The organism is Flectobacillus rivi, from assembly GCF_030056655.1.
Classification (GTDB): Bacteria; Bacteroidota; Bacteroidia; order Cytophagales; family Spirosomataceae; genus Flectobacillus; species Flectobacillus rivi.
The window spans coordinates 519041-576711 of sequence record NZ_JASHIE010000001.1 but is presented as its reverse complement, the minus strand read 5'-3'; the positions used below and the strand labels follow the sequence as shown (position 1 = coordinate 576711).

Genomic DNA, 57671 nt, shown 5'->3' with positions numbered 1-57671 from the left:
TTTCGGAAAGGAGGTTTTGAATATCATTCAAAAGTCCCGAGGTTGCTCCTTTGAGTGCCGTTATTCCGATAACTTGGGTCGGCGCTTTACTCGCTGCAAGTATGCCTGCAATGGTACCACCTGTACCAACTGCCGAAACAATATAATCGGGTTGAGTTTGTCGATAAATTTCTTGTGCTAACTCTGCTAGTCCTTTTAAGGCTAAATGATTACTACCACCTTCTGGTAAATAATAGGCTTTTTCTAAAGTGATATCTTCTTGTTTTAACTGTCTTAAAATCTCCTCTTTGTCTCGATACGCTGTTCGGCTGACAAACTTAAACTGCATTCCATTTTCGGCTGCATATTGCAACGTGGGACTCGACTGTGGGTTTAGTTCATCGCCACGAATAATTCCTAAAGTTTCAAAACCAAAAACTTTTCCTGCGGAGGCAGTGGCATAAATATGATTTGAATAAGCTCCTCCAAAAGTAATGAGTTGCCTAAAGCCTTGCTGATGCGCCTCTATCAAATTATACTTCATTTTGCGCCATTTATTTCCCGAAATACTCGGATGAATTAAGTCATCACGTTTCAAAATCAGTTGAATATCTACTTTTTCTAAAGTAGGATGAAAAATTGTTTGTATGGGAGATATAGGAAGGTCAAATGATGGGAAAATTAGCATAATAAGGCATTTGAAGCGTCTGAAATGAATGAGTCTCTAATTCTTACAAAATTAACTTAAATAGGCTTGTAGTCCTTTTTTACGTAGTCATGAATTTTAAAACAAATCTTGTATCCTCATTTATTTCAGCTTTTCTTAACTAAAATTAATAATTTTGTATCTGAAAACACGAAATTATGCAAGAACTGGAAGAAGACGAAGAAGAATTATACGAACATCATCGAATCGTAGTAGAAAAAGGTCAAGAATTAGTACGTCTTGATAAATACTTGATGATGCGCATGCAAAATGCCACTCGAAATAAAATTCAGAACGGAATAGATTTAGGTCTCGTAAAAGTCAACGATATTGTAACCAAAGCAAGTTATAAAGTTAAACCTTTTGATGTTGTCACGGTATCGCTGCCGCACCCTCCACGCGAAGGTGGTATCGAGCCTGAAAATATTCCTTTGGATATTGTTTATGAAGACGATGATTTGTTGGTGGTAAACAAGCCTGCTGGTATGGTAGTTCACCCTGCTTTTGGGCATTGGGAGGGCACCCTTGTAAACGCCTTGGTATATCATTTTCAAAACTTACCAACTCATCGTAACGGGGAGGCTCGCCCAGGATTGGTGCACCGTATCGACAAAGAAACGTCTGGGCTTTTGGTAATTGCTAAAAACGACTATGCCATGACACACTTGGCTAAGCAGTTTTTTGACCATAGCATCGAGCGTACGTATTATGCCTTGGTTTGGGGCGAACTTAAAAACGAAGAAGGTACTGTTACAGGACATATTGGTCGTAGTATAAAAGACCGTAAAATCCGTGCAGTATTCCCTGATGGTTCGGTTGGAAAACATGCTGTGACACACTACAAAGTGTTGAAAAATTTGCGTTATGTATCCTTGGTAAAGTGTAACTTAGAAACGGGGCGTACTCACCAAATTCGTGTGCATTTTAAGCATATTGGTCATCCACTTTTCAATGATAGTACATACGGCGGTGATAGAATTTTGAGAGGTACTTTGTTCTCCAAATATGAACAATACGTAGGCAATTGTTTTAAAATTTGTCCTCGTCATGCCTTGCATGCCAAGTCATTAGGTTTTATTCATCCTACAACGGGTGAGTTTATGCAGTTTGACACTGATTTGCCTGAAGACATGCAGAATTTGCTTGAAAAATGGGAAAAATACGTGAACAACGAATAGAATTTTTTTATTATTTTGTCATAAAAATGGTTTGAATAACTCATGATTTAAGCAAACATCGTATTGATTCATGAATTATCGCTAAAATACTATTGATTATTTTCTGAAAAGTTTTTCCAATTTTTTAGTTGATGTGTAAATAGATTCTCATTCATATTTACACGATTTTTTGAGTTCTTAACAATTTGTTCTTGTAAAGCCATGAATACCTTTGTTACCGAAACAGAAGATTTAGTCGATTATTTAGCAGGCATCGAACGAGCTAAAAGACCTAAAAAGGCCAAGTCCTTAAAAAACTACATTTCCACTTTTTTTGTGGGATCGCATCCTCCTCAAAGCCCGCACAACCTCTTGCGAGAATTAGAGCAAAAAGGTTGGATTTTTATCGGATTGAATGGAGATATTATTTACAATTTTTAGCAACAAAGCAATTTGTCTGAAAGTGTAAGCTAAGTCAGTTGTTGAGCAAAAGCCTCGCAACTGACTTTTTTATTATATTTGAAAAATCATCACTGAAATAAATAGACTATCAACAAATCTTAAATAGTCTTTTTTTATTTCCTAAAACCATTCCTCAATGTCTGTTATTATAAGAAAATTTACTCCTGAAGATCTCCCAGTGATGTTTGATTTGATTATGGAGTTGGCAGTATATGAAAAAGCTCCTGAACAAGTGACCAATACTGTTGAACAAATGTATATCGATGGGTTTGGTGAAAATCCTGTTTTTGGCGCTATTCTAGCTGAAGTTGATGGCGAAGTGGTCGGAATGTCGCTGTATTACTATCGTTATTCTACTTGGAAAGGCAAACGTTTATATTTAGAGGATTTAGTAGTTCGTGAAAAAATGCGTGGAAAAGGGGTAGGCGAAAAACTCTTGGAAGGTACTTTCGATATCGCTAAAGCAAACAACTGTACAGGCTTGATGTGGCAAGTGTTAGATTGGAATGAACCTGCTATTAATTTTTACAAAAAATTTGGAGCACGTTTCGATGCTGGTTGGATTAATGTACATATTGACTATTAGGGGATAGGGGAGAGGGTTTAGGCAAGAGTTTCATAACAATTGCGGATTTGGGATGTGGGATTTCGGAATTTTACAGACTGGCAATAACTCCAAAATCCAACATCCCAAATCCGAAATCTGAAATTGTCTTTGCCCGAAGCCTAACCCAAATCCCTCAAACACAAACTCATGACTTTTCGGAATAGACTCCAATATTTTTTGGTAAAACGATTACAAATTTCAAATAAAAAAGCCCTTGAATTGATTACGCTTGGTGAATGTTGGGTTGCTGGAAAACAGGTATTTGAAAATGTAGAAATACAAGCGTTTCAAGAAATTGTTTGGAAGGAGGAAATACTGCGAGAAGAAAAAAAGTTGCACTATATCGCCTTTTACAAACCAGTCGGAATAGAAACAACCCTCAATCAAACTATCCCTGATAATTTACAGGCTATTTTGCCTTTTGAAGAAAAACTTTTTCCTGTAGGTCGCCTCGATAAAGCATCGGAAGGACTTTTATTGCTTACCAATGATGGAAGACTTTTTGATAAAACTCTTCGAAAGGAACATCAGACTGAAAAGGAATATATCGTGACGGTCGACAAGCCTATTACAGAATCTTTTATTCTTCAAATGTCAAGTGGTATTACGATTATGGGGCAAACTACATTACCTTGTTCCGTAGAAGCCCTTGATGAACATACTTTTAGCATTATTCTAGTACAAGGACTCAATAGACAAATCCGTCGTATGTGCTATAAACTAGATTATGAAGTTTTGTCCCTCAAAAGGATAAGAATTGACCAAATACATTTGGGCGATTTACAGCCCAATGAATACCGAGAAGTTGGAAAGTTGATAGGTGAATTATAAATGATTTTTCCAATAGACTAATAAATCATCGGATATTAATGAGCTAGTCTCCAAATCCGAAATCAAAAATCCCAAATCCCCAATCGAAAGATGTCTGTGCATTACAATGTGTCAATAGATACTGGAGGAACATTTACTGATTGCATCGCAACTGATTCCGAAGGAAAAATATACCGAAAAAAGATTTTATCTAATGGTACTTTGCGTGGGCAAGCCTTAGCATTAGTGTCCGAGAATAGCCTTAAAATTAAAGAGTCATGGTTTTTGTCAAAAGATATTTTGGCAGGATACCAATTATACAGCCTCGACCAATCATTTGAGTCGAAGGTTGTATCTTATGATTTTAAGGAAAAAATATTGACGCTTGAGTTACCAATCCCGACTGATTTGATTGGAAAAAACTTTGCGCTCACTGCTTTTGAAGAAGCGCCAGTATTGGGTGCAAGACTCATTACTGAAACAGCGTTACACGAGGCTTTTCCTTCCATCGAATTGCGTGTTGGCTCAACCAAAGGAACTAATGCTTTGTTGGAATTAAAGGGTGCCAAAACAGCTTTTTTAGTCAGCCAAGGATTCAAGGATTTATTGGTAATAGGCAACCAAGCCCGTCCCGATATTTTTGCCATGAAAATCGAGCGTCCTGAACCTTTGTATGCATTAGTCGAGGAGGTTTCGGAAGTAATAGATGCCAACGGTGAAGTTTTGCAAGCTATAGATATTACGCAAATAGACAAGCTAATTCAAAAACTTAAAGTTGCTGAAATTGAGTCAATAGCGATTTGTTTAAAAAACTCTTACAGAAATTCCATTCATGAAATCGCTCTCAAAGAGGCCTTGAGTCCGTATTTTGAGTTTGTCCATATCTCCACAGAATTAAGTTCACAAATCAAGTTTCAACAACGTGCCGAAACTACGGTGGTGAATGCCTATTTGGCGCCCGTGATTCATCGTTATTTGAGCAATATTGCCTCCAAAGTTGGCGAAGGCAATATGAAGGTAATGACCAGTGCTGGTAGTTTGGTAAGATATGACGCTTTTCACCCTAAGGATAGCCTATTTTCAGGTCCAGCAGGTGGTGTGGTTGGTGCTTCTAAAGTGGCTCAGAAAGCTGGTATCCACCAATTTATCGCCTTTGATATGGGCGGCACAAGTACCGATGTCGCTCGTTATGACCATGAACTTGAATATCAGTTTGTACAAAAAATTGGGAATGCCCAAATTTTTAGCCCAGCCTTGGCGATTGAGACCGTGGCCGCAGGCGGAGGTTCAATATGCACCTACGATGGCTACAAATTGAGTGTTGGTCCCGAAAGCGCAGGCTCATGGCCAGGTCCTGCCTGTTATGGTGCTGGCGGCCCTTTGGCGATTACCGATGTCAATCTGTTATTGGGACGTTTGGACAGTACGCAGTTTGGTATTCCTGTATTTGTGGATGGGGCGAAAATGCGATTGGAAGAAATTTTATCTAGCATCGAAAAAAATACAGGAGCCCGTCCGCAAGCTGAGGAGATATTAGAGGGTTTTAGAGCCATTGCCAATGAGAAAATGGCAGAAACCGTCCGTAAAATATCCATAGCCAAAGGATATGCCACTACTGATTATGCTCTTGTGGCTTTTGGTGGGGCTGGAGGTTTACATGTTTGTGGCATAGCTGAATTATTGGGTATTTCAAAAATATTATTACCGCTAGATGCTGGTTTATTATCAGCTTACGGTATATCTCAGGCACAAGTAGAGCGTTTTGCAGAGGCATCAGTTTTGGAGGTTTACGATGAAAATCTTGATAGAGAGTTAGGTAAGAAATATCAAGATTTGGCAACAAAAGCTATGATCGAACTGAAGAAAGATGGTATAGAACCTCATCAAAGCTATATTAAACATCGATATATTTATTTACGCCTGAAAGGGCAAGATGCAAGTTTGGAAATAGAGTGGGAGGGTTTCGAGAAAAGTATTCAAACATTTGAAGAAAAGTATCGCCAAATTTATGGTCACTGGACCGAAAATCGTGCTATTGAGGTAGAGAATATCCGTTTGATTGCAGCTCAAAAGCAAGAGATTTTTGAAGAGACAAATCAGGTAATTTTAGAGAAAAAGCAAGCGATTTCTTCACATACGATAAAAGCTTGGGTGGAAGGACAGTGGCAAGAAGTTCCTGTTTTTCTACGTGAACAATTAGAAGAAGGTTCAGTAATTACAGGTTTTGCTTTACTACTCGACCGCTTTAGTACAACCGTTGTTGAGAAAGGTTGGGAATTGCAATTATCCAATAATGGCTCTGCCATTCTGTCTAAAGTAGATATTAATATTCCAGAAAAAATAGCCTTGTCTGAACAAGATATTACCCAATTAGAGCTTTTTACGAATCGCTTTATGTCTATTGCAGACAATATGGGTGTTTTGTTACAGAGAACTTCACTTTCGGTCAATGTAAAAGAGCGTCTTGATTTTTCTTGTGCTTTACTCGACCACAATGCCGAACTAATTGCCAATGCACCGCATATCCCTGTACATTTGGGGAGTTTGGGTGTATGCGTGAGAAAGCTTTTGGCACAAGTTACCCTTGAAAAAGGAGATATTGTCATTACAAATCATCCTAAATTTGGAGGTTCTCATTTGCCCGATGTAACGCTTATAGCACCAGTTTATACCAAAAAAGGTGATCAACTCATTGGCTATGTGGTCAATCGCTGTCATCATTCAGAGATAGGAGGGATTCGCCCAGCTTCGATGCCACCCGATGCCAAAAATTTAGCCGAAGAAGGCGTCGTGATTACCCCTGTATTTTTATCAAAAAATGGAAAAATTGATTGGACAGAAATAACAGATTTACTCCAAAATGCACCATATCCATCCAGAGCAGTTGCTGAAAACTTAGCAGATTTGAATGCTGCTTTAGCATCTATTAAAAATGGTGAGTTGGCACTTCAGCAGTTAGTACAGGAACATAGCTTGGAGCGTGTGCATTATTACATGAACTTGCTCAAATCATATTCTGCCGATAAAATGCAGGAGCGTTTGCGTGAATTTCCTAATGGAGATTATCATGCTGTAGAGTTATTAGATGATGATACTCGATTAGAGGTAAATATGACATTGAAAAATGGTAGATGCGCTATTGATTTTACGGGAACATCTGGGGTTCATAAAGGTAATCTGAATGCTAATGAAGCAATTGTAAACTCGGTGGTAATTTATGTCCTGAGAGTGCTGTTGCAAAGCAATATTCCTTTAAACGATGGATTGTTGAGGGTTGCCGAATTAGTAATTCCAAATAATACCTTACTGAGTCCAATATTTTCAGAAAATCCAGAGGAATGCCCTGCTGTGGTAGGGGGCAATGTCGAACTTAGCCAACGTTTAACGGATACCTTATTCAAAGCCTTTGGAATTATGGCTTGTTCACAGGGCACAATGAATAATACTCTTTTTGGTAACGATTCGTTTGGGTATTACGAAACCATTTGTGGAGGTAGTGGAGCAGGAAATGGCTTTGACGGAACTTCGGGAGTACATACCCACATGACTAATACGCGTATTACTGACCCTGAAATTTTGGAAAAACGCTATCCTGTTCGTCTCGAATCTTTTGGCATTCGTGAAGGCTCAGGTGGAAATGGACAATACTGTGGAGGAAATGGTATTACTCGAACATTCTTATTTTTAGAACCAGTAAAGCTATCCATTTTGACTCAGCATCGCAAATATGCACCTTATGGGATAAATGGTGGAGGGAATGGACAGTGTGGAGAACAGTTTATTTTGAAAGCATCTGGTGAAAAAGTCTTATTAGCTGGAGTCGATGGTGCCGAATTAGAAATAGGAGATAGACTAATCATGAAGACGCCAGGTGGAGGCGGCTACGGGAGTTCAATAGGTTGATTGACCAATACCTAGTTCGAGACTTGGTCTCGGACTAGGTATTTTTTTTAAACTATTTCTTACCAAGCCAAAACAGCGTATTGGTAATCAGCTGTCGATAGTTTTGATTGGCAAATTGATATGACAGAGTAGCATTGGTTCCTCCTTCGTAATCCATATCATTATGTCCCATGTTGATGTATGCCATTTTATATTTTTTATTAGTCCACATCACAGGATAATAGCCGCAATACCATATTTCATGATTCTTTGGACCTGTACCTAATGGGTAACTTTTTTCAGAAATAGCCAATAAAATCTCAATATCAGGATTTTGACGTAGGTCATGTTCCCAGCTATACCATTCATTTGGAGAAGTCGTGAATTCTTTCTCCAATTTCTTCAAACTTGGATGTCCTTTTTTCTCAATTTTCAAAATAGCAGAAGTTGGTCTCCACGTATTTCCTTCATACTGTCCAGACCCCAAAAATTGATTGTGATACCAATCCCAGTTTTGAGGATAGGTAGATTTGTCCAGGGCAAATGCAGCGAAGTGAAACCCTAACCAAGCCCCACCATTTTTCATATAGTTTTCAAAAGCTTCTCTTTGTTCAGGCTTTTCGGGTCTGGTATCTAGAAACAATACAACATCCACTGATTTTAACACTTCTGTATTCAAAGAATCCCAATTATTAGTAGCGTGATAACTGAACTTTTTTTCCTTGGCTAGTTGCTCAAGCCACGTGTTGGCTTCTTTCACAAAACTAATATGAGCTAAGTCATTTTTTCCTGTGTAAAAAGCCAAGACCTTAAACTTTTGAGCAATACTGATGTGAACACTAAGGATAGTGAAGAGTAGGGTTATTAAAAATTTCATAGTTTTAGATTAATCAATTGGGTTTGGCGAAATTATACGGATGTATAATAGTATTTATTGTTCTGTTGGATTAAGTAATTGATATACAGGTTTTTGATATGTTTGATTGTCTCTAACTTACAACGATTTACGTTTAATAAAACTACATTGATTGACAATTCGACCTCTTTGTTTGCTAAGAATCATTTCTGCTGCACGTTTTCCCATGGCTTGAAAGTCGTTGGAAATTACAGAAATCCCTTCTGCTAATATTTCCTTAATAGGAGTATCATCATAAGAGATGAGACCTATGTCTTTTCCTAATTTCCATCCTTTTTTGTTCGACCAATTGATAAAACGTACTAAATCATTTTCTCTAAAAACTAAATATGCATGGTCTTTTTGCAAATGTTCTTCTTCTTCTAAGTCTGGAATAATCTCAAAAGGTATTTGATTTTCGAGGCAATATTTCTTGAATCCATTAATAATCCCGACAGGTGTGTATTGAAAACTTTTACTGCTTAATACCAAGGAAAGAGTTTGATATTTCTGAATCAAATTTTGGGCTTCAGAAAGACCTTGGTAAACATTATGCTCAAAATCTTGATAAAGTAACGCAAAGTCTTCTCCAAAAGAAGGAACATCAATATCTAGTAGTAAAAGTTTTTCTTTTGGAATCTGTTTCAAAATTTCAGAAACATCCTGATTAAAGTGAGGCATCACCACATAAAAATTATAATGACCTAAGTTATTGAGAATCAGGTTTTCAAATACCTTGATGTTATGATGGTGGAAAAAGATATTGACATTTACATCTTCTCCAAGTCCTTCAACAATAGCATCATATAGGATTTCCTTATAGGGCGTGAGGGCGTCAAACAATACAAAAATGTTCATTTGACTCCGAGTATCTGTACTATTTACATAGAAACCCTTTCCGTGATGTGATGTCACCAAGCCCCTCTCACGCAATTCGTCATAGGCCTTTGTCACAGTCATACGAGCCATGCCAAAGTTTTGAGCCACTTCATTGATTGAAGGAAGTTGTTGACCTCTGGCGAGTCTTCCGTTCTCAATCGAATCGATGATATATTCTATAAGTTGCTGGTATTTAGGTTTACTCGATTGTGAATCGATTAGAGCAAAATCTTTCATTAATGAGAATAGAATCGTTGGAGTACCTATTGGGGTTTGAGTCAAGACTTTGAAAAGTGTGATTCAACTGTCCAATAAATGTCATAGTGTTTGACAAATAAATGATCAAAAAGTTTATAAAGCTATATTAAATGACCTAACAGAGGAATCTCAAAATTGTTTTCGTCTTCTTATACAAACAAAAGCCATCTAAACTTTAATAAGTCATTATATTGGCATTTTCGGCAATATAGTAGTTTAAAATAAATAAAAAATAATGCGAACATCAAAAAAATAGAGGAATTCTACCCAATATGTACAAATTATTATTGAAATTATTTTGAATAGCAAAAAATGTCTTTATATTTGTCCTGAATTTTTAGCATAGCATAGTGTAGCATAGTTGGCTTGTCTAAACTACTAATTTTTTAGCCATAGCACAACTAGCTTTCAAAATATACATTCGATATATCAGATGCATTAGCACGAGATATTTGGTTAGTTTTTGTTTATAAAAATGGTTAATGGTGTACAATGTCTGACGGAGTCACACAGCGGTGTCTCCGCAGGCAATTGTCTTAATCATTTCAAAAAAGCTTTCTCCTACTTTTAATATATATTAGAGAATCCATTTGTAAATCAAATGGATTTTTTGTTGATAATTATTTCAGTAATTGTTATAATTCTACTTTTAATTGTATTTTTTAAAGTAAAATACAATAGTGGCAAAAAAAAATATTAAAATTATTGTCAAATGATTAAACCATTTTTTTAATTTGCCATCAGAAGTCACAAAACAGTGATTCCAAAGAATTTCAAAGTAAATACATGAGGTTATATCTTAGAATATTTTTAATCTTCGTCCTTGCAAGTTTCAAGGTGGCTATTTCCATGGCCGCTGATCTGGGACAGACGAATGAGAATATGAAAAGATTTGTTGTATCAGCTTCGAAAGACAAAAGTGCTCTTCAATATAGCGAAGAAAATCTCTCTGAAAGTGAAGAAAACGAAGAAGACGCCGCACATCCTTTTGCTTCTGCAGCCATTTTGTCTTTTTCACCATTCTACGGTTTATTCACCAATTATTTGATTGCAGAACAAAATCGCAAGATCAATAATATATTCTTCCAAAAATACTCCTCAGATCGACAGCTCTTTGTGCTGTTTAAAAACTTTAGAATTTAGGATTTAATGATTTGCAACATTTCTTGTTTAAAGAAATGTCAAAAGCTATTAGGGATATGTCAATATTGATGCCCTATAGATTGACACATTTTTACAAAGAATTGATTTGCACAGATTTGTCATAAATCTTACCAAGTATTTTGTTTCGCCTACCGCAATCTATACTTTAGTAAAGTTGATATAGCCAATAATTATTTAATTTTAATTCATAACTTGTACTTACCCTTGTAAGTAAATCATACGCTTGTAACCAATAGTTTGGTATTGAAGTTTGTGATGAAGAAATTTAAGGAAACTACTCGTGAGAGGCAACGGTTTGGGAAAGGGAGTAGTCAAAAAATATACCTGTTAAGGTAAACAAAATGAATTTTGGCGTGTAGAAAGAGATAGAAGCGTTGTCCCATATTCATTTTTGGACTCGAAAGGGTCGAACACTTTCATTGAAAGTGCCTGGATTTAGAAAACTGATTATAGCAATAATTTAGTTTGTATGTGGTTTATTATATCTATTGGGTTGACGATATTCGTCAACCCAATGTTGTTTTTAGACCATTTCATTCGAATCAGCCACGAACTAAATGATAGAAAGTCTATGTTTTTCTGTAGTTTTGGGTAATTATTATTAACCCTGATTTTGAATAATAGTCGGGTTGGCGCATACAGAGTTAAAACAGTAACCTTATGAAGTTATTATTGATAGAAGATGAAGCAAAAACCGTTCAGTCACTTAGCAAAGGATTGAAGGAGTCGGGTTTTGAGGTGGATTATTGTTATGATGGTTTGATAGGCAAACACTTAGCTAAAAAAAATACCTACGATGTTATTGTAACTGACATTATCATGCCAGGACTCAATGGTATCGAACTATGCAAAGAATTGAGGAAAGAAGGCTTGACTACGCCTATTTTGATGCTGACAGCCTTAGGCGATCTTCAAGATAAAGTGGTGGGATTTGATGCTGGAGCTGATGATTATTTGGTAAAACCATTTGAATTTGTAGAGCTTTTAGCTAGAATCAGAGCGTTGTCGCGTCGAAGCACAGGCGTGAGTATGCACAAAAACACCTTGACGTTTATGGATTTGGAAATGAACCTAGATTCAAAAGTCGTATTACGTTCGGGCGTAAAAATTCCTTTGACTGCCAAAGAATTCGAACTACTAGAAATGCTTCTCCGTAACCAAGGAAAAGTACTCTCAAAAGTAGAAATTGCCGAAAAAGTTTGGGATGTGAGTTTTGATACTGGTACCAACGTTATTGAGGTGTATATCAATTTGTTAAGAAAAAAGGTAGATAAAGATTTTCCTCAAAAACTTATCCATAATGTCTATGGAATGGGTTATGTTTTGAAATCAGAATAAATGCTCAAACGCTATGCGTATTCGCTTTAAACTTACTTTACAATTTACTCTTTTGGTATCCCTAATCGTGCTCTTGTCATTTTTAGGGATTTATTATTTTACCCATACTTATATCGAGAATCGATTTTATTCCCGATTGCGGTCAAAGGCTATTACCACCGCGGAGCTCCTCGTAAAAGTTGATCAAATTGACTCAAAACTATTGAAGGTCATTGAAAAAACGAATAAGGATGTTTTGTACAAAGAGAAAATATCGATTTATAATTACAAAAACGAAGAAATTTACACAAACAACGACACGGTAAAAGTTGTGGTAACACGTAAGTTTCTCAACGATGTTCGTCTGGAAGGTACAGCAACAACAACCTATCAGGATATTCAAATTCTGGGGATTCCTTATTACGATAAATACAACCGTTTGTTGGTACTAGCGGGTGGGGTCGATCAGCAAGGGCTTGAAACCCTGCGAGATTTGCAACGAATTCTTATTTCTTTGTACATCATTATTGTGTTTACGTCAGCCATATTTGGTTGGATTTTCGCTGGACGAGCCTTATTGCCGATTGCGGAGGTAATTAATGAAATGAATGATATTTATCCTAATAACCTCAAAAAACGTTTGAAAGTCCGAAATGTAAAGGATGAAATAGGACAGTTAACTTTCACATTTAATAACCTTTTGACTAGGGTAGAGGAGGCTTTTCAGCATCAGCAGGTATTTATTTCGAATGTGAGCCATGAGCTTAAAAATCCCTTAACCAAAATTATTTCACAGCTAACGGTATCGTTGCTCAACCGACGGACTGAGGAGGAATACCAAGAAACGATGGAATCGGTTTTGCAGGATGTGAAAGACCTAAACCTTTTGACAAATACCCTACTCGAACTTACTAAACTAAGTGACGATAGTCTACCTAACAGATTTACGAGCATCAGAATTGACGATATAATTTGGGAAGCAAGGAGTTCATTGTTGAAAGTGCACAAAAACTACGGCATTTCTATTGAGTTTTCTGATAATATCGACTCTGATGAGCAATTGAGTATTTTGGGCAATAGTCAGCTTTTGAAAGTTGCTTTTATGAATCTTATTGAAAATGGTTGTAAGTTTTCTACTAACCAGACAATAAATGTTAATATAGGTTTTGATAAAGGATTATTTTTAGAGTTTATCAACAAAGGCGCTGTGATAGATACCAAAGACCAAAAGTTGATTTTCTTGCCATTTTTTCGTTCTAAAAAAACTGCAGATACCCGTGGTTATGGCATAGGCTTACCATTGGCCGAACGAATCATCAAACTTCATAAAGGAAATTTATTTATTAAGGAATCTACTCTTGATAAAACAGTCTTTAAAGTACAATTCTTTGAAGAAAAAGTTATAGTTGTTAACTAGATTTTAATTTTATCTTCATTCCTTCTTAAAGATTTGTTACTTATTTTAAATCAAGAAAAGGCTAAAGCAGAATTAGAAATAGAAGTTTGATAGAGGCCTTTTCATGAAAAGAAGATTTTAGTACTATAATATAGGTGTTTAAGGTGCTTAGTTTCTGCAGTTGTATGGAGCTGCAGAAACTTTTTTTTGCTACTTTAATTCCTCCATCCTTCGATACATCATTTGCTTGTTATGAATTAATTTTTTAACTTAATGGTATGTGTATGCGAATGAAAATCAAGCAAGTACATGTAAGTGATGGCAAGCGACCTGCAAAATGGAAATTATTTTGTAAATCTCACAGTGAAGTTGGATAGTAGGAGTAGGTGAAATCGTTTTAGTCAAAGAAATTATGATTGTAATCAACCAAAAAAATACGAATGTGACCACAAAAAATGAGACTTTATCCAAACTCTATTGGGTAATAGGTCTTGTGACTATCTGTTGTTTGGGGTCAATAGCTGCAAATTGGTATCAGTGGAGAGAACGTATTGTCGTGATTGAAAATCTGAGAGAAGCACTCATTCGACAAGACTCCACTTTAGCCAGCAAATTAGAGTCTGACAAAGAAATAGAAAGACTAAAGAAAAAGTTGATACGCCATTCCAAATCATCTCGCAGAGTTGTTCCCCCACAAAACGGAAACGTTATTCTTAGCCAATCTGACATTAGATAGAGATTAGAATTTCTTTAATTATTACTAAAAAAGGTTATTTTTCATGGATTATTTTTATTTTTTATAAAAATAGTTATGAAAAACTATTTTCGTTTAGCAAAAAAACTCTAATCGTATTCTAATCTGAGTTAAAAAATCTATAAGTTTGGTGTAGAATTATAACGAGCATTTTCTGCTCGGATTCTATAATAAACCAACATCAAACAATATGTATAACTCAGTTCAACATTACAAAGACGCTTTATTTAAAAGCGACTGGAAATCTGGTTTGTCAGTATTTCTGGTAGCATTGCCTTTGTGCTTAGGCATTGCTCTCGCCTCTGGCGCTCCTCTCTTTTCAGGTATTTTGGCAGGTATTGTAGCAGGTACTTTTGTCGCTTTACTCTCAGGCTCCGAAATTTCAGTCAGTGGACCAGCGGCTGGTCTTACCGTAATTGTAGCAACAGCAATTCATGATTTAGGTTCATTTCAAGGGTTCTTGGTGGCAGTTGTGCTGGCAGGTGTAATTCAATTGGTACTTGGACTTATCAAAGCGGGTAAGTTTAGTGCTTATTTTCCCGAAAGTGTGATTCGTGGTATGCTAGTAGCTATTGGTATTGTTATTATTCTAAAGCAAATCCCTCATGCGCTTGGCGATGATCAAGATTATGAAGGTGAATTTGAATTTGAGCAAGTAGCTGACCATCAGAATACTATCACAGAATTGATTCGTTCGGTAGTGGATTTTAACTATGGTGCCATCACAATTGCTATCGTTTGTTTGGCAGTGATATTGCTTTGGGAACGAGCTGCCAAGAAAAATAAGGGAATTTTTGCGATGATTCCTGCTGCTTTGGTGACAGTATTGGTAGGTATACTTATGAATGAAGCATATCGTATATATCAGCCGTTTTATTACTTAGGAAATTCTCCGATTCACATGGTGAATATCCCCAAAATGAGTGGAGTGAGTGATTTTGTGTCTGCATTTTCTTTTCCTGATTTCTCTGCACTGATGACCACCAAGGTTTATATCGTTGCTTTTACTTTAGCAATTGTTGCCAGTCTTGAAACATTACTGAATTTGGAAGCATCCGATGCCATCGACCCTCTAAAAAGACAATCATCTCCTGACAAAGAATTGGTTGCCCAAGGAATTGGTAACGTAATTTCAGGTTTGATTGGCGGCTTACCGATTACTTCAGTCGTTGTAAGAACTTCTGCCAACGTATATTCGGGAGCACGTACCCGTATGTCTTCATTTGTACATGGAATGTTGCTGTTGGGTTCGGTGCTTTTAATTCCTAATCTATTAAACAAAATTCCTTTATCGTCGCTCGCTGCTGTACTCTTGACAGTTGGATACAAGTTGGCACATCCGAAGGTATTTGTCAAAGTATTCAAAGAAGGATATGATCAATGGATTCCTTTTGTGGTGACTATCTTGGTAATAGTCTTTAAAGATTTGCTGTTTGGTATTTTTATAGGAACAGCAGTGGGTTTGATATTTGTCCTGTTTACCAACTTTCATTCAGCTGTTTCGTTTGTGAGAGAAGGAAAGAATGTGCTGATTCAATTCAATAAAGATGTATCGTTTTTGAATAAACCCAAAATCAAACAGATATTACTTAGTCTTGAAGATGGAGATGTGGTTTATATTGATGCTACTAAAGCACAGTTTATAGATCATGACATTTATAATCTATTATATGAATTCAAATCGGTAGCATATAGGAGAAATATTGAGGTAGATTTCAAAAAAGTGTCAAGAAAAATACAAGGAGATATAAATCAATACTTACCTGAGTCGATTTCCGCGCATTAATTCGTAACTTTGAGCATTCAATGAAAAACTCAAAGTTCATCAGCAATAAAGAAATGAAATTTTTACGATTGATTTCTACCTTTTCATTTCTCTAGTTATAATCAATGTTCGAATATACTCTGACAGTAAACCTATAGCTTTGACAAAGTATCGGAGTATTTACAAGTTACAAACAAGTTTCGATGAAAGATTACAAAAAACTATTGCTCAACAATAAAGCTTGGGCAGCTGACCGCTTGTCGATGGACGAGACCTACTTTGAAAGATTGGCAAAAGACCAAAAGCCAGAGTTTCTTTGGATTGGTTGTGCCGATAGCCGTGTACCTGCGGAAGAAATCACTAATACCCAGCCAGGCGATGTGTTTGTTCATAGAAATGTAGCAAACATGGTCGTACATACAGATATGAACCTCTTGTCTGTACTTCAGTATGGTGTTGAGGTTTTGAAAGTAAAACATATTATTGTCTGTGGTCACTATAATTGTGGTGGTGTAAAAGCAGCGATGGGAAATCAAGATTTTGGTTTGATTAACAAGTGGTTACGTAATATCAAAGAGGTATATTCTAAGCACGAAGTAGAGTTGGGTGGTATCGAAGATGAAAAACAGAAATTTAATCGTTTAGTAGAACTCAATGTACACGAGCAAGTTAAGAACTTAGCAAAAACAACAATTATTCAACATGCTTGGCAAAATGGTGAGTATCCTCATTTGCATGGATGGGTATTTGATTTGCATACAGGATTAATCAAAGAAGTATTAAATATTGATTCTCCTGAGCAGATAGATCCAATCTTCCGTTATAATCTTTAATTTTAGCTGAATATTAAAAAAGCCGATAGCAGGGGTATTCTCCTACTATCGGCTTTTTTGTTGAGTCAGTAAGCTGTTTTGTAAGGAATAGGTTCTATATTTTTCGATTCTACAACCTAAACAACTTTTACATTTTCTGTTTCTTCAATCATTGAAAGTAACTCTACTTTTTCGTTATACACCGCATTGAGGGCAAAAGGTTGTTTGTTCAATACGTATCGATAAATAAAAAAGTCTGTTTTAGGAGTAGGGAAGGTATCTATATTGTTGAAATCGTGCCATTCTAAAATACCTTCATTGCAAATAGGTGGTTCGAAATAGTCTACTTCGGCCTCATAAATAAAACTCATCCAATTGTAGTTGGAAGGTGATGTTTCGACCAACGTTCCACAGAATCGCATTTTTTCCAGTTCCAAACCCGCTTCTTCTTTGACCTCACGAAGTGCTGTTTCGTAAGGATTTTCGTAAGGGTCAACTTTTCCCCCTACAGGTACATAAAGCCCTTTAAGTGGTTCATTGAATCGTTTTAATAATAAAAAATTAGTCTGATTTCGGAGAATACAAATCACCGCTACTCTTTTTAGTCCTTCCATCTTGTATAATATTTTCTCCTAATTTTTGATCCGAGTACTTAGGATTGTTCCTAAGCCACCTAAAATAACTAATGAAAATAAGGCAATTTTCAAAGATGTAAACTCGGCGATATAGCCAATCATTACTGGACCAATCATAAAGCCAGATATACCCACAGTCGAAATAGCAGCTAAGGCAACTCCTGCCGACATAGTTTTAGAATGCCCTGCTTCGCTATAAATAAGAGGTACTACTGTAGATAGCCCAAGTCCTGTAATTGAAAAACCAAGAATAACAGTCCAAGAAATAGGTAATGCAAGTGCCAAAATCATCCCAATGGTTACAAGCGAACAATTGAGAATAAGCGTCTTTTTGAGTCCTAATTTAGCCACTGTTTTGTCACCTATTATTCTACCTATTACCATCGTAATCGAAAATGCTGTGAAAGCTGAAGTGGCATATTTGGATGCATTCCCCAATATTTGTTTGTAGTATAATACGCTCCAGTCGGCCATTGCGCCTTCGCAAAGCATGCCACAGAAACAAATAACGCCCAACAGCATAAGTGCTTTGTCGGGTAATGCAAATAATGGTTGTGCTTCCGAAGATTTGAAGTCTTGTGCTATTAAATACTGATAAACAAACAAGGCTACAATAATATCCAAAACACCAACTGTACTCAAGTGCCATACCGTAGAAATACCCTGTGAAGCAAGAATACCTCCTAAGGCCGCTCCAATCATAAAACCAATGCTGAAAATGGCATGAAAGGACGACATAATAGATTTACTCATGGTTTTTTCAACATTTACAGCCTGCACGTTCATCGAAATATTGAGAAGATCGCCTCCGAAGCCAAATACAAAAAGAGTGATAGCCAATTGCCATGCTTGATTTGATATACCCAAAAAAGGCATAGACAACAAATAGATAATCGCTGCAATCACTGTGACTTTTCTGCTACCGATATAGTTGATAATCACACCTGCCAAGGGTAATGCTGACAAGCTTCCAATGGGCATAGCAAACAAAACAGTTCCTAATGCCGCGTCGCCTAAGCCTAATTTTTCTTTTACATCTGGAATGCGAGAAGCCCAACTTGAAAAACTTAGCCCCGAAATAAAAAATAATGCATTGGTAGCCAAACGGGCTGCCTTTGCATGATTAGAAGTTAGTGAAAGTTCCATAAATTTTAATATGAGTGGAAAGAATTTACAAATCTACTAAACTTCTTCGGGAAGTAAGAGAGTGCCAATTTCTTTCCAAGAATATACACGCTTGTAACCTTCGATATGATAATTATGAGGAGCATCGTATAATAAGCCTGTTCCTTCAAATTTTACGAGATTTTTTTCGTGGTCATCTATCAGATAATCAGCTTTAATCATGTATTTATGACCACAAAAAACGGTATGTTTCCAGCCAATATAAGGGAAAAACTCTTCAAGCCATTCTAATTTTTCGCTCAGTGAATTTGGAAATTCTGTAGCAGCCGAAACAATGAAGATTTCGTAATGGTCTTGCAATTTTTTTACAGTTTCTATCGCATCATCAAATACGGGAAGATTACGAAAAAATCCTTTTTCATGCAAAAAGTCACGAATAGGGAAATATTGCTCATAAAATTCCTTTGCTTTTTCAGGATTACTAATGTCTTCTCTGGTAAAATTTGTTCCTAGACGAAGGTTGGTTTCGGTGAGAATACCTGATGTTGTGTCAGCCAAAACATCATCCATGTCGATTGCAATACGTTTCATAAAATAAAGGGAGATAAAGTAAACAATTATTATTTATTGGGATTGGTAAGTATGAGTGCTGAATTATGAGTTAGGAATGTAATTTTTAATTATCAATTTTTACACTTTTACCTAATGTCTACAGCCTATTGCCTAGTGCGGTAAAATCATTTAAAAGTACATTTCAAAAATCATTTATATATCCTTTTGAATCAGGCTACTAGCTCAATTCTGTTGTTTTCGGGGTCTAAAACTACACTTTCGTAATAGCCATCTCCTGTACGACGAGGTTCGCCCACGATTTGAATGCCTTCTTTTCTCATCAATTCGGTAAGTTCATCAACTTTTTGTTCACTGCCCAACGCAAATGCAAAGTGAGTAATTCCTAATGTTTCGGTTTTAGGGTTTTCTCTTTCGGGAATTTGCGGTTTTTGCATTAATTCTATTCTTGCACCAGATGCAAAACTTAAAAAGTAAGACTCAAATTCCTTTGCTGGATTATGGTATTTTGTATTACATTTTGCCCCAAAATAGCGCATATAGAAGGATTTCATCTGTTCCAAGTCGCTTGTCCAAATAGCAATATGCTCAATAATCATAGTGTGAAAATTTAGTTGATGATGCAATTTTCCGAATAAAAACGTAAAAATCAAAATGTTTTTTATTAAATTTGTGAATAAAACCGAAATAAAACGAATTTATGCTAAGGGAAGAACGCCTTCAAATTATTCTCAAAATGTTGGAAACCAATCAAAGGGTTTCGTCAGTAGAGCTATCCGAGATTCTTAATGTTTCAGACGATACCATCCGACGTGATTTGAATGAGTTGGCCGAAAATGGATTACTCAAAAAAGTGCACGGTGGTGCTGTTCCTAGGTCGGCGCATCCCTACAAATTGAAGGAAAGAATCAAAGTGGCTCATGAAGAAAAAATGGTTTTGGCACAAAAAACACAAGCTTATTTTCATGACGGGCAAGTAATTTTATTAGATAATGGCTCTACCAATATGGAGGTGGCTCGTATGATGTCTCCCGATTTGAAGGCAACAGTTTTTACGAATAGTCTACAGATTGCTCAGATTTTGTGTGAACATCCCTCTATCCAGCTTTTCTTTTTGGGGGGAAAAGTATTCAAAGATGCCCAAAACACTTATGGGGCTGAGGTGATAGAGATGCTTCAAAAAATTCGTGCAGATATATGTATTTTAGGGGTTTGTGGGATTCATCACAATATAGGTGTAACGATTCAAGATTGGGGAGAAAACCAAGTAAAGCGCAAAATGGTGGATATTTCTCAAAAGGTTGTTGCCCTTGTAACGGCCTCAAAAGTAAATACTGCTGAAAGCTACGTCGTGTGTACCTTGGATGAATTGGATGTGATGCTAACGGACGATTGTATCGATGAAGCTTTATTAAAAGATTATCAGAAACATGATATTGTAATTCAATAACTGGGGAAAGTGTAGAAATTTTTCTACATAAAACTGTGGAATATAATCTACTTAGCTAGGGAAAACACGCAGAATAGCAATTGGCACGAATATTTCAATAATAGAATTAAATATAATAGTGGTTAGGTATAGTTCAGAAAGGTGAGAATGATAATTCTCACCTTTTTTCTTTTAATACCGATAAAGAGATAATTAGGCTGCTTGGTTGTGAATAGGGAGGCTAATGATAAAAAGACTACCTTCGCCAAGCGTAGACTCCACCTCGATACTCCCTTTGTGAGATTGGATAATATTAAGAGTCGCTGAGAGACCTAAGCCAAAACCATTTGACTTGGAAGTAAAATAAGGCTCAAACAAGCGGTCTATCTGTTCGACTGACATTCCCATACCGTTGTCTTTGATACTAATTAGATACGAAGATCCTTTAATAGCAGACTTTACCTCAAGGATTCCTTTCCCTGTTTCCATAGCCTCAATGGCATTAATAACGATATTTAATAAAGCTATTTTTATTTGTTCGGCATCAATTTGCAATAGAGCATCCACCGATAAATCTTTACAAAGCTGAATATTCTTTAGGTTTAATCGGTCAATTGCTTGCTGAATACTTTCTTCAATAATCAAACAACCCGAATATGGATTTAGCGAAATCGCTGCTGGGCGATACGAATTAAGTAATTCTGAAATTAAGTCACCAATTCGTTTGCTATTGCGCTGTATGATTTCTAAGAAAAAGTGTAGTTCCTCATCCTGAAGCTCTGAAGCCAATTGATCTAAGGAAAGGTTGATATTGGTCAGAGGGTTGCGGACTTCATGCGCGAGGGTACGAATAAGGCGACCAGTAGCTGCTACTTTTTCAGAAATAACATGTTCTTTTTCTGCTTTTCTTAAATTAGTAATATCACGTACAACTCCTAAAAAATGTTCCTGACCATTGCTATCAGTTCTTTTGAAGGCATTAATCTGACAAAGTTTCTTTTCGCCCGATTTCGTCGTTAGCCACGTTTCGTAATTATCTAATCGCCCAAATTGCGCCAACTGCGTAGCAAAGTTTTGCCGACTAGTGGTACTACCAAACAGACTGATTGTTGTCATATTACGAAGCTCTTCAGAGCTATATCCAGTAAGTGCCGATACCTCTGGATTGAAATACAGAAAGCTACCATCGATAGGGCTTGTAAGCACAATTGCTTGCTGGATATTGTCGAAAATACTTTTGTATTGGGCTTCGCTTTCTTGTAAGGTCTGTAAAGTTTGAGAACGTTCTAAAGAATATCGAATGCATCTTTCAATTTTCTCCGCATCCAACTCGCCTTTGATGAGATAATCCATTGCCCCAAGCTTCATGGCTTCTTCATCAATTTCTTTATGCCCTTTTCCAGTAAGCATGACCATTGGGGTCGGAATTCGGTGTTCTTTTACAATTCTGAGCAAATCAAGACCAGTTTTGGCGCCTAGTCTAAAATCAAAAAAACAAATGTCAAATTTGGCTTGGGTAAGTTTACTAATGGCCATCGAAAACGATTTAGCCCAGGTTATCTCAATGTTTTGACCGTCTATTTGTTTTATGAAATCACAAGTGAGAAAATAATCGTCTTCATCATCATCTACCAGTAGTAGTTTTATATTTGAGCGAGATAACATAATAGTGTTTAAGGTTTAAAAGGTAAATATAGAGTAAATACGGAACCTTGTTGTAGGGTACTTTGGGCGCTTAGGTGCCCTTGATGGTTTTCAACAATTTTGGCACAAATAGCCAAACCTAAGCCAGTTCCTTCAAATTCGGCGTTGCCGTGTACACGATGGAACATCGTAAATATTTTTTCTTTGTATTCGTCCTCAAAGCCAATACCATTATCACTTATGCTGATTTTCCAGTATTGTGTCTCTGTGAGTTTTAGTCTAAGAATTTCTTCTAAAGAGGCTTCTTCTACCTTTATATTTACTAATGGTTGTGTAGATTCGTCTACAAATTTGATGGCGTTAGAAATGAGATTTAAAAATAATTGGTGCATTTGAGATGGAAAAGCCTGAATAGTAGGCAAGTCATCTACGGTAATTTGTGCATTCTTTTTGGCAACAGCAATTTCCAAATCTCCTATCGCGTTTTGAACAATTTGGTTCAGATTTACCTCCGAAAAGGGGAGAGGAATATTGTTACGGGATATTCTAGAATAGGCCAACAGATTATCAATCAGACTTTTCATTCTATCGCTCGAATACAAAATTCTATCTACAAAAAAACGACCGTCCTCGTTCAGACCATCTGCGCATCGCTCAATGAGCTTGTTGGCAAAAGCAGTAATTTTGCGTAATGGCTCTTGCAAATCATGCGAGGCAATGTAGGCAAACTGCTCCAAATCTTGATTAGAACGAAATAGCTCCTCAATCTTTTTTTCAAGGGCTAGCTCATAATTCTTTATTTGGGTAATATCAGCAGATGTTCCAAGCACTTTTGTGACATTGCCCTGTGTATCTAAATAACATTTTCCTTTTACAGCCAAATATTTAAAAACTCCCTTGGCATCAATAATCGAGTGCTCTAGTTCGTAATAATTTTTTTTGTCTTGAACAGATTGTTCAGAAATACTTCTAGTGTATTCGTGCTCATGAACGGGTATATGTTTTTGATAAAAGCCATAAGTCATCTCTTTGACTTCAAAATCTTTGGCATCGTAACCAAAAACATCATATAGTCCGTCTGACCAACGAACAGTGTCAGCGCCAACATACCATTCCCAACTACCGTATTTAAAAATTTTCTCAGCTTCATTGAGTTGATTTCTTTGTTGAAGTATCAGCTCATTATGCTTTTGAAGTTGCGTAATATCTTCAGCAATATGAAGTATTTCAAATTGGGCTTCGGGACTTTGACTTCTCAAAACCATACTTCTATGGCGCAAAATAACCTTTGACCCATTTTTATGTTTTACCTCAATATTGTATTCAATGCGTTCGCCCGTATTGATGATTTTATTATACTCTTCGAGCCTGAGCTCCCATTTCATTAACTCGCTTTCACTTAGGGCAAAATCTAGAGAAAAGTCATTTTGAATCAAATCCTCTTTTTGATAACCAAGAATATCCGTAAACTTTCGATTCATGAAAGTAATTTTTTTGGACGGAAACTCCTGAATATAAACCAAGTCTGGTATGAGTTGGATAAACTTTTCTAAAGGTATATTGTCTCGTTGATATAAAGGCATTTGGGTTCTATGTTAAGTTTTGGAAAGGAGTTACTCATCAAACTAAGAACAAACAAAGTAGTGTATTGTTTGTGATAATGTTTTTTCTAGAAACCACCTATGGTATTTTTAGAAAAAACTATTCCTAGTCTTGGTTTTGTAAGTAATGTTGTAAGTTTCTGACTTACGTTTTATTTGAAATATATGTTGAGTTGGAAGAGTATAAGTTTTAATGTAGAATTGTGAGGCATTAAGCTATTGTCAAATGTCAATAACCGATTGCCTAAAACATAATATTACAAAATGATATTGTGTTAGTTTTATATGTAAAGTTTTGATAAATAGTAATTTATATCCATGGGTCACCACTCGAAATTCATCACTACTATTTACATATTATAATTATTCATTTTGTTGTAAAGGGTTTTTCTATCTATGCCTAATAGTTTGGCTGCTTTGCTTTTATTGTAGTTAACTTGTTTCAAAACCTGCAAAATTGTTTCGTACTCGGCATCGGAGGCTACAGACTTCAGATTGAGATGCTGGGCTGGTTCTTGATAACTACTTTCAGGAGCACGTTGCTCGAAAGGCGTGTCAAAAACTAGGAGTCGTTCATGATTCATGAGCTCAAAGGGCAGACTTTTGGCTTCTATATAATCCTTCTCAGAAAGTAACGTAGCTCTTTTAATGACATTACGCATTTCGCGAAGATTACCCGGCCAACCGTAGGTTTTAAAAACCGCTTCAACCTCTGGCGCAAAGGTGGTAATGTTTTTATCAAGTTCTTCGTTGGTCTGCGCTAAAAAGAAATGAGCAAATTCCATAATATCTGATTTTCGCTGACGAAGCGGAGGAACTTCGATGCTAAATTCATTAAAGCGATGATACAAATCTTCTCTGAATTTCCCTTTTCTGCTAGCCTCCAAAAGCCTTTCATTAGAGGCAACAATAATTCTTACATCTACCGAAATTTCTTTTGTTCCACCGATTCTTCTCAAGGTTCTTTCTTGCACCACACGCAATAACGATACTTGAACGTCGTAAGGTAAGTTAGCTACCTCATCAAGAAATAGAGTACCGCCATTTGCCATTTCGAAGTGACCAATTTTTTGATTGATAGCACCTGTAAATGAGCCTTTTTCATGACCAAATAATTCGCTGGCGGCTAATTCTTTAGAAATTGCACCACAGTCCATCGCCACAAAAGGACCATTGGCTCTTTTGCTTCTCGCATGGATTTCTTGCGCGATTGACTCTTTGCCCGAACCACTTTCTCCATAAATAATCACGCTATAGTTAGTAGGAGCAACAAGGTCTAACTGTCTGAATAAGTTTTTTGACTCTTGTCCCGAACCAGCAATATGGTCTTTTTGTACTAAGCCTTTTTTGGGGCTATTAGCTTTAGGTTTGTTGGGTGATATACTCGGTGTTTGGGTTGCCTTTTGTAAAGCGTTTTGAATAGTCACCAAGATTTCATCAGGAAATAAAGGTTTTGTAATATAGTCTACAGCACCCATCTTCATGACGTTTACCGCCGTTTTTATATCCGAGTATCCAGTTATTATAAGTACGGGAAGTAGAGGTTTTTTTTCATGTATTTTCTGTAAAATAGTAGCTCCTGTCATATCCCCTAATCGGAAGTCGGTCATGACTAAATCAGGGTGAAACTCATCAAGTAAAACGAGTCCACCGTTACCACTTTTTGAAATTGCGACCTCATAGCCATTTTTTGTAAGAAAGCGGCGCAACAGCATACAAATGTCTGTGTCGTCGTCTATTACAAGAATTTTTTGCATTCTTTAGTTTGTTTAAATTATTAGTAAAGGATAATAGTTGGTTGAGTATAGTAATAATAAAAGCCAAATGGATAGGTATTAGCACTTCATAATATTTATGAAGTACAGTAAGTAAAAGCAATTCCCAGTGACGGTAAAGGTAGATTTACTTAGTAATCGAAGTTAGTTGATTTTTGATTTTTTCCCTAAAAAGAGGTTATAAAATTAAATTCCCAGTAAATGAAAAAATATCACTTACTGGGAATAATTGATATGATTCTTGGGGTGTTCCTATTTAATATAACGCCAATCTTCGTTTCCTTTCAATGCCAACAATGATTCATAAATCAAGTTGATAACAGCCTGAACATCGTCTTTATGTACAGTTTCGACCGTTGTGTGCATATATTTTAGTGGAAGCGAAATCAAAGCTGAAGCAACGCCTTCGGTAGCATAAGCAAACGAATCTGTATCAGTACCCGTAGAACGAGACACAGCCTGACGTTGAATAGCTATTTCTTTTTCTGTAGCAACATCAATAATGAAGTCACGAAGGTTGTTTTGTACTGCTGGTCCGTAGCAAATCACAGGACCTTTACCACATTTCAAGTCACCTTGTTCTTTTTTGTTGTACATAGGCGATTGAGTATCGTGTGTTACGTCAGTTACGATAGCAACATCTGGTTTCAAACGACGAACAATCATTTCAGCACCACGCAAACCAATTTCTTCTTGGACTGCATTTACTACGTATAAAGTGTAAGGAAGTTGAATGTTGTTTTCTTTCAAAAGACGAGCAACTTCTGCAATCATAAAACCACCCACACGGTTGTCGAGTGCACGACCTACATAAAAGCGGTCATTGAGTTCAGTAAGTCCATCTTCAAAAGTAACTACAGTACCTACGTGAACGCCCATTTCTTCTACCTCTTTTTTATTAGCAGCGCCAAGGTCGATAAAAATGTCGTTTACAGTTGGAGCTTTATCTTTACCCAAGTCACGCACGTGGATAGCAGGATACCCGAATACCCCTTTTACAACGCCTTTTTTGGTATGTAGGTTACAACGCATTGATGGAGCAATAACAGCGTCAGAACCACCATTGCGACGAACGAAAATATAACCGTTATCGTCGATATAGTTTACAAACCAAGAAATCTCATCGGCGTGTGCTTCAATTACCACTTTGTAAGGCTGTCCAGGATTAATCACCCCAACAGCAGTGCCATAGACGTCAATGATGGTTTCGTCGATGTAAGGTTTTAGGTAATCCAACCAAATTTGTTGACCTGAAGCTTCAAAGCCAGTGGGCGAAGCGTTATTCAAATATTCGTAGAGGAAGGTTTTTGATTGTTCTGTCATTGTAATAATGAGTTCTATTGTTGTAATTATATCCTTTTAGTAAATAACACCGAGAATAGGATATTAATTTTTGAAATAATAAAAAATCTGCTTTTCACAAAAATACAAAACCCCAAAGGTTTTAAAAGCCCTTGGGGTTCTAAATCTAAAATAATACCATCAATGCTGATTATAATGGAATATTTCCGTGCTTTTTGCGTGGTAGATTCGCTACTTTATTTTCCAACATTTTGAATGAGCGAATCAATTTTTGACGAGTATCTGATGGTAAAATTACTTCGTCAATATAGCCACGGTGTGCAGCACGATATGGGTTAGCAAATTTCTCTGTGTATTCGTCTACTTTTTCTTGAAGTTTTTCTTCTGGATTTTCGGCAACTGCAATTTCCTTTTTGAAAATAATTTCGGCAGCACCTTTAGCGCCCATTACCGCGATTTCGGCGGTTGGCCATGCAAAATTCATGTCGGCACCAATATGTTTCGAGTTCATTACATCATACGCACCACCATAAGCTTTACGGGTAATTACAGTGATACGTGGCACTGTAGCTTCGCAGAAAGCATAAAGTAATTTTGCTCCATGATTAATAATTCCGCCCCACTCCTGATTGGTACCTGGCATAAAGCCTGGGACGTCTTCAAGTACTAGTAATGGAATATTGAAGCAGTCACAGAAACGAACAAAACGAGCTGCTTTCATACTTGCCTGAATATCTAACACACCTGCCATGACAGCTGGTTGATTGGCAACAATACCAATGCTACGACCTGCAATACGAGCAAATCCCACTACGATATTTTCTGCGTAGTTTTTGTGTACCTCAAAGAAAGAATCGCTATCAACAATATGGTCGATAACTTCCTTCATATCATAAGGTTGATTGGGATTTTCAGGGATAATTTTATCTAATTCTTTTCTGATTTCGCTGGCAGATTCATACGCTAGGGCAGGGGCTGTTTCTTCACAGTTTTGTGGAATATAAGAAAGCAATCGTTTGATGTCATTGATACAGCTTACTTCGTTTGAGCATGAAAAGTGTGTGACCCCAGACTTCGTCGAATGCGTTGAAGCGCCTCCAAGTTCTTCAGATGTAACTACCTCATGTGTAACTGTTTTAACAACGTTAGGTCCTGTTACAAACATATATGAGGTGTTTTCGACCATCATGATAAAGTCTGTGATAGCTGGCGAATATACTGCGCCACCAGCGCATGGTCCCATGATTGCCGATATTTGTGGAATTACACCTGAGGCAAGGGTATTGCGGTAGAAAATATCTGCATATCCTGCCAATGACATTACGCCTTCTTGAATACGTGCACCTCCTGAGTCGTTTAAGCCAATTACAGGTGCGCCACTCTTCATGGCTAAATCCATGATTTTGCAGATTTTTTCGGCAAAGGTTTCTGACAACGCACCACCAAATACGGTAAAGTCTTGAGCAAAAACATACACCAAACGACCATTGACAGTACCGTAGCCCGTTACAACGCCATCGCCTAGGTAATATTCTTTTTCTAGACCAAAGTCTTTACAACGGTGCATGACAAATTTGCCAATTTCCTCAAAAGAACCTTCGTCCATCAACAAAGCAATACGCTCACGAGCTGTTAGTTTGCCTTTTTTATGTTGAGCTTCAATACGTTTTTCGCCACCTCCTAAAAGAGCTTCGGCGTTTTTACGCTCTAAAATTTCAAATTTCTCTTGGTTTGTCTTTACCTTCATGGTATTCCTATGGTATTTGTTTTGTATTTGTGTCAAATATAAAGGGCAGAAATTAGATAACGTGTAAAATTGATATAGTTTATTTAAAATTGTATATTTTGAAGTTTTAATTTTGAATTATTTTGAGAAAACTCATAAAAAGTTATTACATAAAGGCATATCTGTTATTTGAACGGTACTAAGAATCAGCAGAATACTCATCAAAGAAGGACGTAGATATATAGTAATTGAATCTTTTCTGTTACTCAATTACCAAAAAAGAATAAGATTTTAAAAACTAGTAGCGTTGTACTCTCTTTACTAAATGCGCTCTGGGAGCAGCGGATAACTCCGCATGCAAAATTCACAACTCGTATTTACTTATATTGAGAAATCCTATCTTTGTGCTTCATAAAGTAAGTGGAGGAGGTTTTTGATGATTGGCTTCATCATTTTGATAGAACAATAAAAAATAGCTTTGCCGTGTTTAGAGGGTATATGTTACAAACAATTACGAAGATAACCTTAAGCGTATTACTAACAGGAATAGGGATAGATGTTTTTGCCCAAAGTAATGACACGCAGGCCTATAGCTTTTTGAAAATACCAACATCGCCCACAGTTGCTGCTTTGGGAGGTATTCAGAATAACCTGAAAGATGTCAATGGCTTTTTCCAAAATCCTGCACTTGTCGATTCTTCTCAAAAAGGTAAAATTTCTCTCAACTTTATGCCTTATTTTCAACAGTCAAAATTGCTTTCGGCTACGAGCAATTTTGCTGCATTCGGGCGTAGTTGGGGTATAGGTGTACAATATTTAGACTATGGTGATTTTGTTACAACTGACCCACTTGGAATTCAACAAGGACAGTTCAAAGCCAATGATTTTGCGCTTAGTTTAGGAACATCACAACAGCAAGGCAATATCCGTTTTGGTGCTAGTCTCAAGCTGGTGGGCTCTACCATCGAACAATATAATTCTACAGCTTTATTGGCAGATATTGGCGCTATTTTTATACATCCCAACCAAGAACTTTCTTATTCTTTGGTCGTCAAAAATTTTGGTTTTGTGCTCAAAGATTATTCTCCTACCAGCGATAGTCAAGTGCCTTTGGATGTACAAATGGGGTTGCATTTTAAACCTCTAAATATGCCCGCCAAGTTTTCGTTGATGGCACATCATCTTTACAAATATGACATAGCCTACACTAACCCCAACGTGGTAGTTACCGACCTGAATGGTAATATCATAAGCCAGAAAGCTGGTGTGGTTGATCAAGTAGCACGACATTTGGTGTTTGGGGTAGAGTTATTATTTAGTAAAAATCTTCAAGCACTCATCGGATATAACCACCTTCGTAACCGAGAATTAAGTTTGACAAAAGGTTCAAATTTTGGTGGCTTTTCGGTTGGTTTACGTTTCAAGACAAAATATCTTGAACTGTCCTATAGCTATTCTGGTTATCATGCTAGCGCTTCAGCCAATAGTTTTGGATTGATTTTAGACTTGAAAAAAATAGTAAAATGATATTTCTCTTTGGGAAATCTTGTGATTGCGCCCAAAGAATTCAATAAATTTACCGAAAATATACGTTAACTAATTTCCCTAACGAAAACCTTAGAATTACTTGAGTTTGCCTTATACTTACTGATGTAATTCTCACGATTGAAAAATATGAATATGACAAACTTAGATGTATTAACTCCAAAACAGATTGTAGAAGAGCTAGACAAACATATTATTGGTCAGCACGATGCAAAGAAAAACGTTGCGATTGCCTTACGTAACCGTTGGAGAAGAATGAATACCCCTGCTGATATTCAAAAAGAGATTACACCTAATAATATTTTAATGATTGGTTCGACGGGTGTTGGTAAAACTGAAATTGCTCGTCGTTTGGCAAAATTAGCAGATGCGCCATTTACCAAAGTGGAAGCTTCTAAATTTACTGAAGTTGGCTATGTCGGTCGTGATGTTGAATCAATGGTCAGAGACTTAGTCGAATCTTCGGTGCATTTGGTACAACTATCCAAGAAAGAAGCCGTAAAAGATAAGGCTACCGAAGCAGTTGAAGAAATTATTTTGGAAGCACTTGTGCCGGCGATGCCAAAAGTTTCGAAAAAAGCTAAAGCAGAAGCTGCGGCCAATCCAGATGCTATGCCTGTTTCGGATGAGGAGTTGAATCATAAAACGAGAGAGTTATTCCGTGAAAAGTTACGTCGTGGCGAATTGGAGCATCGTAAGATAGAAATTGATGTGAAAGCCTCGAACTCTCCCAATATCGGTGTAATGGGTGGCCCAATTGACGAGATGTCCATGATGAATATTCAGGAGATGATAGGGGGAATGATTCCTAAAAAGCAAAAGAAAAGAAAACTTACGATAGCTGAAGCTCGCAAAATTTTGATGGAAGAAGAATCTTCAAAATTGATTGATATGGACGAGGTAAAGGAAGAAGCCATTCGTAAAGCCGAAAATTTAGGGATTATTTTTATTGATGAAATTGATAAAATTGCCTCTAATCGTAGTGGCGGAGGTGGTCCAGATGTAAGCCGTGAAGGTGTGCAACGTGATCTTTTGCCGATTGTGGAAGGTTCGACCGTAAATACCAAATATGGCGTGATCAATACCGACCACGTTTTGTTTATTGCTGCTGGAGCTTTCCATGTGTCGAAGCCAAGTGACTTGATTCCTGAGTTACAAGGTCGTTTTCCTATTCGTGTCGAACTACAAAGTCTGAAAGAAGAGGATTTTTATAGAATCTTGAAAGAACCAAAGGGTGCATTGACAAAACAGTATGAAGCTTTACTAGCTTCTGAAAATGTTGAATTATCTTTCAATGACGATGCGCTTCAGGAAATTGCAAGTATAGCCTACAATGTCAATACCGAAGTCGAAAATATTGGTGCTCGTCGTTTACAAACAGTTATGTCACATTTGCTTAATGATTTAATGTTTGATATTCCTGATGTAATTACGCCAAATGCTAAGGTTGTTGTGACGAAGGAATTGGTAAAAGAACGTTTAGGAGGATTGGTGAAAAATCGTGATTTAAGCCAGTTTATTTTATAAATTGTATTAGAATAATGAAAAAGCTCTCTAGTAATAGAGGGCTTTTTTTATGTAAATTAATAAATTTGCTAAAAGCTTCAGGCTTTTTTATTATCCAAACAAATACTAATTATAAATCTTATGTTTAACTATGTATTACCCAGAGGCTTAAAGGTTTTAGCTTTAAGTCTTTTGAGCATTAATTTACTTTTTGCTCAGACCAATCGCTCGTTACCTCGGAGCACTCCCGAAGCCGAAGGCGTTTCTTCCGAAGCCATCAATCAATTTATCGAAGCAGCTAGTAAAAGCAAACATGAGTTTCATAGCTTCATGTTATTGCGCCATGGCAAAGTGATTTCAGAGGCTTGGTGGGCTCCATATCGTTCGGATTTGAAACATACCATGTATTCGGTTAGTAAAAGTTTTACAGCGACTGCCGTAGGATTTGCAGTAAGTGAAAAAAAGCTTTCTGTGAATGACCCTGTAATTTCATTTTTCCCAGAAGAAACACCTGCTCAACCTTCCGAGTTTTTAAAACAATTGAAGGTTAAAGATTTGCTTTCGATGAGTGTAGGACATAAAACTGACCCGACTTTTGAAATTGCGAGCAAGAATGAAAATTGGATCAAAGCATTTTTGAATACACAAATTGTCAACGAGCCAGGTACTAAGTTTTTATATAACTCGGCAGCAACTTATATGCTATCGGCGATTGTTCAGAAAGTTACGGGTCAAAAGATTTTGGACTATTTAAAGCCACGTTTGTTTGAACCACTGGGCGTAGAAGGAATCGACTGGGAAGTAGACCCACAAGGTATCAATGTAGGTGGTTGGGGTTTGCGTTTAAAGACGGAGGATATGGCCAAATTTGGGCAACTATTCCTTCAAAAAGGTGTTTGGAATGGCAAACAAATTTTGCCAAAAGCTTGGGTTGAGGAGGCTTCTACCATGAAAATCATGCAAGACCCTTCAGCACCGCAAGATAAAAAGGATGCGAGCGATTGGTTACAGGGATATTGCTATCAAATGTGGCGTTGCCGAAATAATGCCTTTAGAGGTGATGGTGCCAATGGACAATTTATCATTGTTATGCCAGATCAAGATGCCGTTGTAATTATCACAGCTGAAGCGCCAGATATGCAATCTGAAATTAATTTGGTTTGGGAATATCTTTTACCAGCACTCAAAACGCAAAAAGTACCTACCAATAAAGCTGCTTATGCAAAGTTGAAAAATACGATTCAAAGCCTCAGTTTACCAATTCCACAGCAACAGGCCAACTCTACGATTCAGGCGAATATTCAAGGAAAAACCTTTGCAATTACCGCTGGCGATGTAAGCTTTAAATACATCAAATTTGATTTTCAGGATGGTACTTGTGCTGTAAAAATAGGAACAGATACAGTAGCTCATGAACTAAAGTTTGGTTCAGGTAAATGGATTTTTGACCAAACTACTAAGCGGGGTCCTTATTTGGTGGCTGGCGCAAAAGCTAACCGAACAGGTTTGCCTGCTTTTAAGATTGCAGGAAGCTATACTTGGCAAGATAATAATACCTTAATCCTCACTTTGCGCTATATCGAAAGTCCACATACCGAAACCATTGTTTGCAAGTTTGATGGAGATAAGGTATCAGTTGATTTTCAGAATATTTTTAATCAGAATACAAAGCGAACACTATTCAAAGGTATTCAGACGGTTTCTCGTACAAATGCTCCCAAATTAATCATTCGTGGCGACGATATGGGATATTCACATTCAGGAAATGATGCTTTGATTCAATCATATCGTAACGGAATCGAAACTTCTATTGAGGTGATTGTGCCATCGCCTTGGTTTCCTGAAGCGGTAAAATTGTTGAAAGATAATCCAAATATCGATGTCGGTTTACACTTTGCTATTACTAGCGAGTGGGATAATGTAAAATGGCGACCGCTCACGGATTGTCCTAGTCTCAAAAATGCCGATGGTTATTTTTATCCCATGCTTTTTCATAACAAAAATTACCCTAAACAAGCGGTAATGGATCAAGATTGGAAAGTGGAGGATATTGAAAAAGAGCTTCATGCTCAAATCAAAATGGCTTTGAAGTATATCCCAAGACTAAGTCATGTTTCAGGACACATGTTTAGTTTGGGTTTTGCTCCAGAGGTAAAAGAAATGGCAAAACGAGTAGCCAAACAGTATAATTTACCTATGGTTGATACAGATGGGACGCAGGATTATAAGATAAATTATACAGGTTTTGATGCAAGAGGCTTGAATACACAACAAAAAATAAAAGCATTTATCGAAATGTTTGACAAACTCGAAGATGGAAAAACGTATGTATTTGTAGAGCACCCAGGACTAGATAATCATGAATTACGCGCTATTTCGCACATTGGTTACGAAGACGTAGCGGAAGGACGTCAGGATGTGACGACTATTTTTACTAGCGAAGAAGTACGAGAAGCAGTTGTAAAAAAAGGAATAGATCTTGTGAGCTATAAGGAAGTATTACAAAAATTGAAATAGAATTTAAGTTGTGTGCTTTAGGCACCAGGCAAAAGTCACTAGGCAAATAGTTTTAAAATGTTTTTAACAACTAAAGACATACTTTTTCCCAAGGCCCACGGCCAAAAGCCGATACCTGAAAGCCTAAAGCACAAATTAAATTTTATTTTGCGCACTAACCTACACTTCCGAAATCCAACATCCGATATCCGAAAGAACCTTTTTTAAAATCCTTCGTATAATCCTAATTCTCATAATATTTTCCGTAACTGAGCGGGTAATATACCTAATTGTTCTCTGTATTTAGCGACTGTTCTTCGGGCAGTTGGGAAACCTTTTTCTTTCAATATATCCGTTATTTGGGAATCGCTGAGCGGAACTTTAGCGTTTTCGCTAGTAACTATTTCTTTTATCACCTGTTGAATAGATTTGTTGGATACCCAATTGCCATCCTCTTTTTGTGTAGCTTCCGAAAATAAATCCTTTAAATGTATTAACCCGAAAGGAGTTTGCGCATACTTTCCACTTGTAACCCTCGAAACGGTTGCAATATCCATATCAATAATGTGAGCAACATCTTTCAAAATCATAGGCTTAAGCAACTGAATATCTCCCGATTGAAAATATTCTTTTTGTAACCTAAGAATAGTTTTAATGACTTTCTGCATCGTTTTTTCTCGTTGCTCAATCGCCTGAATAAGCCACTCAGCTTGGGTAACCTTTTGCTGAATAAAAGAAGAAGCATTTTTAGAAAATTGCTGTTTAAGATTGTTAGCAACAGGCTCATTAATTTTGATTTTTGGGAGCGAACTAGAATTCAAACTTGCTTCTAACTGATTCATTCCCTGAATAATAATATAGTCGGGCACGACATACTCTTGTAAAGAATGCGTAAGAGGTTTGGCGTGAAGTGGATGCACATTTAGCGATAAAATAAGTTTCAGTACTGCCTGTAATTCTTCTTCACTCAGTGCCAACTCGCGCATGATTTTATCAAATTGCTTATTAGCAAATTCTTGAAAATATCGAGCAATTATCACTTTTGACTTTTCTGCAAGCGAAGAAAAATTGTTTTTAAGCTGGAAAAATAAATATGAGGCAGGGTTTTTGCTTGCTAAACCTTGTGGCTCTAGTTGCTGAATAAGTAGAATGGCATCATTTACTTCAGATTCTTCTACGAAGGTATTATGAGCAAAAGATATGTCGTCAGCTAAATCTTCAGGTTCGTAAGGTAAAAAGCCATGTTCGTCTAATGAATGTATGATATATCGACAAATTTCTGCTTGTTTGTGAGAAATACTTAAATGATGAATTTGCTCTAAGACTTCGTCGAGTAGCGAGGTGTCTTGTCGAAGTTGAAGCGTCTCGAAAGATGTACCAGCATTTATTTCGGTAAAACTATAGTTTGAACTACCTTCTTCGTCGATTTCGTCCCAATCTTTAAAATTGGAATTTTCCGACAATGAAGAAGAGTTTAAGACATCATCATCAAATTCATTATTAGTTTTTTCTTCTAGTTCTAACAAAGGGTTTTCGGTAAGTACCTCTTCTATTTTAGTATGAAGTTCGAGTGTAGAATATTGAAGAAAATTAAGCCATTGAATTTGTTTAGACGATATTTTAAGTTGTTGTTTGGTATTTTGTGTTAGGTTCAGCATATTTTCATGTATAACATATCAGTGTGTAATAGTTATTTCAAAGAAAGCACCGAATTTTAAAAAAATATAAAAAAAAAGTGAAATTCCGACGAATATCGGACATATAGGAATAAACCGTAAAAAAAGGCTTAGATATTGATGAAAAATCTCCGAAAGCCTGTAAGTTTGTATCACAGCTAATTTGTTATTATAGAGAAATCTCTACATTCTGTAGAAAACTTACCACATTACTTTTATTCATGTATAACTCTCTCCGAAACGTAGTCATATTATTTGCGGGAAGTATTGTGTTACTGGGTATGCTTTCTTTTTCGGCTTACCACGAGGTACGTGAATCTCTCGAATACGCAAGATCGGTGGAGCGTATGCACGTAATTCAGCATGAAGCGGAGCAATTAGGCGCCACGGTCAAAGAACTTGAAAATTCGCATAAAGGGTATGTCTATAAGCATGAATCTCAATACTTAAACTTGATTTTTGCATGTAAAGAACAAATCATTAGATTGCTGACAACCTTGCAACAAAGAGTAAAAGATAATGAAAGTCAATTACTTCGCTTGGAAGCATTTAAAAGAGGTTTTCGAAGACATATTGCTATCCTAAATAGTAGTATTCGTTATGCACGTGCTGAAGAGAAAGTTGATGAGATTGCAGTCTCAAAAAGTCAAATCCAAGCCAATCAAATGCTGCGTGATTTGAGTAGTTTCCAAAATTATCAAAAGCAATTGTTGTCGGTTCGTGGTATGCAAAAAGACCAAACTGACAATCAAATGAGTCGCAAAATGTTCTTATTTGCGTTATTTACAGTGATTTTGCTGTTGGTTAGCTTTGGATTAATCTTTTCGGAACTACGCAAACGTATTACTTTTCAAGATGAATTAGAACGAAAAATTGAGGAACTCAAACGCTCCAATTCTGAATTAGAACAGTTTGCTTACGTGGCATCACATGATATGCAGGAGCCATTGCGTAAAATCAGGGCTTTTAGTGATATGTTATTGATAAGACAAAGAGCAGTATTGAATGAGGATGGTAAATCTACGCTTCAAAAAATTGCCAAAAGCTCTGAGCGATTACAAAACCTAATAAATGATTTGTTAGCCTTTTCGAGGTTGGTCAACAAAAATGCACAAAATGTAGAAACAGTATCCTTAGATGTGCTACTATCTGACGTGCTCAAGGACCTTTCTATATTGACTATCGAAAAAAATGCTATTATCGAATACGATCATTTACCAACTATTTCAGGAGTAAATTTTCAACTACATCAGCTATTTTTGAATCTGATTAGCAATGCGCTAAAGTTTAGTAAAAACGGGATTGCACCTCATATTACTATCCGTTATAGATTATTGCTGGGAAGCAAAATATTTAATATTCCAGAAGTTAAACCATTTTTAACCTATCATGAAATAACCATCTCAGACAATGGGATTGGTTTTGAACAAGAGTACGCCGACAAAATCTTTATGATTTTTCAACGATTACACGCTAAAAGTCAGTTTGAAGGTACTGGAATTGGCCTAGCAGTTTGTAAACGTGTTGTGACCAATCATAACGGATATATCAAAGCCGAATCTGTTCCAAATCATGGTGCAACATTTACTATATATTTGCCAAATAACCGCAACGAAGAATGAAACACTTACCAATCTTAATTGCCGATGATGACGAAGATGATAGATTTTTGATTAAAGCAGCATTTGAGGAGTGCGGTTCTACGATTCCATTATTTTTTGTACAAGATGGATTAGAACTCATGCAGTATTTGAATAATGAAAATGCTTATGCCGATGCCAATGTATATAAGCAACCTTCGTTGATTCTTTTGGATTTGAATATGCCTAAGAAGGATGGAAGAGAAATTATTCAAGAAATGCGCTCCAATAGCAATTTTAAGGCGATTCCAATTGTAGTCTTGAGTACTTCCAATGCACCTAGCGATATTAAAACTTGCTATGAATTAGGAGCGAATAGTTTTATTACAAAACCATCCTCTTTTGAAGGACTGCTCGAAATTATTAAAAATCTACAACAATTCTGGTTTGTAACTGCTTCATTACCGCAATAAAAATTAAAGGCTCGCAATTTTATTGCGAGCCTTTAATTTTTAAGATTCTTGAGTAAGGATAAGACGATCAAATCTATCACTCTATTTAACTATGCTTTGTTGGTTACTTCCTGCAACTTGGCTTTGCCAGTCTTCAATGTTGAAAGCAAATCATCTGTAAGATTGCCAGTTCCATCCTTGATTTTTTTACGCAAGTCTTTTCCTTTTTCTGGTGCTAAGAGCATACCAACCACTGCTCCAGCTGCTGCTGCTGCGAACAAGCTCAATGCGATTTTCGTGTTTTTTGTCATGGTACAAAGGATTTATAAGTTGGAGACGTTTTTGTTTTATATACTTTAAACGCACACAATATCTTAAATGTTACCGAATAGAGCTTAAAATTGACTTAAAATTTGAGTAAGCGGTTAGACATGGAGCTTGGCATGATTTTTTTTCTTAACTATATAGACTGAGAAAACGTTTAGATATATAAACATATATAAATCATCTCTCAATTGATTTGCCAAGTTAAACCCATTATTATCCCTTATAACCTTATTGCTTTTGCATGTTGACAACAACTGATGTTTTACAGTCAGAAAACTCAGGTAATTTGAAGCCTTTTGCCCTGATTGTGGATGATGAAGTAGACACTTGTTTACTCATAAAACTTTTTTTACATAAAAAAGGAATTGAAGCCTTTCAGGCTCATTCTTTAAGCGAAGGTATTTCTAAAATAATCGACCTGTCGCCTAAATGGGTGTTTCTCGATAATAATTTACCTGATGGACATGGTATCGATAAAATACACGACATAAAACGGATTTCTCCTGAAACTCAGATTGTGATGATTACAGCTTTGGGGAAGATTAAAGATATGGCCTTTAGTTTGGGTGTCGACAAATTTATTGAAAAACCTTTATCATTTGCCTCAATTGAATGCGCTATCCATTAGAATGTCTATAAAAAGCAAGGAGAGTCTAATCATTAGACTCTCCTTTTTTATTAAAGTAAGGATTATAAATACAATAAATGTATTGACAAAATTGTGCCATTTTATGTTTTTTGAGTTAATTGTCTGTTTTATAGGTCATTGTGTTTCGCTAGATGTGAAGTGATATGATTGATGTGAGAAAATTTCCACAAAATAGGGGAGAGAATTCTACACTTAAAATCTTAACAAAAGTCAATAACTGTTTATGCTACAACTAAATCCTTTTGACATAAAGGAATAGTTGTTGAGCTAAAAATACCTGCTATTGGGCTTTATTTCCTGTTTGAAGGCTATATTTGCATCATTGTTTCAAAAATCTTACTTTGTTCCGCCCTTCTAAAGTAAGAGTATATAGCCGATCTTTTTCCCTAGCATACTTGATAACTTTGCTTTGTTAGCATAGTATAAGTTTTTCAAAATATTCATTTTCAATGTTGTTTTCGCATGTATATTTCCGTGCGTATATAGATAAAAATGCTCCTTCTACTTGTGAAACACATTGTAATTTGAATGGACGGCTTCGCTTTTGTGAAGCCGTTTCCATTAAAAAAGCCCTAGAACAAGATGCTCAAGGGCTTTTTTAATATACAACGATTCAATGAATAGCTTTGCTATTATCTGTTTTTAAAATGCTCACGCTTTCCTCCACGGTCACCTTGCTCACGAGGGTCACCTTCTCCGCCTCTCAATCGTTTCATCAACATTTGATTGAAAAGTTGTTCTGTTTTGTACAATTCAGATACTTGACGAACATTCAAAACTTTTAAGAATTTGCTTTGATATTCTTTTTCTAAGTCAACTTCTTTTTGTCTGAGATTAAGAATTTCCTTCAAGTTGGCTGCAATTTTATCATCGCTAGTTGTCAAACTGCGTGACTCAGCGGTAATTTGGCGAACATTTTTACGAATTTCACCTCTTTTGGTATCATAATCATTAAAAATTGGCCAGAACGCTTTTGCTTGTTCTTCTGTCAAATTCAATCGATTGGTAATAAGTCCAAGGCGAGCGGCTTTTATTTTTTCTCTACCACCACGTTGTTGCGGATCGTCCTGTGCAGTTGCAGCAAAGCTCACAGCGAAACCTAATAATGCGATTAAAACAAATAACTTTTTCATGTTTTTGGTAAGTTTTAAATAATCTATTTGTTGTTTAGATACAGCAACACCAAAGACTTAAATATCCTCGACAACATCTTGCGTGTCGATGCTTTGAATAATGTCTTGAGATGATAATTTTAATTCATCTAACACCTCAGAATCTTCGATATTGGTAGAAGCACTAACCTCTGTTTCGTCGATATGCTCGATATAATCAGCTTGATGAATGTTTTGATGAACTAAATAGCCTTCGATGTCCTCTGTTTTCACACCAGAGAGAGATTCTTCACCAATTGAGTCTTGACGAGGCATTAAAGTAAAATACCCCAATACCGCTACGAGTGTACAAGCAGCTAGGCTTGCCCAAGTGCGTCTTGCCGACCATGTTACCAAGGGAACCGTTTTGGTTTTGGCAGAAGTTCGTGCTTGAATTCGCATAGGCAAATCCTCAAAGTACCCATCAGGAACTTGAAATACAGTTTCTTTAGGGAGTTTATCAAGATCAAATTTATTGGATGAATATTCCATGGCATTAAATTTAGTAAAGGATAAATATCGAGGCCTCAATATTGTTCTTACTATTTTGGTTCTTTGACAGGCCAAATTTTGTAAGGTTTAATACAGGATAAAAAATGTTTGAAAATTAAGTATCAGTGCAAAATAAAATCGCATTAATATGCTTTAGGTAGTAAGCCCTTGGCATTAGATAAAAAAAGCTTCTATAATTACATGAAAACACTTTTTAACTTTTGCCTACGGCATAAAGCCTAGAGCTTATAACGAGTGAAATTATGTTACTTTTGCCCATTTGCTCAGTAAAAAAATAAGTGATATTGCACTGTTTCAAGTTTTCTACAAATATTATAGAGAAGGTTACATTTTAATTATCATGCTCTTCAAAATACAGTTCAATTTTTTTTACAGCCAAATGATAAGAAGCCTTGAGCGCCCCCACAGACGTGCCTGTAATATCGGCGATATCTTCATATTTCATATCGTCGAAATATTTCATGTTGAAAACCAAACGCTGTTTGTCTGGAAGAGTGAGTAGTGCTTTCTGTAATTTAAGTTGAATCTGTTCGCCCGATACCAAATCGGCTGATTCTATCTTGTTAGAAAGTTCTTCGGTAATATCGTTGATAGGAAGAAAGAAGCGACGTTTTTTCTTGGCCAAAAAATTCAAACATTCGTTGGTAGCAATGCGATAAAGCCAAGTGTAGAGTTGTGATTCGCCTTTGAAGTTTTCGAGGCCACGCCAAGCCTTAATGAAGGATTCTTGTGTAAGGTCATCGGCATCGTCATGGTCAATAACCATTTTTCGGATATGCCAATATACCTTTTGTTGGTATTTGCGTACCAACAAATTGAAAGCATAATTTCGAGAGTCTGGGTGGTTAAATTTTTCGATTAACTCGTGATCGTTCATATAATTCTCTCAATGTTTAGAAAGTCGATAAGAAGAAGTCTATCAACTAACGAAAACGTAAACAATTTCTTTCAAAAAGAAACTATCTTCATTGGGTTAACAACTAAGATAGTCTCTTTATGAAAGATAAAAAAGAGAATTATCTCAGAATATTAAGCATTTTTGCGTTCGATAGCTTTGAGTGCTTTTTCGACGATGCTAGTAGCATTTAAGCCGTATTTTTCCATCAATTGTGCAGGAGTACCAGACTCACCGAATGAGTCGTTCACACCTACATATTCAAGAGGTACATAGTGATGTTGTACTAACACTTGAGCAATTGAATCGCCCAAGCCACCATTTACCTGATGTTCTTCAGCCGAAACTGCACAACCTGTCTTTTTAACAGAGGCTAAGACAGCTTCAACATCCAAAGGTTTAATTGTGTGAATATTGATAATTTCAGCATTGATACCTTTTTCAGCTAAAATTTCACCTGCTTGGATAGCTTCCCAAACTAAGTGACCTGTAGCAAATATACTCACATCAGTACCTTCATTTACCATCCAAGCCTTACCAATTTCGAATTTTTGGTCAGCAGGAGTAAATACTGGTACTACTGGACGACCAAAACGCAAGTAAACTGGACCTTCATATTCGGCAACAGCAATAGTTGCAGCTTTAGTTTGGTTAAAGTCACATGGGTTGATTACAGTCATGCCTGGAAGCATTTTCATCAAACCGATATCTTCCAAAATTTGGTGAGTAGCACCGTCTTCACCCAACGTCAAACCTGCATGAGAACAAGCAATTTTTACGTTTTTGTTTGAATAGGCTACTGACTGACGGATTTGGTCATAAACACGACCAGTACCGAAGTTAGCAAAAGTGGTAGCGAAAGGAATTTTACCACCGATTGTCAAACCAGCTGCAATACCTACCATGTTAGCCTCAGCGATACCTGTTTGGAAGAAGCGCTCAGGGTTTTCTTTAATAAAAGCGTCTAGTTTAAGAGAGCCAATTAAGTCAGCACAAAGTGCCACTACATTTGGGTTGGTTTGTCCCAACACCTGCATACCTGCTCCGAAACCTGAGCGAGTATCTTTTTTCTCTGTGAATGTGTATTTTTTCATCTTCCTATTTTTACTCGATTGCTTTTATCGAGGCACATTGCTTTAGTTTTGTTAAAAAATAATTTGCACTAGGGCAATTGGGATGGTTAGCTGCATTTTCAATGGAGAAACCTGAGTTAATCATTTTTTGAGCGAGTCTTTTCTTTTCATTTCTCCCTACAAGTCCTCTGTTAAACTTTTCCAAATATTTATTTCGGATAGTATCAAAGGGAATATCTTCATTTTCAGGATATTCAAAAGAATAGTTTCCGTGAAAAATCTGATTCATTGCGGAATTATCTGATAGAAACCAAGACTCAATCTGCTTAACAGCTACGATAATAATTTGATTTTCAGATTCAGTAATTCTCAATCGAGTTTTAGTAATACATTGGTCTTGGTCAAGGTCTGTTAATATAAAAATAACTGAGGCTCCTTTTTTAAAAAGATTTTCTCTATGACTTTTAATATTATGGGGCAATAAATTACCATTTCCTTGGACATTGATTACACCAACAGAATGAAGTCCGAGTTGATTCAGAAGAGCCTTAAAAATGTTGGATTCTAAAATAAATAGCTCAGTATAACCTTCACAAATAAAACCAATGTTTACCATGGTAACCCACCTCCTAAGGTGTTAGTCAGCCATGCTTCATCCATACTTAAACCATTAAAATCTTCTCCTTTGAACTGCTTTATTTTTGTTTCACCCTTGATTTTATTTACCGTGATGATTTCATCAGGACTTAGCTGAGACACCAATGATTGCGAATGAGTGTTGAGCCATATATAATGACCTTTTTCTTCACAAGCATTTCTGAAAAAATTAACCATCTCTTTAATAACATCAGGAGTAAGTCCATTTTCAGGTTCTTCGATACACAAAAACTGAGGTTCATCAGATTGAAAAACGGCTGTTAAAAGAGCGAGAATGTTGTAAGTACCGTCGGAGATAAGTTCTTTAGTGAAATATTTTGGTGAAAATCTTTCTTTCACTATTAAAGTATCTGTTCTACTTAAATCAGAAGATTCAATAAAAACATCGTCAAATTCAGGGATAAATAATCTTAACCAATCAAGAATTTCTTCTTTTTTAGATTCTTCTTTTAATATCCTTTTTAAGACTTTTTCAAGATTGTCCGCAGAAAAGGATAAAGTTAAATTATCAGAATAATTGACTTTCTGTTTATCCTTATTTTTGATGAATAGTCTTGAAAATTGTTTTTTATAAAAATTATTCTTAGAGATAATCTTCTTGATTTGGTGGTCATTAGAAAGCTGTTCAAATTCTTCACTTTGAAGCGACAAAAGATTTTTTTCATAATCTTTATCTGAAAGGTTGTGAAGATATTCTAGAAAAGCTCTTTCCACAAATGAGTCAATTTTCAAACTCCAGTCATCTGTTTCAAAAGAAAATATACGAGGATTATCTATTTTCGATATATTGTCTTCTCCACCAAATAAACCAATACCATTAGTTTCATCACGATATTTAAGATAAAACTCCAATGCCTCAAAAATATTACTTTTCCCTGACCCATTTGGGCCAACAAAGACCGTAAATGGATTAGGTTCAATAATCTCCAAATCTGCAATAGATTTAAAATTTTTGATATGTAATTTTTTGATTTTCAAAGTGATAAAAGTTTAATATTCAGTCATTGAGTAAATCACTCATTCACTCAATGATTAATAGTCGCCTAAAGTTTCAGGCAATTGCGCTAATGCTGCTGCCAATTGTTCGTCGTTTGGTGCAACACCGTGCCATTTGTGAGAACCCATCATGAAGTCTACACCTGCACCCATTTCTGTGTACATCAATACCATGATTGGTTGACCATTTCCTGAAAGTTCACGAGCTTGGTTCAATACGCTAACTACATCAGCCATATCATTACCTTGCATAGTGATAACTTTCCAGCCAAATGCTTCGTATTTAGCACCCAAATCACGGTTGTTCATGACTTTTTCTGTAGGACCGTCGATTTGCTGACCGTTCAAGTCAATAAATGCTACTAGGTTGTCAACTTTGTGGTGTGGAGCGTACATCGCTGCTTCCCAAACTTGACCTTCATTTTGCTCACCATCACCCATCAAGCAGAATACCAAAGAATTGTCGTTATTCAATTTCTTTGCTTGTGCAGCACCGATAGATACTGATAAACCTTGACCCAATGAACCTGAAGCAATACGAATACCTTCAAGATGTTCGTGAGTAGTTGGGTGACCTTGTAAACGAGAATTTAATTTACGGAATGTTGCGAGTTCTGCTACTGGAAAATACCCTGAACGAGCCAACACTGAATAAAATACTGGTGAGATGTGACCGTTCGACAAGAAGAATAAGTCTTCGCCAGTACCGTTCATATCAAATACTCTTTTACCAGATTCGTCAGATTTAAGCGTCATTTGGTCAAAATAAAGCCCTACAAGCAAATCTGTACAGCCTAATGAACCACCTGGGTGACCAGACTGGCATGCATGAACTTGTCTCACAATGTCACGTCTTACTTGTGAAGCAACTTTCTGTAATTCTGAAATTTCCATTATTGATTAGTTATAAGTTATAATGCTAAATTGAGACATACGATTATTCAGAAATCACCTGATTCGTATGGTTTTTGGTATCGACTTTACCAATGATATTTTGAATAATGCCATTTTCGTCGATAATAAAAGTAGTACGAGCTGTGCCCATATAGGTACGACCATACATCGATTTTTCCACCCAAACTCCGTAAGCTTCCACAACACTGTGATCTTCATCCGAAATAAGGGTAAATCCTAAACCGTATTTTTCGATAAACTTTTTATGAGATTTTGGACTGTCTACGCTTACTCCTAATACAACATATCCTTTAGCTTTGAGTGCATCCAAGTTGTCATTGAGGTTACAAGCCTGTGCAGTACATCCAGGGGTGCTATCTTTAGGATAAAAATAAAGGACAACTTTTTGACCTTTATAATCCGAAAGTTTTACCAAATCCCCATTTTGGTCTTTTTGTTCAAAATCTGGAGCAACTGAGCCTACTGTTAGTGACATATCTTCATGGTTTTATTCTAGTACAAATATCGGGAAATATTAGGACATAATCCGAGAAAAAAATCCCGCTACTAGTAGGTTTTTGATTTCTAGAGGCTTAAGTATATGGTGTCAAAAAGACACGATTTGAATATTCCACAAATATATGAGAAAAATTTTATTTAGAACAGTATAGAACACTTATTTTTTTCTATTTTTTTTCGTAGCCTTTATCGAAGCCTTTTTAACAACTTGTGGCGCTTTCAAGCTGTCGATAATTGCAGTATATGTTTTACTATTTCCTTGGTTATCTGTTAGCTCTAATACTAAATTTCCTACAAAAGTCTGTGTGGAATCACTTTTGACAGACCAAATCAATGATTTTTTATACTCATAATCACACAAAACAAATTTTCCATTTACAGTCGCTCTAAAAGATTTGATACCTGATAAATTATCAGAAACATGAAATGAGAAAGCATCTTTTGTTTTGTTGACTAAGGTAGCTCTCGGAGGAATCGTATCACTTAATACCTGAAAATCTCCTAAAATATCAGTTTTGAAAGTTACCGAACCATTACGCCAAGTACCTCCTAAGTATTTTCGGTCACGATTATAAACAGCCGTTTTATCAGGTGAAACAATAGCCGTGCTCGGTCTGAAAGTAACAGTGATAGGTTTTTTCAAAGGAATTAAATCATTTGAAACTTGAATTTTATTCTTGTCTATTTTGGTATTTAGATACAAAGTGTCATACAAAGATTCTGCTGGGAAGAGAATATTGACACCCGCAGATTGAAACGTTTTTTCAATTCCAGAGAAAATAGCTTCTTGAATGCCCGCCGAAAAATCGGTCGAGTCAATTCGAATTGTCCTTGGAATTCCCTTTCTCAAATCCCACAAATAGATAGCAGTGTTGTTGCGAACAAAATGAATCGGTAAAATATCGCTTTTATTAGTAGTGATAATTTCACACGTAGACGTTGGCGTTTTGAGGTTTTTGGCCTTAATAACCAAGGTGTTGTCATTTACCTGAGTGGAAACCTGCGTAGGCACATTGCTTGGAATCACGCTTGGTACTGTAGTAGAGCGAGCTTGACCTTTCAGGGTAAAGTGCATGATACTCAGGTTTTCGTTACTATCCCAAATTTTGAGGGTTACTTGATGTGTTTCTCCTTCTTTGACAAAAATTTTACCCTTATTGGCAATAGGTTTATAAACAGGCAAATTTATATTGCCATCGTCTATAAAAAGCTTTTGCATTTTTCTACCTGTACTTTTATAAGTAAGATAATCTAAATGGATATTAATATCGTTTGAATGTGCATCTGGAAATTGTTCTAAATGAAAAAAGTAGTATTCCTGACCATCTACCATCATTTCAACACAATTCAAGCCATTGGTATGATGGGTATAATTCATGCGATCAACTGCCATCATTTCAATGCCAACCCAGCCATTAGCTAGAATTTCTCCACCAGCAATCGAAAAAGTACCATCAGCAGATTTTGCGGGGCTATATCGGTGGGTTTCAAAATCACCCATAACCCTTGCCTGTGGGTCGAGCGGTTTTACGGAAATTTCTTGAAAAGTAGGAGGAGTATTATCGACGATTTCTGTAAAGCCAAAAAGTAAAGGATTCAGTAGGTTATTGCGACTATCACGAATCTCAAAATGCAAATGTGGCCCAGCAGAACCACCCGTATTTCCAGAATAGGCAATAAGCTGACCTTTTTGTACAGGAAACTCATTTGGAGCAGGTTTTACCGAAATTTCGAAAGTCTGTTTTTTCAAACGCTCCTGCTTGACATAAGCAGCCATAGGTTCTGCAAAGCCTTTTAGGTGACCATAGACTGTAATAAGGCCAGTTTTAGGATGTGTTACATACACCACGTGGCCATAGCCTCGTGTTTGGATACGCATTTCTGAAATATATCCATCGTCAGAAGCATATACTGGCAAGCCTTCGCGACCTTGAGTTTTGATATCTAACCCTGCATGAAAATGATTGTGACGCAAATCGCCCATGCCACCTGCCAAATAATTAAGCTTATGTGGATTGATGGGAAAAAGCATACTTCCTTTAGGGTATGGCAATACAAGTTTTTGAGAAAAAACTACATGAGATAAACTACAGAATAAAAAGAATAATACTTTCTTCAAAACACGCTATAATTAAAAGATGAATCTGTGTTGGATGAATTAACTAAAATAGGGCAGAGTGTATATATTTTGAAGCGTTGATGAAAAGAAGAAGCCAGCAGGCAAGAACCTGCTGACCAGAATATGATTTGAATTACTTGATTTCAAAATCAAGCATTTTTCTATCTTCGATATAAGCTGTAAGTCTGTCGCCGATTTTTACAGCGCCCACACCCGCAGGAGTACCTGTAAAAATAAGGTCGCCTGTTTTGAGGGTAAAATATTTTGAAATTTCGGCAATGATTTCGTCAAAATTCCAAAGCATCATGGATGTATTTCCATTTTGACGAATTTCGTTGTTTATTTCTAGACGAAAATTTAGGTTATTCATATCAGCTATTTCTGATTTAGGAAAAAATCCTGAAATAGGAGCAGAGCCATTGAAACCCTTGGCTTTTTCCCAAGGAAGACCTTTTTCTTTCAATTTAGCCTGTACATCGCGTGCAGTAAAGTCGATACCAATACCGATTTCATCATAGTATTTACTGGCAAACTTTGCTTCGATGTTTTTACCCATCTTATTGATTTTCAAAACGATTTCAACTTCATAATGTAAATCATTTGAAAAATCAGGAATATAGAAAGGTTCATTGTCACGAAGGAGCGCAGTATCTGGTTTAATAAAAATAACGGGCTCTGAAGGACGTTCGTTCTGAAGTTCAGCAATATGTTCGGCGTAATTACGACCTATACACAAAATTTTCATAAGAAATCGTTAATAGTGAAATTGAAAGAGTTCTCTAAGTACTATTTCATCGAATATGCTCAAAAAACGATGATTATCAGTCTCATAGCGCTGAGCTAATGCTTAGATATCATCAAACAATGGACGCTTATTGGGTTAGCAAGGTTGACGAATGTTATACTTTATTACAAAACTACGTCGAAATACTAGAAAATTTAGTACCTTTTTACAACTTTTGCGTCTGAATACAAAATATGTATAGTCATACAGGCATTTTCAATTAATTTGACCTCGAAATGCCAACCGTCATTTTTTATTTATCAATTTACATATCATTATGAAACGTATCTTATTATACATTCCGCTTGTAGTAGCAGGATTAGTTTGGGCTTGTAGTAGTGTGCCTATTACTGGACGTAAGCAATTTTTGTTAGTATCCGATGACGAAATGAACTCTATGGCATTGACGAGTTACAAACAATTTTTGGACACCAACAAAGTAATTTCTCCTACTACTCAACAGGCTGCGATGGTAAAAAAGGTAGGAGATAAAATTGCTAGGGCAGCTCAGCAGTATTTTGAGCAAACTGGTAATCCTAATTATTTGCAAGGGTATCAATGGCAAACAGAGCTAGTACAAAGTAGTGAAGTAAATGCTTGGTGTATGCCAGGGGGTAAAATGGTTGTCTATACAGGTATTTTGCCTGTAACACAAAATGAAGCAGGTTTGGCAGTTGTGATGGGTCATGAAGTATCACATGCTATTGCTAAACATGGTGCTGAGCGTATGAGTCAAGGTATGATTGCTCAAGGACTATTAGCAGCTGGACAAGTAGGCTTAGGTATTGCGATGAAAGACAAACCACAAGCTACTCAAAATTTGTGGAATTCAGTATTTGGGGTAGCTGCACCAGCAGGAGCACAATTGACGTTATTGGCCAATGGTCGTGGACAAGAATCAGAAGCAGATCATTTGGGATTGATTTTCATGTCAATGGCGGGTTATGATCCAAACGAAGCAGTAAGCTTTTGGGGAAGAATGGCAAAATTAGGCTCAGGTTCAAAGCCTCCTAAAATTTTGTCGACCCACCCAACTGACGAACAACGTATTGCTGATATAAAAAGTATCTTGCCTGAGGCTTTGAAATATTATAAACCATCAGGTTCAGGAGGCGTACAGAGAAACTAGAGGAGTGATGAGTTTTGAATTGTGAGTGGTAAATTGTTCACTAATTCACCACTTACAATTAGTAGTGTTCGAAGGGTTTCCAGCTATTGCGGATTTGGGATTTCTGATTTCGGAAATAAAGAAAATCATCTTTGTTTTACAAAATACATAAGGTTACAGTTCCGAAATCCAACATCCGATATCCGAAATAAATGGCTTTTATAATTGTTCGTACAGTCCTAATTCTCAATTCACCAATATCTTGAATCGTGTTAAACAAAAAAAGCTATCCCGAAGGATAGCTTTTTTTGTGAGTATATCTAGAATTAGATAGTTCCAGCTAAAACTTTCTCTACTTTCTCAGCAGCTTCTTTCAAAACTACAGCAGAATAAACTTTAAGACCAGACTCGTCGATGATTTTAGCACCTTCAGCAGCGTTTGTTCCTTGCAAACGAACGATGATAGGTACAGGAATATCACCAATAGCTTTGTAAGCCTCAACAACACCAGTAGCAACACGGTCACAACGAACGATACCACCAAAGATGTTAATAAGAATAGCCTTAACGTTTGGATCTTTCAAGATGATACGGAAACCAGCTTCTACTGTTTTAGCGTTTGCACCACCCCCAACATCAAGGAAGTTAGCAGGCTCGCCACCAGAAAGTTTGATGATGTCCATTGTAGCCATTGCCAAACCTGCACCATTTACCATACAACCAACGTTACCGTCAAGTTTCACATAGTTAAGGTCGTTTGCAGAAGCTTCAACTTCCAAAGGATCCTCTTCGCTAGTATCACGCAAAGCAATGAAATCTGGGTGACGGAACAATGCGTTGTCATCAAGATTCACTTTAGCATCAACTGCCAAAATTTTATTATCTGAAGTCTTCAACACAGGGTTGATTTCGAACATTGAAGAATCAGTGTTTAAATAAGCTTTGTAAAGAGCGTTGATGAATTTCACCATTTCTTTGAAAGCTTCACCAGACAAACCAAGAGCGAAAGCTACTTTACGAGCTTGGAATTGCTGAAGACCAACACGAGGATCAATCCATTCTTTGATGATTTTCTCTGGAGAGTGTTCAGCCACCTCTTCGATGTCCATACCACCTTCTGTAGAGGCCATGATTACATTGCAACCTTTAGCACGATCTAATAGAATAGAAAGGTAATATTCTTTAATTTCAGAAGGACCTGGATAGTAAACATCTTCCGAGATCAAAACTTTGTGAACTTTTTTACCTTCTGGACCAGTTTGGTGTGTAATTAACTGCATTCCTAAGATTTGTTCAGCTTTTTCACGAACTTCTTCTAGGTTTTTAGCAAGTTTAACACCTCCTCCTTTACCGCGTCCACCTGCGTGGATTTGAGCCTTCACTACGTGCCACCCGGTACCAGTTTTGGCCGTTAATTCACGGGCAGCTTCTACTGCCAGTGCTGGTGTATCAACAACGATGCCTTCTTGGATGCGAACACCGTAGCTTTTCAAAATGTCTTTAGCTTGATACTCGTGAATGTTCATTTGATATACAATTGTTTATGAAACTTTAATGTACGATACTGGAAAAAAGCTTCCTTTTGGGACAATGCCTCAATAACAGCATAGGGTTCGTGACATACAAAATGTCGTAGAATACAGCTATTGAAGAAATCGCTCGCTAAATTACTGACAAAGTTCTAAACATAGTGTTTTTCTTTGCTAAATATTTATAGTCCGATGATTATTTATGCTTAAAATAAGCTGTAACAGCTACAAAGCCAGACCTAAAAATCAAAATTATTTTTATCCTTCGGAATGAAATAATTGATTTGTTAATGATTTTTTTACAACTTGGACTCGCTAACATAATTTCGTCGATAATTATATCATTTCTCTTCCCTGAATTATCACTAATCTAAGCTGAGGTTTGCTGCTATTAGTAGTTTATACTCATTTTAGGGCTATTAATTAGTGAATTTACTTTCATTTTTATTTTTACGGGTGTAAACTTGTGAGGTGCGTTGTGCTCAACGTAACCTGATTTTTCTATTTTTTTTCATTTTTTAACTAAACACATACACTTCATGAAGAAGCTTTTACTAATGAGTTTCCTGCTTGTGGTTGGTATTTTCTTTCAATCAAATGCCCAAGAACGCAAGATTACAGGAAAAGTTACATCTTCAGTTGACGGCTCTGCTTTACCAAGCGTGACAGTCCAAATAGTAGGTACTACTAAAGGCACTCAAACTGATACTCAGGGGAACTACTCGATTGTTGTACCGAGTTCAAAGTCGGTATTATCATTCCGTTTTGTAGGGTTTACGTCACAGGAAATACCTGTAGGTAGCCAAACTGTCATTAACATTACTTTGAAGGAGGATACAAAAGCTCTTGAAGAAGTATTGGTAGTTGGTTATGGGACTCAGATAAAAAGAGATTTGACAGGAAATATTGCAAAGATAAAATCTACTGAAATTTCAGATATGCCTGTAACCACATTCGATCAGGCAATTCAAGGAAAGGCCGCTGGGGTTGTTGTTAATTCTGGAACAGGTAAACTTGGTCAAGGTATTCGTATCAATGTGCGTGGTCAAGGATCTATTTCTGCGAGTACTCAGCCTTTGTTCGTGATTGATGGTATTCCATTGACGACTAATAACCTTGCTCTTCAGTTTGGTTCTACTAACCCTCTTGCTGATATTAACCCTCAGGATATTGAATCAATGGAAGTATTGAAAGATGCTTCTGCTGCAGCTATCTATGGAGCTCGTGCTGCTAATGGTGTAGTCATCATCACGACCAAAAAAGGGAAATCTGGGCAAACACGTGTGAATTTTGGTTATCAGACAGGTTCTAGTAAGCCTACTAGAAAATTACAGTTTCTCAATACTGAGCAATATGTGAACTACTATAAGATGGCCGCAGGAAATTCAGATAGAATAGAAGGAATAAACCCTGCTGATGGAGATTCGTACACAGCTTATATGAATAGCTTCTTTGAGACGCAAGGTTTGGGTACATTTGGTACTGCCAACCAAGTTTCTACAAATTGGGGAGACTTGGCGTATCAAGATGCACCGATGAGTCAATATGATATGAATATTAGTTCTGGAACTGACAAAACCTCGATATATGTATCAGGTCAGTATCTTGATCAGAAAGGTATTTTGATTGGAAACGCACTAAAGCGTGCTACTGGTCGTATCAACTTGGATCATAACTTGACCAATAAGTTTAAGATGGGGGCAAGTATGTCATTGTCTCGTAGTTTAAATAATCGTTTGTCGGGCGATCGCCAATTTGATAACCCAATGCAAATGGTTGCATTACCTCCAATGACTCCGTCTACAGACCCTACCACAGGCTTGCCTACAGGTTCATTACCAGGAGATCCGTATGTTCCTTATTACTATAACCCAATGGTAAATATTGGAAACGCTTTCTACAACACAACAGTGAATAGAACTATCGGAAGTATTTATGGTCAGTTAAAGATTTCTAAAGATTTGATATTCCGTTCAGAATATGGGGTAGACGTGCTTAACCAATTAGAAGAGCAATATTACAACTCCCTAACATTTAGAAATACAGGCGTAAATGGAGGTTTGGGACTTGCCAGAACGGTAAGAGTAGAAAACTATAATACCAACAATTTCTTATCTTATACAAAAGCCTTTGGTATTCATTCGATTGAGGCAATTGGTGGTATGTCTTTTCAAAACTCAACTGCAAAGTCACATTACATAGAAGGTCAAGACTTCCCTTCAGATTCGTATCAAACGGTTTCATCAGCAGCTAGAAAAACAGGAGGAGAGTCGTGGGAAACTTCGTTTAGTTTCGTTTCATATTTTGCTCGTGCAAACTACAAATTTAATGATAGATACATTTTTGGATTGAGTGCTCGTGTCGATGGATCTTCGCGTTTTGGTAAAAATAAACCTTATGGTTTGTTTCCAGCGGTATCTGCAGGTTGGGTAATTTCTGAAGAAGAATTTTTGAAAGGAAATAAAACTATAAGCTTTTTGAAGCTGAGATCAAGCTATGGTCGTACAGGGAATGCCGAGATTGGTACTGAAAGCTCTGTTAATGTGAGAAATTTCCCACAAAGAGGCTTATTTGCTGGTGATGCTGGTTATGGTGGTATTCCTGGTCAAAGACCAATTCAGTTGGCTAACCCAGATTTAAGTTGGGAAACTACCGATCAATTTGATGTAGGGATTGACTTTGGATTATTGGATAATAGAATTTCAGGTGAAATTGATTATTACGAGAAAAAAACCAATAACTTATTGTTAAACGTTAACGTGCCAGGCACAACAGGATTTGCAGTGCAGACTCGTAATGTTGGTAAATTAACGAACAAAGGTGTTGAGTTTGTATTGAATACAGAAAACCTAGTTGGAGCATTTAAATGGAGAACAAGCATCAATTTAGCATTCAATGCCAACAAGGTTACTGATTTACAAGGACAAATTATTGAAGGTGGTTTAAGTACAATGAGCCGTGCTGTTGAAGGTCAGCCTATAGGTACATTCTTTACTGCTGAATATGCAGGAGTTGACCCTAACAATGGTGACGCTTTATGGTATAAAAACACGAAAAATGCAGATGGAACTGTAGACCGTACAACAACAAATGTGTACAACCAAGCTCAGAGAGTCGTAGTGGGTAAGGCATTGCCTGATTGGACTGGAGGGATTACAAACACATTTAGTTTTAAGGGCTTTGATTTAAGTGTTTTCTTTAATGGACAATTTGGCAATAAAATTAACTTCTATGGTGTAGGTCGATTCTCGTCAGCTAATGGTCGTTTTGAAGATAACCAAACTGTTGATCAGTTGAATTCATGGACAACAACAAATCGTAATACTAATATCCCTGAGGCTCGATTGTTCTATAACAATGGTGCTCAACCATCAAGTCGTTTTATCCAAGATGGCTCATTCGTTCGTTTGAGAACAGTAACGCTCGCATACAATTTACCTAAATCATTGCTACAAAAAGCTAATATTAATAGTATGAGAGTATTTGTTACTGGACAAAACTTAGCCACATTTACAAAATATGGTGGATGGGATCCAGAGGTAAATGCAGACGATATTGTGACCAACGTTGCACTAGGTTATGATTTTTACACTGCGCCTCAGCCTCGTACAATTACATTTGGTGTAAATCTTGGTTTTTAATTTAAACGATTTGTGTTATGAAAAAATTAACTAAAAATATATTTTTAATAGGTCTAGCTGTTTCAACACTTACCTCTTGTGATAATAGTTACTTAGATTTAGAGCCAAAAGTAAGTATTGATGAATCTGCGGCTTTAAATACATCGAAAGATATCCAAGTAACCCTTAATGGTGCTTATGATGGACTTAGCGATGTAAATGTTTGGGGAGGGGGTAGCCAGTACATAAAAGAACTATTAGTCGATGACAGAGATGTTGTATTTGGAGGTACTTACACAACTCTCGACGAAATTTGGAGAAAAACTATTGCTACTACCAATGGCGATATTACTAATCTCTGGCTTGATAGTTACAATGCTATTAACCGTGTAAACAACGTAATGTCGGCAATATCAAAGGTTGATGATGCTAACAGAAATAGAGTAGAGGGTGAAGCCCGTTTTATTCGAGGAGCCTTGTATTTTGATTTGGTAAACTTATATGGAAAATTCTGGGGTGATGGAGATAATAACACAAACCTTGCAGTACCTTTAATATTGACGCCAACTCGTGGTATTACACAGGACGATTACCGTACTCGTGCTACAGTAGCTCAAGTTTATGCTCAGGTTATAGATGATTTAACAAAAGCTGAGCAGCTATTGAGCTCGCAAGTAGATAACTATGGTTTTGCTTCAAAAAATGCAGCAGCAGCAATGCTGTCAAGAGTTTATTTAGCACAGGGCAACTACGCTTTGGCTAGAGACGCTGCCAATCGTGTTATTACCTCAGGAGTACACGCCTTAGCACCAACATTTGCTGATGCATTTGCTGATGGTTCAAATACTGAAGAGTTGATTTTTAGAATTATTGTTACCGACCAGGATGGAGCAAATGATTTAAATACATTCTATGGCTCTACAGCTAGCAATGGACGTGGTGATATTCGTGTGCAATCAAAATTCTTATCCTTATATTCTTCAGAGGATTCAAGAGGTAAATTTTTCGAGCGTGTAAATAACCTTAATTTTACTTTGAAGTTTGCTGATAGATATGGCGATTTGCCAATTATTCGATTTGCGGAAATGTATCTTACAAGAGCGGAATGTAATTTTAGACTTGGTACTACGGTTGGTGCGTTGCCTATTTCTGATATTAATAAGATTCGTGATAGAGCTGGAGCCAATTTATTAACTAATTTAACTTTAGCGGATATCTTAAAAGAAAGACGCCTGGAGTTAGCATTTGAAGGAGGTAATTATTTAGATATCAAAAGAACTAAACAAAGTGTTGGTGCTTTAACTTCCAATTCTAATGCTTTGACACTCCCAATTCCACAACGAGAAATAGATACAAACAAATCGTTGGTTCAGAATGCTGGATACTAGTTTAAGTACAAAAGCTAAAAGTTAGATAATTTATAAGGTTTTTTAAATAAATCGAAATGAGAAATTTACTCTATCGAGGATTTATGATATTTTCTAAATAAAAATCTAATTATCTAATAAATAAAAAAAGGGTATAGGCTTAAATGCCTATACCCTTTTTTTTAAGGAAATATTTAACTTTTTTTGCCCTGTGGTAGAGAGACCGTACTGAAACGACAACATATCTAGAAAATATATTTTGTTGTTTCTAAGAAAAAATAATCAAAAAGGGAAAAGTTTTATTTGAAATAGGCATGTTAATAGCAAAAAATATCATCAAACGTTATGCTTCCTTACAAGTACTTAAAGGAATAGACCTGAATATCAATAAAGGGGAGATTGTCTCTATTGTTGGTGCTTCGGGTGCAGGAAAAAGTACTTTATTGCATATCTTGGGTACATTAGACCAGCCAGACGCTGGAAGTCTAATTATCGATGGACAAGATGTAACCCAACTAGGAGAGAAGCCTTTGGCTACTTTTAGAAATGAAAAAATTGGATTTATTTTTCAATTTCATAACCTATTAGGTGAGTTTTCGGCACTTGAAAATGTTTGTATGCCCTCATTTATTGGTGGAAAAGGAGATAAAGCGGTAAGAGAAAGGGCTGAGGAATTATTGGTAATGCTAGGGCTAAAAGATAGAATCAATAATCTACCTTCACAAATGTCAGGAGGTGAGCAGCAACGTACTGCGGTGGCTAGAGCGTTGATGAATTCGCCTGCGATTATTTTTGCAGATGAACCTTCTGGTAATTTAGATTCTAAAAATGCACAAGAGCTACATGAACTGTTTTTTACTTTAAGAGATAAATTTCAGCAAACTTTTGTTGTCGTGACTCACAACGAAGAATTGGCTAATATGGCAGACCGAAAACTCATTATGCAGGACGGCTTAATTATAAATTAATCTGCAACAAACATGAGTCATCTCGAATTTTAAGATTTGGGTTATTCTCCAAATTTTTATCAAAAAAGCGGTCGGAAAATATTTTTCAACCGCTTTTTTGATACTACGATACTAGGTATAACTTGGCTCAAGACGCAATCATTGCATCTCTACTACTAGAATACAAATTGTAACATAATCACTCATCCGCTCAATCACTAAATTAGGGATGACTCATGTTTAGTTTTATTAGCTCGTTCTTCCACCTACGATTTTATCATATTCGTTGTCATAAGGCTCCCAAAGCTCAATCTTGTTGCCTTCAAGGTCTAAAATATGAACAAATTTGCCAAACTCTAGTTCTTCTATTTCATCCAAAATAGTGACACCTTCAAGGCGGAGGATTTCTACTAATTCTCTCAAATTATCGACACGATAATTGATCATAAACTCCTTATTGGATGGTGCAAAGTATTGAGTACTATCAGGGAAAGGACTCCATTGAGTGAAGCCTTTTTGTTCGTCCATTTGACGCCACTCAAAGTTTGTTCCATATTCATCGGTGTTAAAGCCAAGATGCTCCTCATACCAATCTTTTAATTGTTGTGGGTCTTTACA

General features: G+C 36.6%; 49 protein-coding genes (2 of these 49 running past the window's edge). 23 read left to right on the top strand and 26 right to left on the bottom strand.

The features are described from left to right. Positions 1–667, bottom strand: partial view of a 1-aminocyclopropane-1-carboxylate deaminase/D-cysteine desulfhydrase gene (locus QM481_RS02215; protein ID WP_283380488.1) — the 5' portion only. Its footprint begins 257 nt before the window's first position; 667 of the gene's 924 nt are visible here — the first part of the coding sequence; its start codon is at positions 665–667; the stop codon falls past the left edge of the window. A 176-nt stretch (positions 668–843) separates the two neighbouring features. Between QM481_RS02215 and QM481_RS02210 the strand changes: the two genes are divergently transcribed. From QM481_RS02210 to QM481_RS02190, 5 genes are all read left to right on the top strand, one after another. Continuing rightward, positions 844–1863, top strand: a complete 1020-nt coding sequence (locus tag QM481_RS02210; protein WP_166552649.1) for an RluA family pseudouridine synthase — start codon at positions 844–846, stop codon at positions 1861–1863. 201 nt (positions 1864–2064) lie between these two features. Further along, on the top strand, positions 2065–2283 hold the full coding sequence (locus QM481_RS02205; protein WP_166552648.1) for a hypothetical protein: 219 nt from the start codon (positions 2065–2067) through the stop codon (positions 2281–2283). 157 nt (positions 2284–2440) lie between these two features. Beyond that, positions 2441–2890 carry a GNAT family N-acetyltransferase gene (locus QM481_RS02200; RefSeq protein WP_166552647.1) on the top strand — a complete coding sequence of 150 codons (450 nt, stop codon included), beginning with the start codon at positions 2441–2443 and terminating at the stop codon, positions 2888–2890. A gap of 168 nt (positions 2891–3058) precedes the next feature. After that, the gene (locus QM481_RS02195; protein ID WP_283380487.1) at positions 3059–3742 is read left to right on the top strand and encodes a pseudouridine synthase; all 684 of its coding nucleotides are present in this window, start codon (positions 3059–3061) and stop codon (positions 3740–3742) included. Positions 3743–3832: 90 nt separating this feature from the next. Then, complete coding sequence (locus QM481_RS02190; RefSeq protein WP_283380486.1) at positions 3833–7624, top strand: hydantoinase B/oxoprolinase family protein; 3792 nt, start codon at positions 3833–3835, stop codon at positions 7622–7624. Positions 7625–7676: 52 nt separating this feature from the next. Here QM481_RS02190 and QM481_RS02185 read toward each other — a convergent pair whose 3' ends face one another. Both QM481_RS02185 and QM481_RS02180 read right to left on the bottom strand, forming a co-directional pair. Further along, positions 7677–8480: a ThuA domain-containing protein gene (locus tag QM481_RS02185; protein WP_283380485.1), complete on the bottom strand. Its 804-nt coding sequence runs from the start codon at positions 8478–8480 to the stop codon at positions 7677–7679. A gap of 117 nt (positions 8481–8597) precedes the next feature. Next, positions 8598–9659, bottom strand: coding sequence for a GntR family transcriptional regulator (locus QM481_RS02180; RefSeq protein WP_166552643.1), 1062 nt, complete (start codon positions 9657–9659; stop codon positions 8598–8600). Between the two features lie 858 nt (positions 9660–10517). On the opposite strand from QM481_RS02180, the gene QM481_RS02175 reads away from it, so the two are divergent. The 6 genes from QM481_RS02175 to can all read left to right on the top strand — a co-directional run bounded on the left by QM481_RS02175 (position 10518) and on the right by can (position 16864). Then, a complete protein-coding gene (locus tag QM481_RS02175; protein WP_283380484.1) occupies positions 10518–10778 on the top strand; it encodes a hypothetical protein in 261 nt (86 codons plus the stop codon). Positions 10779–11459: 681 nt separating this feature from the next. Continuing rightward, the gene (locus QM481_RS02170; protein ID WP_166552641.1) at positions 11460–12137 is read left to right on the top strand and encodes a response regulator; all 678 of its coding nucleotides are present in this window, start codon (positions 11460–11462) and stop codon (positions 12135–12137) included. Between the two features lie 13 nt (positions 12138–12150). After that, positions 12151–13533 carry a sensor histidine kinase gene (locus QM481_RS02165; RefSeq protein WP_283380483.1) on the top strand — a complete coding sequence of 461 codons (1383 nt, stop codon included), beginning with the start codon at positions 12151–12153 and terminating at the stop codon, positions 13531–13533. 421 nt (positions 13534–13954) lie between these two features. Next, the gene (locus QM481_RS02160; protein WP_166552639.1) at positions 13955–14248 is read left to right on the top strand and encodes a hypothetical protein; all 294 of its coding nucleotides are present in this window, start codon (positions 13955–13957) and stop codon (positions 14246–14248) included. A 208-nt stretch (positions 14249–14456) separates the two neighbouring features. Continuing rightward, the gene (locus QM481_RS02155) at positions 14457–16052 is read left to right on the top strand and encodes a SulP family inorganic anion transporter (protein ID WP_283380482.1); all 1596 of its coding nucleotides are present in this window, start codon (positions 14457–14459) and stop codon (positions 16050–16052) included. Positions 16053–16234: 182 nt separating this feature from the next. Continuing rightward, complete coding sequence (gene can, locus QM481_RS02150) at positions 16235–16864, top strand: carbonate dehydratase (RefSeq protein WP_283380481.1); 630 nt, start codon at positions 16235–16237, stop codon at positions 16862–16864. Between the two features lie 116 nt (positions 16865–16980). On the opposite strand, the gene QM481_RS02145 is transcribed toward can, so the two are convergent. The 4 genes from QM481_RS02145 to QM481_RS02130 all read right to left on the bottom strand — a co-directional run bounded on the left by QM481_RS02145 (position 16981) and on the right by QM481_RS02130 (position 19772). Beyond that, positions 16981–17457 carry an NUDIX hydrolase gene (locus QM481_RS02145; protein ID WP_283380480.1) on the bottom strand — a complete coding sequence of 159 codons (477 nt, stop codon included), beginning with the start codon at positions 17455–17457 and terminating at the stop codon, positions 16981–16983. A gap of 18 nt (positions 17458–17475) precedes the next feature. Then, on the bottom strand, positions 17476–18624 hold the full coding sequence (locus QM481_RS02140) for an MFS transporter (RefSeq protein ID WP_283380479.1): 1149 nt from the start codon (positions 18622–18624) through the stop codon (positions 17476–17478). A gap of 36 nt (positions 18625–18660) precedes the next feature. Further along, entirely contained in the window at positions 18661–19194 is a 534-nt protein-coding gene (locus QM481_RS02135) for a 5' nucleotidase, NT5C type (protein ID WP_283380478.1), read from the bottom strand. A 191-nt stretch (positions 19195–19385) separates the two neighbouring features. Further along, entirely contained in the window at positions 19386–19772 is a 387-nt protein-coding gene (locus tag QM481_RS02130) for a VOC family protein (protein ID WP_283380477.1), read from the bottom strand. 101 nt (positions 19773–19873) lie between these two features. Here QM481_RS02130 and QM481_RS02125 point away from each other — a divergent pair, with 101 nt between their 5' ends. Further along, positions 19874–20623 (top strand): DeoR/GlpR family DNA-binding transcription regulator, encoded by a 750-nt coding sequence (locus QM481_RS02125; protein WP_166553427.1) that lies wholly within the window; start codon positions 19874–19876, stop codon positions 20621–20623. A 192-nt stretch (positions 20624–20815) separates the two neighbouring features. Here QM481_RS02125 and QM481_RS02120 read toward each other — a convergent pair whose 3' ends face one another. The 5 genes from QM481_RS02120 to QM481_RS02100 form a co-directional block, all read right to left on the bottom strand. Next, complete coding sequence (locus tag QM481_RS02120) at positions 20816–22267, bottom strand: hybrid sensor histidine kinase/response regulator (RefSeq protein ID WP_283380476.1); 1452 nt, start codon at positions 22265–22267, stop codon at positions 20816–20818. A gap of 8 nt (positions 22268–22275) precedes the next feature. After that, entirely contained in the window at positions 22276–23829 is a 1554-nt protein-coding gene (locus QM481_RS02115) for a sensor histidine kinase (RefSeq protein ID WP_283380475.1), read from the bottom strand. A 368-nt stretch (positions 23830–24197) separates the two neighbouring features. Further along, positions 24198–25604 carry a sigma-54-dependent transcriptional regulator gene (locus QM481_RS02110; protein WP_283380474.1) on the bottom strand — a complete coding sequence of 469 codons (1407 nt, stop codon included), beginning with the start codon at positions 25602–25604 and terminating at the stop codon, positions 24198–24200. A 270-nt stretch (positions 25605–25874) separates the two neighbouring features. Continuing rightward, a complete protein-coding gene (locus QM481_RS02105; RefSeq protein ID WP_283380473.1) occupies positions 25875–26945 on the bottom strand; it encodes a M42 family metallopeptidase in 1071 nt (356 codons plus the stop codon). A 169-nt stretch (positions 26946–27114) separates the two neighbouring features. Beyond that, on the bottom strand, positions 27115–28671 hold the full coding sequence (locus QM481_RS02100; protein WP_166553432.1) for an acyl-CoA carboxylase subunit beta: 1557 nt from the start codon (positions 28669–28671) through the stop codon (positions 27115–27117). A gap of 477 nt (positions 28672–29148) precedes the next feature. On the opposite strand from QM481_RS02100, the gene porQ reads away from it, so the two are divergent. The 3 genes from porQ to QM481_RS02085 all read left to right on the top strand — a co-directional run bounded on the left by porQ (position 29149) and on the right by QM481_RS02085 (position 34218). Next, positions 29149–30177, top strand: a complete 1029-nt coding sequence (porQ, locus tag QM481_RS02095) for a type IX secretion system protein PorQ (RefSeq protein ID WP_283380472.1) — start codon at positions 29149–29151, stop codon at positions 30175–30177. Between the two features lie 153 nt (positions 30178–30330). Next, positions 30331–31722 carry an ATP-dependent protease ATPase subunit HslU gene (gene hslU, locus QM481_RS02090; RefSeq protein ID WP_095163529.1) on the top strand — a complete coding sequence of 464 codons (1392 nt, stop codon included), beginning with the start codon at positions 30331–30333 and terminating at the stop codon, positions 31720–31722. A 120-nt stretch (positions 31723–31842) separates the two neighbouring features. Then, the gene (locus QM481_RS02085; RefSeq protein ID WP_283380471.1) at positions 31843–34218 is read left to right on the top strand and encodes a ChbG/HpnK family deacetylase; all 2376 of its coding nucleotides are present in this window, start codon (positions 31843–31845) and stop codon (positions 34216–34218) included. 230 nt (positions 34219–34448) lie between these two features. On the opposite strand, the gene rpoN is transcribed toward QM481_RS02085, so the two are convergent. Beyond that, complete coding sequence (gene rpoN, locus QM481_RS02080; RefSeq protein ID WP_283380470.1) at positions 34449–35855, bottom strand: RNA polymerase factor sigma-54; 1407 nt, start codon at positions 35853–35855, stop codon at positions 34449–34451. 239 nt (positions 35856–36094) lie between these two features. Here rpoN and QM481_RS02075 point away from each other — a divergent pair, with 239 nt between their 5' ends. Beyond that, positions 36095–37495, top strand: coding sequence for a sensor histidine kinase (locus QM481_RS02075; protein WP_283380469.1), 1401 nt, complete (start codon positions 36095–36097; stop codon positions 37493–37495). Next, on the top strand, positions 37492–37926 hold the full coding sequence (locus QM481_RS02070) for a response regulator (RefSeq protein WP_166553437.1): 435 nt from the start codon (positions 37492–37494) through the stop codon (positions 37924–37926). The genes QM481_RS02075 and QM481_RS02070 overlap by 4 nt, the downstream gene beginning before the upstream one ends. An 89-nt stretch (positions 37927–38015) precedes the next feature. On the opposite strand, the gene QM481_RS02065 is transcribed toward QM481_RS02070, so the two are convergent. Continuing rightward, complete coding sequence (locus QM481_RS02065) at positions 38016–38216, bottom strand: YtxH domain-containing protein (RefSeq protein WP_095163449.1); 201 nt, start codon at positions 38214–38216, stop codon at positions 38016–38018. 257 nt (positions 38217–38473) lie between these two features. On the opposite strand from QM481_RS02065, the gene QM481_RS02060 reads away from it, so the two are divergent. Both QM481_RS02060 and QM481_RS02055 read left to right on the top strand, forming a co-directional pair. Then, entirely contained in the window at positions 38474–38860 is a 387-nt protein-coding gene (locus QM481_RS02060; protein WP_283380468.1) for a response regulator, read from the top strand. Between the two features lie 470 nt (positions 38861–39330). Further along, positions 39331–39483, top strand: coding sequence for a hypothetical protein (locus tag QM481_RS02055; RefSeq protein WP_283380467.1), 153 nt, complete (start codon positions 39331–39333; stop codon positions 39481–39483). 30 nt (positions 39484–39513) lie between these two features. Here QM481_RS02055 and QM481_RS02050 read toward each other — a convergent pair whose 3' ends face one another. The 10 genes from QM481_RS02050 to QM481_RS02005 form a co-directional block, all read right to left on the bottom strand. Then, entirely contained in the window at positions 39514–40014 is a 501-nt protein-coding gene (locus QM481_RS02050; RefSeq protein ID WP_205691017.1) for a Spy/CpxP family protein refolding chaperone, read from the bottom strand. Positions 40015–40071: 57 nt separating this feature from the next. Then, a complete protein-coding gene (locus QM481_RS02045) occupies positions 40072–40524 on the bottom strand; it encodes a hypothetical protein (protein WP_283380466.1) in 453 nt (150 codons plus the stop codon). Positions 40525–40876: 352 nt separating this feature from the next. Next, positions 40877–41422 carry an RNA polymerase sigma factor gene (locus tag QM481_RS02040; RefSeq protein ID WP_283380465.1) on the bottom strand — a complete coding sequence of 182 codons (546 nt, stop codon included), beginning with the start codon at positions 41420–41422 and terminating at the stop codon, positions 40877–40879. Positions 41423–41574: 152 nt separating this feature from the next. After that, positions 41575–42534, bottom strand: a complete 960-nt coding sequence (locus tag QM481_RS02035) for a transketolase family protein (RefSeq protein WP_283380464.1) — start codon at positions 42532–42534, stop codon at positions 41575–41577. Between the two features lie 10 nt (positions 42535–42544). Next, a complete protein-coding gene (locus QM481_RS02030; RefSeq protein ID WP_283380463.1) occupies positions 42545–43129 on the bottom strand; it encodes a hypothetical protein in 585 nt (194 codons plus the stop codon). Beyond that, positions 43123–44148 carry an AAA family ATPase gene (locus tag QM481_RS02025; RefSeq protein ID WP_283380462.1) on the bottom strand — a complete coding sequence of 342 codons (1026 nt, stop codon included), beginning with the start codon at positions 44146–44148 and terminating at the stop codon, positions 43123–43125. Before QM481_RS02025 ends, QM481_RS02030 begins: the two co-directional genes overlap by 7 nt. Positions 44149–44202: 54 nt before the next feature. After that, positions 44203–45060 (bottom strand): transketolase, encoded by an 858-nt coding sequence (locus tag QM481_RS02020; RefSeq protein ID WP_166553441.1) that lies wholly within the window; start codon positions 45058–45060, stop codon positions 44203–44205. Positions 45061–45103: 43 nt separating this feature from the next. Then, positions 45104–45556 (bottom strand): thioredoxin-dependent thiol peroxidase, encoded by a 453-nt coding sequence (gene bcp / locus QM481_RS02015; RefSeq protein WP_166553442.1) that lies wholly within the window; start codon positions 45554–45556, stop codon positions 45104–45106. Between the two features lie 180 nt (positions 45557–45736). Continuing rightward, complete coding sequence (locus tag QM481_RS02010; protein ID WP_283380461.1) at positions 45737–47611, bottom strand: M23 family metallopeptidase; 1875 nt, start codon at positions 47609–47611, stop codon at positions 45737–45739. A 220-nt stretch (positions 47612–47831) separates the two neighbouring features. Further along, positions 47832–48443, bottom strand: coding sequence for a fumarylacetoacetate hydrolase family protein (locus QM481_RS02005; protein WP_166553444.1), 612 nt, complete (start codon positions 48441–48443; stop codon positions 47832–47834). A gap of 316 nt (positions 48444–48759) precedes the next feature. Here QM481_RS02005 and QM481_RS02000 point away from each other — a divergent pair, with 316 nt between their 5' ends. Further along, entirely contained in the window at positions 48760–49611 is an 852-nt protein-coding gene (locus QM481_RS02000; RefSeq protein WP_283380460.1) for a M48 family metallopeptidase, read from the top strand. Between the two features lie 305 nt (positions 49612–49916). Here the strand turns inward: QM481_RS02000 and sucC are convergent, their stop codons facing one another. Beyond that, a complete protein-coding gene (sucC, locus tag QM481_RS01995; RefSeq protein WP_166553446.1) occupies positions 49917–51116 on the bottom strand; it encodes an ADP-forming succinate--CoA ligase subunit beta in 1200 nt (399 codons plus the stop codon). A 542-nt stretch (positions 51117–51658) separates the two neighbouring features. Between sucC and QM481_RS01990 the strand changes: the two genes are divergently transcribed. The 3 genes from QM481_RS01990 to QM481_RS01980 all read left to right on the top strand — a co-directional run bounded on the left by QM481_RS01990 (position 51659) and on the right by QM481_RS01980 (position 57074). Beyond that, on the top strand, positions 51659–54760 hold the full coding sequence (locus QM481_RS01990; protein ID WP_283380459.1) for a SusC/RagA family TonB-linked outer membrane protein: 3102 nt from the start codon (positions 51659–51661) through the stop codon (positions 54758–54760). A gap of 17 nt (positions 54761–54777) precedes the next feature. Continuing rightward, complete coding sequence (locus QM481_RS01985; RefSeq protein WP_283380458.1) at positions 54778–56127, top strand: RagB/SusD family nutrient uptake outer membrane protein; 1350 nt, start codon at positions 54778–54780, stop codon at positions 56125–56127. Between the two features lie 293 nt (positions 56128–56420). Next, on the top strand, positions 56421–57074 hold the full coding sequence (locus tag QM481_RS01980; RefSeq protein ID WP_283380457.1) for an ABC transporter ATP-binding protein: 654 nt from the start codon (positions 56421–56423) through the stop codon (positions 57072–57074). A gap of 228 nt (positions 57075–57302) precedes the next feature. Here QM481_RS01980 and QM481_RS01975 read toward each other — a convergent pair whose 3' ends face one another. After that, positions 57303–57671, bottom strand: partial view of a VOC family protein gene (locus QM481_RS01975; RefSeq protein WP_166552921.1) — the 3' portion only. The gene runs 39 nt beyond the window's last position; 369 of the gene's 408 nt are visible here — the last part of the coding sequence; its start codon lies off the right edge, out of view; its stop codon occupies positions 57303–57305.

What these genes read in the sequence shown, in the direction of transcription:
- QM481_RS02210 (WP_166552649.1), top strand. Translation starts at nt 844, where the DNA reads ATGCAAGAACTGGAAGAAGACGAAGAAGAATTATACGAACATCATCGA.
- QM481_RS02205 (WP_166552648.1), top strand. Translation starts at nt 2,065, where the DNA reads ATGAATACCTTTGTTACCGAAACAGAAGATTTAGTCGATTATTTAGCA.
- QM481_RS02200 (WP_166552647.1), top strand. Translation starts at nt 2,441, where the DNA reads ATGTCTGTTATTATAAGAAAATTTACTCCTGAAGATCTCCCAGTGATG.
- QM481_RS02195 (WP_283380487.1), top strand. Translation starts at nt 3,059, where the DNA reads ATGACTTTTCGGAATAGACTCCAATATTTTTTGGTAAAACGATTACAA.
- QM481_RS02190 (WP_283380486.1), top strand. Translation starts at nt 3,833, where the DNA reads ATGTCTGTGCATTACAATGTGTCAATAGATACTGGAGGAACATTTACT.
- QM481_RS02185 (WP_283380485.1), bottom strand. Translation starts at nt 8,480, where the DNA reads ATGAAATTTTTAATAACCCTACTCTTCACTATCCTTAGTGTTCACATC.
- QM481_RS02175 (WP_283380484.1), top strand. Translation starts at nt 10,518, where the DNA reads ATGAAAAGATTTGTTGTATCAGCTTCGAAAGACAAAAGTGCTCTTCAA.
- QM481_RS02170 (WP_166552641.1), top strand. Translation starts at nt 11,460, where the DNA reads ATGAAGTTATTATTGATAGAAGATGAAGCAAAAACCGTTCAGTCACTT.
- QM481_RS02165 (WP_283380483.1), top strand. Translation starts at nt 12,151, where the DNA reads ATGCGTATTCGCTTTAAACTTACTTTACAATTTACTCTTTTGGTATCC.
- QM481_RS02155 (WP_283380482.1), top strand. Translation starts at nt 14,457, where the DNA reads ATGTATAACTCAGTTCAACATTACAAAGACGCTTTATTTAAAAGCGAC.
- can (WP_283380481.1), top strand. Translation starts at nt 16,235, where the DNA reads ATGAAAGATTACAAAAAACTATTGCTCAACAATAAAGCTTGGGCAGCT.
- QM481_RS02145 (WP_283380480.1), bottom strand. Translation starts at nt 17,457, where the DNA reads ATGGAAGGACTAAAAAGAGTAGCGGTGATTTGTATTCTCCGAAATCAG.
- QM481_RS02140 (WP_283380479.1), bottom strand. Translation starts at nt 18,624, where the DNA reads ATGGAACTTTCACTAACTTCTAATCATGCAAAGGCAGCCCGTTTGGCT.
- QM481_RS02135 (WP_283380478.1), bottom strand. Translation starts at nt 19,194, where the DNA reads ATGAAACGTATTGCAATCGACATGGATGATGTTTTGGCTGACACAACA.
- QM481_RS02130 (WP_283380477.1), bottom strand. Translation starts at nt 19,772, where the DNA reads ATGATTATTGAGCATATTGCTATTTGGACAAGCGACTTGGAACAGATG.
- QM481_RS02125 (WP_166553427.1), top strand. Translation starts at nt 19,874, where the DNA reads ATGCTAAGGGAAGAACGCCTTCAAATTATTCTCAAAATGTTGGAAACC.
- QM481_RS02120 (WP_283380476.1), bottom strand. Translation starts at nt 22,267, where the DNA reads ATGTTATCTCGCTCAAATATAAAACTACTACTGGTAGATGATGATGAA.
- QM481_RS02115 (WP_283380475.1), bottom strand. Translation starts at nt 23,829, where the DNA reads ATGCCTTTATATCAACGAGACAATATACCTTTAGAAAAGTTTATCCAA.
- QM481_RS02110 (WP_283380474.1), bottom strand. Translation starts at nt 25,604, where the DNA reads ATGCAAAAAATTCTTGTAATAGACGACGACACAGACATTTGTATGCTG.
- QM481_RS02105 (WP_283380473.1), bottom strand. Translation starts at nt 26,945, where the DNA reads ATGACAGAACAATCAAAAACCTTCCTCTACGAATATTTGAATAACGCT.
- QM481_RS02100 (WP_166553432.1), bottom strand. Translation starts at nt 28,671, where the DNA reads ATGAAGGTAAAGACAAACCAAGAGAAATTTGAAATTTTAGAGCGTAAA.
- porQ (WP_283380472.1), top strand. Translation starts at nt 29,149, where the DNA reads ATGTTACAAACAATTACGAAGATAACCTTAAGCGTATTACTAACAGGA.
- hslU (WP_095163529.1), top strand. Translation starts at nt 30,331, where the DNA reads ATGACAAACTTAGATGTATTAACTCCAAAACAGATTGTAGAAGAGCTA.
- QM481_RS02085 (WP_283380471.1), top strand. Translation starts at nt 31,843, where the DNA reads ATGTTTAACTATGTATTACCCAGAGGCTTAAAGGTTTTAGCTTTAAGT.
- rpoN (WP_283380470.1), bottom strand. Translation starts at nt 35,855, where the DNA reads ATGCTGAACCTAACACAAAATACCAAACAACAACTTAAAATATCGTCT.
- QM481_RS02075 (WP_283380469.1), top strand. Translation starts at nt 36,095, where the DNA reads ATGTATAACTCTCTCCGAAACGTAGTCATATTATTTGCGGGAAGTATT.
- QM481_RS02070 (WP_166553437.1), top strand. Translation starts at nt 37,492, where the DNA reads ATGAAACACTTACCAATCTTAATTGCCGATGATGACGAAGATGATAGA.
- QM481_RS02065 (WP_095163449.1), bottom strand. Translation starts at nt 38,216, where the DNA reads ATGACAAAAAACACGAAAATCGCATTGAGCTTGTTCGCAGCAGCAGCA.
- QM481_RS02060 (WP_283380468.1), top strand. Translation starts at nt 38,474, where the DNA reads ATGTTGACAACAACTGATGTTTTACAGTCAGAAAACTCAGGTAATTTG.
- QM481_RS02055 (WP_283380467.1), top strand. Translation starts at nt 39,331, where the DNA reads ATGTTGTTTTCGCATGTATATTTCCGTGCGTATATAGATAAAAATGCT.
- QM481_RS02050 (WP_205691017.1), bottom strand. Translation starts at nt 40,014, where the DNA reads ATGAAAAAGTTATTTGTTTTAATCGCATTATTAGGTTTCGCTGTGAGC.
- QM481_RS02045 (WP_283380466.1), bottom strand. Translation starts at nt 40,524, where the DNA reads ATGGAATATTCATCCAATAAATTTGATCTTGATAAACTCCCTAAAGAA.
- QM481_RS02040 (WP_283380465.1), bottom strand. Translation starts at nt 41,422, where the DNA reads ATGAACGATCACGAGTTAATCGAAAAATTTAACCACCCAGACTCTCGA.
- QM481_RS02035 (WP_283380464.1), bottom strand. Translation starts at nt 42,534, where the DNA reads ATGAAAAAATACACATTCACAGAGAAAAAAGATACTCGCTCAGGTTTC.
- QM481_RS02030 (WP_283380463.1), bottom strand. Translation starts at nt 43,129, where the DNA reads ATGGTAAACATTGGTTTTATTTGTGAAGGTTATACTGAGCTATTTATT.
- QM481_RS02020 (WP_166553441.1), bottom strand. Translation starts at nt 45,060, where the DNA reads ATGGAAATTTCAGAATTACAGAAAGTTGCTTCACAAGTAAGACGTGAC.
- bcp (WP_166553442.1), bottom strand. Translation starts at nt 45,556, where the DNA reads ATGTCACTAACAGTAGGCTCAGTTGCTCCAGATTTTGAACAAAAAGAC.
- QM481_RS02010 (WP_283380461.1), bottom strand. Translation starts at nt 47,611, where the DNA reads ATGCTTTTTCCCATCAATCCACATAAGCTTAATTATTTGGCAGGTGGC.
- QM481_RS02005 (WP_166553444.1), bottom strand. Translation starts at nt 48,443, where the DNA reads ATGAAAATTTTGTGTATAGGTCGTAATTACGCCGAACATATTGCTGAA.
- QM481_RS02000 (WP_283380460.1), top strand. Translation starts at nt 48,760, where the DNA reads ATGAAACGTATCTTATTATACATTCCGCTTGTAGTAGCAGGATTAGTT.
- sucC (WP_166553446.1), bottom strand. Translation starts at nt 51,116, where the DNA reads ATGAACATTCACGAGTATCAAGCTAAAGACATTTTGAAAAGCTACGGT.
- QM481_RS01990 (WP_283380459.1), top strand. Translation starts at nt 51,659, where the DNA reads ATGAAGAAGCTTTTACTAATGAGTTTCCTGCTTGTGGTTGGTATTTTC.
- QM481_RS01985 (WP_283380458.1), top strand. Translation starts at nt 54,778, where the DNA reads ATGAAAAAATTAACTAAAAATATATTTTTAATAGGTCTAGCTGTTTCA.
- QM481_RS01980 (WP_283380457.1), top strand. Translation starts at nt 56,421, where the DNA reads ATGTTAATAGCAAAAAATATCATCAAACGTTATGCTTCCTTACAAGTA.